Source organism: Halobacterium yunchengense (assembly GCF_037031165.1).
In the GTDB taxonomy this organism is placed as follows: Archaea; Halobacteriota; Halobacteria; order Halobacteriales; family Halobacteriaceae; genus Halobacterium; species Halobacterium yunchengense.
Window position 1 is genome coordinate 1 of record NZ_JAYEZL010000001.1, and the last position, 53,840, is coordinate 53,840.

The window sequence follows — 53,840 nt, forward strand, 5'->3', positions numbered from 1 at the left end:
TGGAAGCTCTCGCACACGGTGCGGTCGCGGGTCACCGCCACGGAGGAGCCACACCGCATCGACTGGGAGCTCGTCGGCGGCATCGACGCCCACGGGAGCTGGCTGGTCGAGGAGGCGGAGTCGGGGTGTGCGGTGTCGCTGGTCGTGACCTACGACGCGGGGAGCGCGCGCGGCACGCTCGACCTGCCGGCGTTCGTCTCCCTCGACTGGGTGGTCGACCGCGTCGTCGACCTCGTCGTCGAGGAGGGCGAGCGCGTCGTCGAGCGCGTCGTCGCCGACCTGGAGGGGGAGCGCCGGCCCGTCGACCTCGCGGTCGAGCGGCGGTAGCCCGTCGGCCGACAACGCTTATCTGGCGGCGAGTGAATCCTGGGAGCGTGCACTGGACGCTCGCTTTCGGCGCCCGCGCGGGGCGCACTCGACGGAGGTGCCGGTAGTCGTGGCCAGCGAACCGCTCTCGGTGGGGATGCTCGGCTACGGGTTCATGGGCGACGCGCACGCGAACGCGCTTCGCACGCTCCCGCAGTTCTTCCCGGACGCCCCCGAGGTCTCCCTGGACGTGCTGGTCGGCCGCGACGCGGCCGCCGCCGGCGAGGCCGCCGACCGAATGGGGTTCTCGCGCGTCGAGACGGACTGGCGGGACGCCCTCGACGTCGACGTCTTCTACAACCTCGGGCCGAACAGCGTCCACGTCGAGCCGACGGTCGCGGCCCTCGACGCGGGCGTCCACGTCCTCTGCGAGAAGCCGCTGGCGCCGACTCTCGACGGGGCCGAGCGGATGGCCGCCGCCGCGGCGGCCAGCGACGCCGTCGCCGCGGTCGGGTTCAACTACCGGTTCGTGCCGGCGGTCCGGTACGCGAGAGAGCTGGTCGAGGCCGGCGAACTCGGCGAGCTCCGGCACGCGCGCTTCCGCTACCTCCAGGACTGGCTCGTCGACCCGGACGCGCCGTGGACCTGGCGGCTGGACGCCGACGCCGCCGGCTCCGGGGCGCTTGGCGACCTCGGCGCGCACAGCTTCGACCTCGCGCGCTACCTCGTCGGCGACGTCGACGCCGTCAGCGGGCACGCGGAGACGTTCGTCGACGAGCGCGTCCCCGAAGGCGGCGGCGACCCGCGCCCAGTGACCGTCGACGACGCGTTCGCCGCGCACGCCGAGTTCGAGTGCGGCGCGGTGGGGACGTTCGAGGCGACGCGGTACGCGACCGGCCGCCGGAACCAGCACGCCTTCGAGCTCGACGGCTCGGCGGGCGCGGTGCGGTTCGACCTCCAGCGGCTGAACGAACTCGAGGTGCTGCGCGGCGACGGCCGCGGCTTCGAGACGGTGCTCGTCACCGACGACGACCACCCCTACGGCGAGCAGTGGTGGCCGTCCGGCCACGCGCTCGGCTGGGAGCAGACGTTCGTCCACGAGAACTACGAGTTCCTCTCGGCGGTCGCCGACGGCGCCGCGTTCGAACCGGACTTCGGCGACGGCCTCGCGGTCCAGCGGCTGCTGGACGCAGTCGCGGAGAGCAGCGACCGCCGCGAGTGGGTCGCGGTCTGACCGGAGGGCGTCGGCGCGCCGCGAGCCCTACTCGTGGTCGCCCTCGCCGTAGTCGCCGCCGTACCGCATGAAGAAGTACGTCAGCCCGAGGACGGACGTCATCGAGCCGACGGCCGCGACGCCGAGGGTCTTCGCGCTGTTCGGGAGAATGGACTGGTAGCCCTGCGGTTCCTCCGGCGGGTCCGTCGTCACCTCGACGACGCCAGTCATGCCGACGCTGGCGTGGGGCGTGCAGACGTACTCGTAGGTGCCCTCGGTCTCGAAGGTGTGCTCGTACTCGAAGCCGGCGTCCTCGATCGGTTCGTGGCCCGTCCACTCCGCGCCGTCCGGGGTGGACTCCACGGCGACGTTGTGGCCGCCGGAGTCCCACACCCACTTGACCGTCCCGCCGGGTTCGACGTACGCCGTCTCCGGGTCGAAGACGTTCGACCCGCCGGGACCCACCGTGATCTCGGTGGATCCGCCACCGCCGTCCTCCTGGGCGGCCGCCGAACCGGTCGCGGCGACCCCCGCGGCCGCGACGCCGGCGCCAGTGCGGAGGAACCTGCGGCGCGTCACGCGCTCGCCTGTGTCGTCGGTCATGCGCGACGCTAAGGGACACCGGGTACTGAATACTTTGGTTTGCGCGTCCCGGCGACCGGCCGACGGAACGGCGTCGACGCGGCCCGACGCCCGCTCAGAGCGCGTAGTCCTCGTCGCCGTCGAGGTCCGCGAGGAACGCGCTCGCGAGGTCGACGACGGCGGCGACGTCGTCGACGTGGGCGGCCTCCGTTGGCGTGTGGAGGTACCGCGTCGGCGTCGAGAGCGCGCCCGCGGGAGTCGCGCCGTGCGAGCGCTGGAGCGGTCCCGTGTCGGTGCCGCCCGCGGGCAGCACCTCCAGCTGGTGGGCGAGCCCCTCGCGGTCGGCGACGGCGAGCAACTGGTCGACGACTTTCGGGTTCGGGATGACGACGCCGTCCTTGAGCTTCACCGCGGCGCCCGCCCCGAGTTCCGTGACGTGGTCCTCCTCGTAGACGAACTGCGGGATGTCGTTGGCGACGGTGGTGTCGAGGTTCAGCGCGAGGTCCGGGTCGACGTCGGCGCCGATCGCCTCCGCGCCGCGCAGACCGACCTCCTCCTGGGTGGTCGCCGCGAAGTGCACGGTCACGTCGGGGTCGACGCGGGCGGCCACCTCCAGCAGCGCGTACACGCTCACGCGGTTGTCGACGGCCTTCCCCGTGAGGAGGTCGCCGACGCGCTCCAGCGGCTGGGTGAGCGTCACGCGGTCCCCGACGCTGACGCGTTCCTCGACCGCCTCGGCGGGGAGGCCGAGGTCGATGAACACGTCCCGCACCTCGTCTTCGTCCCGCATGTAGGGGTTGCCGTCGGTGTGCGGCGGCGGCGACCCGATGACCCCGGGGAGGTCGCCGCCGGCGGCGTGGACGGTCGCGCGCTCGGCGCGCAGCACTCGCGGGTCCCAGCCGCCGAGCGCGTCCACCCGCACGAAGCCGTCGTCGTGGACGTGCCGCACGAGGAACCCGATCTCGTCCATGTGCGCCGCGACCAGCACCTCGAAGTCGGGGTCCGTCGCGCCCTCGACGGTCGCGACGAGGTTCCCCATCGCGTCCGTGCGAACCTCGTCGACGTCCTCGGGGAGGTGCTCGCGGACGACCGCGCGCACGCGGTCCTCCTGGCCGGGCGTGCCGTCGACGGCCGTCAGTTCGCTCAGCAGGTCGAAGTCGACGTCCATGGTCGACCCTGCGTCGCGCGGGTGAAAAGCGCGCGCCTACCGGAAGTCCGCGCGGCGCTCAGGCGTCCCGGTCGACGACGAACTCCGTGAACGCGGCGAGCTGGTCGGCCTGCTCGTCGCGGACGTCGACGGCGTCGAGGTGGTCGCGGGCGGCCGCCGCGAGCTCGCGGGCGCGCTCGCGGGCGTACTCGACGCTGCCCGCGTCCCGCAGCACGCCGACGGCGTCGAGGACGTCCTCGTCGCTCGGGTCGTCGTCGGTGAGGACCTCCCGGAGCCGCGCCGCGTCGGCCTCGTCGGCGTGCTCGACGGCGTGGATCACCAGGAGGGTGCGCTTGCCCTCGCGGACGTCGTTCCCGAACGCCTTCCCGAAGTCGCCCGCCTCGTCGAGCGTGTGCTCGACGTCGAGGACGTCGTCGGCGATCTGGAACGCGATGCACAGCGACTCCGCGTAGTCCGCCAGGTGGGCCTCCGTCGCCTCGTCCTGGCCCGTGACGATGGCGGCGAGCCGGCCGGCGATGCGGCCGAGTGCGCCCGTCTTGCACGCGCTCATCTCCAGGTACTCGCGTTCGGTCATGGCGACGCTGTCGCCGTTGTGCCAGTGGATGTCCGTCCCCTGGCCGAGGTGCGTGCGGTTGAGTTCGTGCGTGAGCATGTCGAACGCGCGCAGCCGCCGCTCCGCGGGGAGGTCGGCGGGGTCGTCCGTGACGACCTTCAGCGGCACGAAGTAGAGGGCGTTCCCGGCGTTCAGCGCGACGTCGACGCCGTACGTGCGGTGGATGGCGGGGCCGCCGCGCCGGAGGGTCGCGCCGTCCTCGACGTCGTCGACGATGATAGTGCCGGTGTGGAGGACCTCGGGGATGGTCGCGTAGGGCAGCAGTTCCTCGGGGTCGCCGCCGAACCCCTCCGCGGCGACCAGGAAGAGGACGGGCCGCCAGCGCTTCCCGCCGCGGTCGAGCAGGTCCCAGACGGGCTCGCAGAGGGCACTCGTCAGCGCGTCCGCGTCGTAGGCGAACTGCGGCTCCCCGAACCGCTCGGCGACGGCGTCGGCCGTCAGCGTCCGCGGGAGCAGCCGCGCGATCTCCGCGTCGATGCGCGGCCGCCACTCCGAGAGCGCCGCTCGCATACTCGGTGGGTCGCCTGCAGCCGGCAAAAAACTTCAGTTCGCGAACGACTCGCCGGCCGGCCGTGCGGCGGGCGCTCCCGCACGGAGAAACTCCACGCGGCGCGTTCGGGGTTCCAGAACCCTTTTGGAGAGTCCGCGTCCACGGGAACGTATGGCAGACGTCGAAGCCGAACTCCGGAAGGAACTCCTCGACGCCTTCTCGGGCGCCGACTACCCAGTGAACAACCAGATGGACCTCGTGCCCGCGCTCCCGAACGGCCCCTCGACGACGTTCGAGGCCGGCGGCAAGTCGTTCACCGCGATGGAGCTGGCGACGAAGCTCTCGAGCCGCGCCGAGTTCCCGTACGACGACGCCGAGTCCCTCGTCGACGACGTCATCGAGGGCCTGAAGGACGAAGGCGACATCTGAACGCCGCGCGCTCCCGCCGGGGGTGAACCCCCCCGACTGCTTCTGCTTCCGAAACGACTTACGCCGTGGTGAGCGTCGCCGTAGACATGACCGACTGGATCGGTGAGCTGTTCACCAGCGACACGGGCTGGACGCACCTCGAGACCCTCGTCGACGTCCGCGACCGGATGGCGGGCTCCGAGGGCGAGCGCGAGGCCGCCGAGGCGACCCGGGACGCGCTCGCGGCCGCCTGCGGGGACGCCCGCCTCGACGAGTTCGAGATACAGGGCTGGACGCGCGGCGACAGCGCCGTCCAGACGCCGGACGGCGACGAGGACGCCATCGCGTTACCGCGCAGCCCCAGCGGCGACGCGACCGGCGAGTTCGTCGACCTCGGGTACGGGCTCCCGGACGACTTCGAGCGCGCCGACCTCGACGGGACGGTCGTGATGGTGGCCTCGGACGTGCCGGAGTGGTACGACCGCTACCTCCACCGCCGCGAGAAGTACTACCACGCCGTCGAGGCGGGCGCGGCCGCGTTCGTCTACCGGAACCACGTCGAGGGCTGCCTGCCGCCGACGGGCAGCGTCGGCACCAGCGAGAACCCCATCGGCGAGGTCCCCGCCGTCGGCGTCTCGAAGGAGGTCGGCGCCCGCCTCGCGCGCAAGTACGACGGCGAACCGGTCGGCGTCTCCGTCACCGCCGACGTCCACGACGCCACCAGCCAGAACGTCCACGCGACGCTCGGCCCGGACACGGACGAGGAACTGCTCGTCACGAGCCACGTCGACGCCCACGACGTCGCCGAGGGCGCGATGGACAACGGCGCCGGCACCGCGATGGTCGTCGAGCTCGCGGACGCGCTCGCCGACCGCGCGGCCGAACTCGACACCCGGGTGCGCTTCGTCTGCTTCGGCGCCGAGGAGGTCGGCCTCGTGGGGTCGGCGTACGACGCCGAGCGCCGCGACCGGGACGCGATACGGGCCGTCCTCAACCTCGACGGCGTCGTGCGCGGCCGCACGCTCCAGTTCCACACCCACCACTTCGACGCGCTCGGCGACGCCGCCCGGGCGGTCGCCGACCGCTTCGACCACCCCGTCTCGGTCTCGCCCGACCTGAACCCGCACTCCGACCACTGGGAGTACGTCAAGTACGGCGTCCCCGGCTACCACGTCGCCAGCGACACGGATGGCCCGGGCCGCGGCTGGGGTCACACGTACGCCGACACCCTCGACAAGCTCGAGGCGCGGGACTTCCGCGAACAGGCCATCCTGCTCGCGGCGCTGACCGTCGAGCTCGCCGGCGACGACTTCGCCGTCGCGCACGCCAGCGAGGCCGACGTCGCGGCCGCCCTCGAGGACGAGGGGCTCGCGGCGGGCATGCGGGTCACCGGGGACTGGCCGTACGACGACTGACCCGCAGCGCCCGCCGCGGCCCGTAGCCTTTTTGCGACTGCCGCGCCCGCCTTCCCACGATGACCGCGAGGACTCGACGCCGGTGGTTCCGGTGACGCGCGTCGGACTGCTCGGCGACGGCGCGAACGCGGCCGCGAACGCCGTGGGGGACGCGGGCGGCGAACCGGTGGTCGGCAGGGACGCCGTCGGGGACGTCGACGTACTCGTCGCGCTCGGCGAGGACGCGCTCCTCGACGCCGTCGAGGCCCAGGCCGGGACTCCCGTCCTCCCGGTCGACGCAGGCGCCGGGTACGGGGGCGTCGCGCGCGACGACCTGCCGGAGGCGCTCGCCGACGTCGCGACCGGCGACTATGAGGTCCGCGACCAGCCGACGCTGTCGGCGACGGTCGGCGGCGAGGAGACCCGCGCGCTCGCGGACGTCCACCTGGTCACCGACGAGCCCGCGCGGATCTCCGAGTACGCGATCCGGGACGGCGACGACGACGTCGACACGGTGCGCGCGGACGGCGTCGTCGCGGCAACGCCGGCCGGCAGTCGCGGGTACGCCAGCGACGCCGGCGGCCCGCTGCTCTCGGGGGACGCCGACACCGTCGCCGTGGTCCCCATCGCGCCGTTCCGCGTCGCGAAACCCCGGTGGGTACTCGGCCCGCCAGTCTCGCTGACGGTCGTGCGCGAGACGGCCGCCGTCGCCGTGTTCGCCGACGGCCGCGACGCCGGGTACGCGACCCCGGACGAGCCGGTCGAACTGGCGTGGGGCGTCCCGCTGCCGGTCGCCGTCGTCGCGGCGTCCGCGCCCGCCGCGTCGTCCGCGTGACCGCATTGGAAAAGACATAATACCGCGACACACCGAACCATCGCCTATGGTAGACCCATCGGTCGCGATCTTCGGGCCCCTCGACGCGCTGCTCGCGCCGTACGCCGAGCACGCGGTCATGGCAATGGTCGTGTTGAACTTCGTGAGCCGACGCGTCGCCCACAGCGCCCACGAACGCCAGGCCGAGGACGGCGCCGACGCGCTCTCCTGGCACCCGTTCCACGCGTTCACGTCCTGGGGGCTCGTCCTGCTGAGCTTCTACTACCTCTCGCTGCACCACCACTCCGGCATGGTGCTGTCCACGCTCGTGCTCGGGACGTTCGTCGCGGACTTCTTCGAGTTCGAAGCCCGCAAGGTCGAAGCGCGCGAGGGCATGAGCCTCGAGGCCCCGAAGGGCGCCATCGCCGCCGCCACCCTCACGTTCCTGTACGCCGCGTTCCTCAGCGTCTTCTTCCTCATCAAGCCCATCTGGGTCCAGGTCATCTGAGGCCGCCGCGACCCCGCCGACCGCGCCGCCCGAACGCACCACGCCGCTTCGTTTCGCTTCGTTTCGCTTCGCTTCGCTCTCCGTCGAGGGCTCGGCGGCGACGCCGCGTCCGCGCCGCCGCTCGTGACGGTCCCAAGTAGTGCAGTAGTCGCGACGCCGGCCACAGCCAGCGTCCGGTCGGCGTACCGGCGCTCCGAAGTCCTCGCGTCGCTTGTGCCACGCCTCGCGTCGCCCCAGGCCGCCTCGAGAGGCCCGGCGGCGCCGGCCACCGGCAGTGGAGTCACTCGCGAGGTCGACGCCGGACGCGTCGCTGCCGGGTCGCGTGAAATGACGGAGAAAGCGCGGTTACTCGCCGACGACCTGCGCGTACAGTTCCCTGCCCAGCGGCACGCCCACCCAGAACAGGAGCGCGCCGAAGATCGCCAGGTAGAACGACGCCTCCAGCGTGATGAGCGCGAGCTCGCCGAGCATCGAGAGGTCGCTCGGCGGCGAGCCCGTGAGCTGTGCCCCGCCGAAACTCGGCGTCTTGTACCAGCCCGCCAGCACCATCCAGATGAGGCCCGCACCGGTCAAGAGCCCGAGCCCCTTCGCGAACTCGTCAGCCATTGTCCGTGGGTTCGTCGTCGCTGTCCTTATCCGTTGCCATTCCGCCGGCCCGGAACCGGGACGCGAACGCGTACACGAGTCCGCCGGCGGCGATGAGGCCGACGCCGAACGCCGCCAGGAACACGTTCACTTCGTCCGGCGCGGCGCGACCGGCGTTCGTCGCGGCGTCCAGCGCGACGAACCCCCCGACGACGGCCACCACCGCGAACAGCGTCGAGAACACCGTCACGGACTTGTAGAGGCGGTCGGGCACGACGACGTCGCGGCCGCGGCTCCCGTCGCTCATTGTCCCGGTTGACGGCCGGCCGCTACTTCACTCTCGCGGTCACGGCCGGCACGCGCCGCGGCGACGCGACCGTGCGCGGCGAGCACGGCGACGCCAGTGCGGGACCAGCGACGCAGCACGGTCGACGGCGGATTCGGCGACCGAGCACGGTCGACCGCGTGACCAGCGACAGACAACGAGACGACAGAGAGCGAAACGACGGAGAACGAAGCGATGGGGAACGAAACGACGGAGAACGAAGCGATGGGGAACGAAACGACGGAGAACGAAGCGATGGGGAACGAAACGACGGAGAACGAAGCGATGGGGAACGAAACGACGGAGAACGAAGCGATGGGGAACGAAACGACAGACAACGAAACGACGGGGAACGAGACGACGGAGAACGAAGCGATGGGGAACGAAACGACCGAGAACGGAGCGACGGCCGGCTACTTCGGCGGCCGCAGCTTGTAGTACCGGCGGTTCAGGTCGTACATGTACCCCTCCCGCATCGTCTTCAGGACCGCGTACGACAGCGCGCCGATCAGCGGCGGCAACAGGAACGTCAGGTCGAACAGCAGGTGCGGGTCGAGCGGAATCAGGTTCTTCGCGGAGTACGCGCTGATGGTGAACGCGAACACGACCCCCATCACGCCGATCGACGCCCAGAACGGCTGCTCGACGGGGCGGCGCGCGCTCCCCTTGTTGAGGAACGGGACGACGGCGATGAACCCGACGACCACGACGTTCGCGAGCACGCCGTACGTGCGGTCGGCCATCAGCTTGTCGCCGCCGAGGATGGCCAGCTCGGGGTTCAGCGGACCGAGCTTCAGCAGGCCGAACGACCAGTAGAGATACCAGTCCGGCAGGATGACGCTCGGCGTCTGGCTCGGGTTCGCGGGGTTCCCGAGGTGGGGCGGCAGCGTCGCCGCCAGGAAGAAGATCATCCCGACGAAGAAGCTCGTCAGCGCGAGGTTCCGGATGAGCTCGTGCGGCCAGACGGGGAACGCGAGCACGTCGCGTTCCACGTAGTCCGACTCCTCGCGGAGGTCCTGGTCCTCGCGCCGCGAGCGCTCGAAGTACTCGTAGGTCAGCCGGGACAGCCCCGTCGTGCGCTCCTTGCGCTCGCGCCACGTCGGGGTCTCGTCGTCCGGCGGAACGATGCCCGTGCCGTCGGTGCGAGCCGCGTCTTCGGTGGTGTCTTCGGTCATTGTTCTAGTGGGGTTCCGCGATGCCCTGCATCCACACGAGGCCGAGGTGGATGGCGATGACGGTCGTCACGACGAACGGCAGCAGGAACACGTGCAGGAGGTACATCCGCTGCAGCGTCGCCTGGCCGAGCGAGAACCCGCCGAACATCAGTTGCGCCACCCACTCGCCGATGAGCGGGATGGAGAGGCTCATCTCCACGCCGATCTGTCCGGCCCAGAACGCCAGCTGGTCCCACGGGAGCAGGTAGCCCGTGTACCCGAACACCATCGTGAGGCTGAGCAGGACGATGCCGATGATCCAGTTCACCTCGCGGGGTTCCTTGTACGCGCCGGTGAAGTACACGCGCAGCATGTGCAGGAACACCGCCGCGGTCATCACCTGGGCGGCCCACCGGTGCAGCGACCGGAGGAAGAACCCGAAGTTGAGGTCCGTCATGATGGCGGCGACGGTGCTGTACGCGACCGTCGCGCCCTCGATGTCGGCGGCGCCAGCGGCCGCGGACGGCGAGTAGTAGAACCCGAGCAGGGCGCCGGAGATCGCCGCGACGATGTACGCCACCGTCGAGAAGAACCCCAGCGAGTACAGCGGGTACCAGTACCAGAACTTGTTGTCGAGGTTGTACTGTTCGGTGTGGCTCTTCGGCATCTGGAGGTTGACCCGGTAGTAGAGGGTCTCCAGCAGCTCCAGGTAGTCGACGAGCCGGAGCCGTTCGTCCAGCCAGACGAGCACCGTCAGGAACGACTGCTCGATCGGCGTCAGGTCCTTCTCCTGGATCCAGGCTTCGTGGTCGTGTTCGTCCTTGCGTTCGATGCTCATGTTACTCCTCCGGGCGCGCGAACGCCACGAAGCTGCGTTTCACGATGCTGTACGGGTCGTAGATCGACTGGTGGCACTGGCAGTAGATCTTGTCACCGGAGCCGCCGTAGTTCGACGTCCGGAACCCCTGTGGCGCACAGCAGAAGTGCGTGCACTTGTTGAGGATGGCCATGAAGCCGTCCGTCGTCGCGGCCTCCAGCCAGTCGATGGCTTCGCCGCTCTCCTCGGCGATCTTCTCCTCGACGAGGCTGCTCCGGATGAGCTGGATGGGGATGGAGTTCTCGGTGTCCTGCGAGCGCCAGGTCGCCTTCGCCGGCTTGCCGATCGGACCGTCGCCGAACTCGTTCTCCCAGGTCTCGTAGTCCTCGAAGTCGTCGACGCTGACGCGCCCGGACGACGGCTGCCAGTCGTAGCCGCCGGAGTACCGGAAGTAGTTGTCGCCGTCGTAGCCGGGCCGGACGCCCTCGTAGGTCTGGACGCCGCAGTACTGGAACCAGTTGGCGCTGTACTCGATGCCGCCGAGTTCCATCCGCGCCTCCTGGACGACTTCGCCCGTCTCCGTCTCGGTCTCCTGGATCTCCGGGTAGACGCCGCGGAGGTAGCCCTCGTCGTCGACCTCGACCGGGATCATCGGCATCGCGCGCGGCGCCGGCCCGGCGGTGTTCTCGACGCCGAAGTAGTCGGTCGGGCCGCCGCCCGCGCCGGTCGGGTTCGTGATGGAGTCGACGGCCGCGACGCCCGCGGTGCCGATGCCCGCGACGGCGGCGCTGCCGACGACGCCCTTCACGAAGCGCCGGCGTCCCGAACTCTCTGGGTACTTGTCAGACATTGGTTACTTCTTGTAGTATGGGTAGACTGCTTTCTTCAACTGTTCGACGGTGTCCCCCATCGCGGAGACGCCGTCCGCCTGGTCCTCGCGGACGTAGAGGTCCTCCCACTTGCGGCGGCGCTTCTTCACGATCATCACGTCCGGCAGGAACTCCTTGCGGTACAGCAGCAGGACGAACGACAGGTCGATGAAGATGACCGCGAGGAGGAACCCCAGGTACATGTTCCCGATGGGGTCGCGTCCCCACCCAGCCACGAGGCCGTACGCGAACACCGCCACGAACACGATCTCGATGAACGTCAGCAAGACGATGGCGATGCTCGCCGCCGTGCTCTCGCGGGCGGGCTCGTACCGGTGGATGTCGCCGTAGTTGGAGCCTTTCGAGGACATTATTCTTTATTGGGTGCGCTCGCGTGCTGGGATTCGCCGTACTTGAGGACGAAGAACGCGTACACCAGCGACACGATCATCATCAGGATGGTGGCGATGCCCACGAAGTGCGCCTGGAACGGCACGCCCATGTCGTGGGGGCTCAGCTGCGCGGCGCCACCGCCGCCGTCGCCACCGGGCGCCTCGCCCGACTCGTTGACGACGACCGTGCCGACCATCCCGACGCCCTCGTGGGGGTCACAGACGTACTCGTACTCGCCGAGGGGACCCTCGAACGTGTACGAGTACGTGAACTCGGGACCGGTGATCTCCGTCTGGACGTCCCAGTCCGCGTCCTCCGGCACGTTGGTCGCGTGCACGTTGTGACCGGGCGACTCCCACACCCACTCGACGGTCGCGCCGCGCTGGATGTACACCGTCTCGGGGTCGAAGATGTTCTGTCCGTCGGGACCGACCGCGACGGTCTCCGTCGTCCCGGCGCCGGGGAACTCGTCGCCCCCGCCCTCGCCCTCACCGGTGGTCTCGTTCCCGGCCGTACCGTTCCCGGTCGTGCCGTTCCCGGTGGTGCCGTTCCCGGAGGACGTGTTGTTCTCCTCGCCCTCCTGGACGGCGGCGGATGCGGAGGACGACCGCGCGCCGGCCGCGCCGATGGCTGCGGCGCCGCCGGCCGAGCCGGTCGCAATCTTCAGAAAGTCCCGCCTCTTCATACAGTTGCGAGTCAGGATGGCTCCCGCATAAACCCACCGATGGCCGCCAGCGGACAGCCTCGCCGTACTCGCGTTCTACCGGCGTTCAGGGCGCTTCCGGCGTCACCGGTCGCTGTCCGTTTCGGGGACGAACTCCGGCCGCTCGCCGTCCCCGAGGCCGGCCGCGCGGAGGCGCTCGCGGAACTCCTCGGACCGGAAGCGGTCCGAGAGCCTGGCGTTCGCGACGACCAGCAGCATCAGCCCGCCGAACAGCGCGAACCCGATGCCGGCGATGACCGCGATGATCGCGGAGTCGCCGAGCGGGTAGAGGTGGAGCGTCGACCCGGCGACGGTGCAGGTCCGACCGGCGCCGCCCGCTGCCGGCTGGCACGTGCGCACGAGGGGGTCGTAGACGAACGGCGCGAGGACGAGCAGGACGCCGACGGCGAACTGCGCCAGCCCGACGTACTGGAGCAGCGTCGTCCCGAACCCGCCGCTGCCCTCCGGCACCTCCTGTGGGTCGGGCAGTCCCGCGTTCTCTGGGGCGTCCGGGACGTCGTAGTCGTCCATCGAGCACAGCGCGACCGTCGGCTTCACGTCGCGGAGCACGGTCCCGGTCCCCCGGACGGTCCCGTCCGGGTAGACGACCGCGTAGCCCTCGTCGGAGTACGCGAGCACGACGGGTTCGCCGTCGATGCTGTCGCGCTCGACGACCGCGAACACGTCCCTGGTGGCGACCCGGTGGCGGAGGTCCGCCTCGACGCGGTCGAGGAGGTCCCGGCCCGTGATCCACGTGTCCGGGTCGAACGCGGCCTCCCACTCGTCGGCGGACATCTCCGCCATCTCGCGGGGCCCGAAGTCCTCGAAGTCGTACTCCGCGTCGACGCGCTCGCGGAGCGACTCGAGGTCCTCGGCGTCCGCTCCACCCTCGCCGTCGGTCCCCTCGTCGGCGGACGCGTCGCCGTCGGTCCCCGCGTCGGCGGACGCGTCGCCGTGGGGCGTGGACGCGTCGCCGTCGGTCGACCGGTCCTCGCCGCCGCTGGCGTCCGTCATTAGCTGCGGGTAGCGGACGGAACGGGTAAACCCTTCCGACCCCGTGTGGCGGCCCGACCCCGGCCCGTTACCGTCTCGGAGCCCGCTGTCAGTCCCCGAACGCGAGTTCGATGCGCTCGAGGTCCGAGTCCCGGATGCGGTCCGGGTTCGCGCGGAGGGCCGCGAGCGGCGCGAAGTGCGCCTCGCCGGCGTCGAACTCGGTGGTGAGGTCGCCGGCGACGCGCGAGCGCTCGACGGCGTACGTCAACAGGTACAGCGCGACGTCCGGGAGTTCCGCGTGCAACACGGTGAGAAACCGGAGGTCGCCGGGGTCGGCCGTCAGGCCCGTCTCCTCCTCGAGTTCGCGGACCGCAGCCCGCCTCGGCCCCTCGTCGGGACGCGCGTGGCCGCCGGGGAGGCTCAGCAGGCCCTCGTGCTGCGGAATCGGCTCGTCGAGGACGAGCACGCGCTCGTCGTCGTGGACGACGAGGTGGACGCCCGGCACCGGGTTCCGCGAGAAGAACACCTCGCAGTCGCCACACCACGGGAGCTCGCGGTCCTCGTAGGCCCTGGCGTCGAGTTCGGCGCCGCACCGGTGACAGTACTCCGGCACGACGGCGACGGAGTCGATCTCGTAGTCGAATTCGACCATGCGTGACAGTACCGAACACCTTCCGGTAAATTTTGCTACGTCACGAAAGATAGTCAGAGACGGCCGCTACCGCGGGATTCGAGGTTCCCGCGCGTCGGGACGAAGCCGAACCCGTTTAGTCGCGTGCGCCGAACGCTCCGGCATGGTCGAGGACGTGACGGTGGCGGCCGCCGCCGCCGTGCTGGTCACCGCGAGCTTCCCCTGCTACCTCTACGGCGCGTGGATCGTCGTCGACGCCGAGACGGTGACGTGGGCCACCCTCAGGCACCACCTCGCGTACATCTTCGCCGGACTGGCGATGACGACGGTGCCCGTCGCCGGCTGGATGCTCCCGCGCCTGCTCGACCAGCTCAGCGGCTTCGCCGCGATGCACGCGTTCTTCGGCGTGCAGGCCTACGCGTTCCTGGCGTTCGCGCTCACCGGCATCGTCCCCATCCTGCGCGCGAAACGCGAGTACAACCTCTACCACGACCCCGACCAGGACGTCGACCTCGACGACATCCACGAGAACATGGGCGCGTGGCGGCTCCGCCTGCGCGCCGGCGTCGTCGGCTACACCGTCTGCTGGCTCGTCGCGTGGGTGCTCGGCGTCATCCGCTTCTACCTCCGCTACCACAGCCAGTTCTGACGGCTGCGGACCGCCGCTACCGGCGCCGGTACCAGACGAACCCGAGCACGAGCGCGAACGCGAGGAGGCCGCCGAGGAAGAACAGCAGCCCAGGCGGCAGCCCCTGCGCCCCGTCGGCCGCCGCCTGGGCGGTGTCGGCGGCGAGCTCCGTCTGCGCGGGCGTCTCCTCGGCGGCGTCGTTCATGATGCCGACGTCGGCCGCCTCGGTGGTCGCTGGAGCGCCACCCCCGTCGCCGTCGGTACGCACCTCGTACGGCGTCGCGTCGCCGCGGCCGCCGAACAGCCGCTGGACGAGCAGGCTCGCGACGCCCAGGATTCCGAGCGCCCCGAGCGCGTTCAGCAGTCGGTCCTTCAGCGACGGCGTCGACGCCTCGTCGGACGCGAACACGACCAGCGACTCCGAGGCCGGCGCGTACACCTTCATCTCGCGGCCCTGCTCGGAGTACCACGTGTCCGCGACCTCGACGAGGTCCGCGTCGACGAGCTTCTCCAGGTGGTAGGTGGCGTTCTGGAGCGACGTCCCGACCTCGTCGGCGACGCTGGAGGCCGTGTCGGGCTCCTGGTAGAGCGCGGCGAGGATCTCGCGGGCGGTCCGCGAGGACAGCGCCTCGAACACCTCGTCGGCCGCGTCCTCGCGGATGCCGACGACGCGCGACCCGTCCCCCCGCTCGACGGTCGAGCGCGACGGCAGCAGTCGGTTTCCGGGCATCTACCGCGGTCTACACCACCCACCCTCAAAGCCTCTCTCAAAACTAAAGCCGGGATTTGACCCCGCTGTCCCGGGACCGAAGCCGCGACTTACCCCGTGACTGCGGCGGCCCGCAGCGGCGGCCGGGCGGTCACCACTCGCTGCCGTCCGCGAGGTCGACGTCGTGGTCGAGCTTCGAGGACGGACAGACGTCCTCGAGCACGCAGTCAGCGCAGTCGGGGTTTCGCGCCGTGCACGTGTCCCGGCCGTGACTGATGAGCCAGTGCGTGAAGTTCTGCCAGTGCTCGCGGGCCACGACCGGCATCAGGTCCGCCTCGATGGCCTCGGGTCGCTGTTCGTCCGTGAGGCCGAGGCGCCGCGACAGCCGCTGGACGTGCGTGTCGACGACGATGCCCTCGGTGACGTCGTGGCCGTGCTGGAGGACGACGTTCGCCGTCTTCCGGCCGACCCCGGGGAGGTCCGTGAGTTCGGCCATCGTGTCCGGCACCTCGCCGCCGTGCTCCGCGACGATTTTCCGGCAGGCGTTCTTCAGGTAGCCGGCCTTGCTGTTGTAGTACGTGATGGAGTTCAGGTCCTCGGCGAGGTCGTCCTGGTCGGCGTTCGCGTAGTCCTCCGGAGACTGGTACTTCTCGAAGAGGTGTTCGGTCTCCTGGTTCACGCGCTCGTCCGTGCACTGCGCGGACAGGATCACGGCGACCAGCAGTTCGAGCCGATTCGAGAAGTGCAGGGAGATCTCCGGGTCGGGGTACTCGTCGCGCAGGCGGTCGACGACCTCCTCGACCTGTCGTTCTCGCGGCTCCAGCGGCGTGCCCATACTCGGGGCTGGGTCTTCGCGCCCTTCGCTGTAACGGAACCGGCCGAGGCGTCGCACGCCGAGGGTTCAAGTGTGGAGCCGCGACCACCCCGCCCTGTGACGTGACAGCAGCGGCAGGGCGTATGCGGGAGTGCGGCACGCCGCCCTGCCGGACGTGAATCCGGTGGTCGACCGAACCGCCGACCGGTTCGGACGGTCTGCCCGAGCGTGCCGCCTGCCAGCCCGACGCTGTCCCACGTGCGTACCCGAACGCCGCTACCCGGCGGCTTCCGGGACGTTTATGCGCGCGACAGACCCCCATCGGGGTATGAGAGCGACGGCGAGAGCCCACCCGATCCAGGGGCTCGTGAAGTACCACGGGATGCGCGACGAGGAGCTGCGACTCCCGTACCACGACTCCATCAGCGTCTGCACCGCGCCGAGCAACACCACGACGACCGTCGAGTTCCAGGCCGACCGCGAGGAGGACGCGTACGTCGTCGACGGCGAGCGACTCGAGGGCCGCGGCGCCGACCGGGTCCGGACGGTCGTCGACGAGGTCCGCGACCGCGCGGGCCTCGACGACCGCGTGCGGGTCGAGAGCGAGAACAACTTCCCGTCGAACATCGGCCTCGGGTCGTCCTCGTCGGGGTTCGCCGCGCTCGCACTGGCCGCCACGGAGGCCGCCGGCCTCGAGTACACGCTCCCCGAGGTGTCGACCATCGCGCGCCGCGGGTCGTCGTCGGCCGCGCGCGCCGTCACGGGCGGGTTCTCGGACCTGCACGCGGGCCTGAACGACGAGGACTGTCGGAGCGAGCGCCTCGACGTCCCCGAGTCGTTCGCGGCGGACGTCCGCGTCGTCGTCGCGAAGGTCCCCGCGTACAAGGAGACCGAGCACGCGCACGCGGAGGCCGCGGACAGCCACATGTTCGAGGCGCGGCTCGCGCACGTCCACGACCAGCTCGCGGAGGTCCGGGACGCGCTCCGCGAGGGGGACTTCGACCGCGTCTTCGAGACGGCCGAACACGACTCGCTGTCGCTGGCGGCGACGACGATGACCGGCCCGGCCGGGTGGGTGTACTGGAAACCGGACACCATCGAGGTGTTCGACGCCGTCCGGGAGCTCCGCAGCGACGAGGACGTCCCCGTCTACTTCTCGACGGACACGGGCGCGACCGTGTACGTGAACACGCGCGCGGCGTACGCCGACGAGGTCGAGGCGCGGATCGGCGACTGTGGCGTCGAGACGGACGTCTGGCGGGTCGGCGGGCCGGCCCAGGTGCTCGACGACGACGCCGCGCTGTTCTGACGACACCAGGAGACCGAACGACGACGCGCTGTTCTGAGGGCGGCTCCGCGGTCGTTCCGGGGCATGCTCGGTGGTTCGACCGGGTACCGTTTTGGGGCTGACGGCCGTAAGTCCGGGTATGCGCGTCGTCGTGCTCGGCGGAGGCTACGCGGGCGTGGTGTTGACCGACCGACTCGAGGACCGCCTGCCGGCGGACGTCGACCTCGTGGTCGTCGACGAGAACGGCCGGCACCTCGTCCAGCACGAGCTCCACCGCGCGATCCGCCGGCCGGGGTTCGCGGACGACATCGAGGTGCCGCTGTCCGAAATCTTCGACCGGGCGCGCGTGGAGGTGGCGACCGTCGACGCGGTCGACCGCGACAGCCGCCGCGTCGAGTTCGCGGACGGGTCGGGACTGGACTACGACGCGGCGGCGGTCTGCCTGGGCGCGGAGACGGCGTTCTACGGGCTGCCGGGCGTCGAGGAGCGCGCGGTCCCGCTGAAGCGCCTCGCGGACGCCGCGCGCGTCCGCAGCGACTTCGAGGACGTGCTCGCGGCGGGCGGCGGCACCGCGGTGGTCGGCGGCGCCGGGCTGTCCGGCGTCCAGACCGCGGGCGAGCTCGCGGCGTTCGCGCGCGAGGAGGGCGCCGCCGGGGACGTCGACGTGGTGTTGCTGGAGGCGCTCGACGACGTGGCGCCGTCGTTCCCGCCGGCGTTCCAGGACGCGGTGCGCGAGGAGCTCGACCGCGAGGGCGTGGACGTCAGGACGGGCGTCACCGTGGAGCGAGCGACCGACGACGCCGTGGAGACCGACGCCGGCGACGTCGAGTACGACGTGTTCGTGTGGACGGGCGGCATCCGGGGGCCCGACGCGCTCGGCGGCGAGCGTGTGGCCGTCCGCGCGGACCTGACCGTCGACGACCGGACCGTCGTCGTCGGGGACGCCGCGAAGGTCGTGGACGCGGAGGGCGCGAGCGTGCCGGCGAGCGCGCAGGCTGCGGTCCGCGAGGCGAAGGTCGCCGCGCGGAACGTCGAGGCCATCGTCGCGGACGTCCGCGAGCCCGCGGACGGCTTCCGCCCGAGGCTGGAGCGGTACACGTTCGACTCGCCGGGCTGGCTGGTGAGCGTCGGCGACGGCGCGGTCGCGCAGGTGGGCCCGACGGTGTTCCGGGGCGCCGCGGCGAACGCGGTGAAGTCCGGCGTCGGCGCGAGCTACCTGGCGTCGGCGGGCGGCGTCCGACGGGCGGTCGGACTGCTCCGCGAGGAGTTCGAGGTCGCGTCCGGCGAGTGAGGGCCACCGAGCCACTCGCCGGCAGGCCCGGACCGAGATACTCGGCCGCCGGACCGCCTACTCGTCGGCGGGGCCGAGGTACCCCCACGCGTGCAGGCGGTCGCCGTCGCCGTCCACCCAGCGGTCGCCGATGTCGTCGCGGTAGTAGAGGTTCGGGATGAGGACGTCGTCGACGCGCTCGTAGGCCTGTCGCTGCGCCTCGCCCATTGTGTCGCCCTTGCCGGTGACGACCAGCGGCATGCCGCTGTCGCCGGCGACCCGCCACTGGCCGTCGACGCGCTTGGCGTCCTCGATGTGGACGCCGGGCGGCGGCGTCGTGGCGCCGTCGTCGTCGTCGGACGCGAAGACGATGGCGGCGTTCCGCGAGTTCTCGTCGTAGGTCTTCTCGTCGTCGAACGGGAACGGCGGCAGCACGACGCGGATGCCGACCTGGTAGCCGTCGTGGACGTCGACGTCAGGGTCGCGGCCGAACGCGAGCTCGCGGAAGAACTCGCCCGTCGAGGACTCGATGGACTCCTCCTGGAGCGTGATGGTGGGGTAGCCGAACCGCGGCGTGAACTCCAGGGGGTAGACGCCGGTCTCGTTGACGATGCAGTTGAGGTCGATGCTGCCGACGTAGCCCTCGTCGGCGAGCCAGCCCTCGAGTCGGCCGAGCGTCCGCTCGAAGAGGTCGTTGCGCCGCGACCAGAACATCGACGTCCCCATCTCGCCCGTCGAGGGACCGATGTTCCCGGGGAACAACCGCTTGTGCTCGAAGTTGAAGTTCGCGGGTTCGACGAACCGCTCGCCGTTGAAGAACCCGCAGACGGCGACCTCGACGCCCTCGACCTTGCGCTGGAGCTGGAACCCCTTCATGCGGTGGCCCCAGGCCTTCTCGTACGCGCGGAGGACGTCGACGACGTCGCTGCCGTCGTCGTCGTCGCCGACGTAGAGGAGGCGCTTGACGTTCTGGACTTCGCCGAGGGGTTTGACGACGTAGGGCCCGGGGTTCTCGCGGACGTGCTGGATGCCGGCGTCGAAGTCCGTGAACTCCTCGTGGTCGATGGTGTTGACGCCGTTGGCCTCGAGGACCTCCATGGCGTACCCGCGGTCCTCCTCGAGGCGGTCGGTGTTCGGCGTGCCGCCGACGACCGCGTGGCCGTCGGCGCGCAGCTCGGCGGCAAGTTCGCCCGTGCCGACGTCGCTGCCGACCCAGACGTCGTCGAAGACGACGACGTCGGCCCAGTCGACGTTCGCGCGCCAGTCGTCGGTCTTCGGCACGAAGCCGTCCGCGATCTCCCTGTCGCTTTCGGCCTCGATGTAGTACTTGACGTCGTGGCCCTCCTCGTGGACCTTCCAGGCGACGTCGCCGATGAGCGCGGCGTCCGCGGAGACGAACAGGAACTTCGTGGGCTGCATAGCGAGAGGTCGACGGGAACGACGAAAAGGTTGGCGACCGGACCAGTCTCGGGGGCTCGAGACGCGCCAGGGTACTGGCAGCGCGGAGACATCTCAGCTCCGGACTCCGTCCCTCGAGGCCCGAATCGGCGTGTCGAGTCCGCGAGAAAGGTGTCGTAGCCGGAATTCATTTATACTAATTGAGTGTTAATGCGGGATATGCCACCACGTATCAATCGGCGCGACGTGATCAGGGGAGTCGGGGCAGCAGGCATCGCGGGACTCGCCGGGTGTACCGGCGGCGGTGGCGACGGGGGGGACGACACGACCACCGCACCCGACACCACGGCCGCGAACGGAGACGGCACGACGGCCGCCGAGACGACTACCGGCGGCGGAGGCGGCGGCGCGGCCGACCGCACTCTCAAGCAGGGCGTGCTCCTGCCGACGACGGGCGGCCTCGCGGACCTCGGCGGCCCCATCCGGGACGCCGCGGTGCTCCCGCAGGTCGTCCTCGAGGGCGAGACCGACTTCACGCTGGACTTCGACGTCCAGGACACCCAGACCGACGCGAACGCAGCGCAGTCCGCCGCGCAGTCGCTGCGCAACGGCGGCTACCCGGCGGTGACGGGCGCGGCGTCCTCGGAGGTGTCCATCGCCGTCTACGAGAACGTGTTCATCCCGGCCGGCATCACCGCGTGCTCGCCGGCGAGCACGTCCCCGGACATCACCGGCCTGAACGACAACGACCTCATCTACCGCACCGCGCCGACCGACGCCCTCCAGGGGCAGGTACTCGCAGACATCGCGGTGAACGAACTCGACGCGTCGACGGCGGCGACGATGTACGTCAACAACTCCTACGGCCAGCTGCTCTCCGAGAGCTTCGTGTCCGCGTTCGAGGACGGCGGCGGCCAGGTGAACCAGCAGGTGTCCTTCCAGAAGGGCGCGTCGTCGTACACGTCCCGGCTCTCGCAGGCGCTGAACGACGACCCGGACGTCGTCGTCGTCATCGGCTACCCGGAGAGCGGCGTCCAGCTGTTCAGCGACTTCTACTCGGAGTTCGACACGGACGTCCCCATCCTGGTGACCGACGGCCTGCGGTCGTCGAGCCTGCCGGCCGACGTCGGCCAGTCGATGGACAACGTCACCGGCACCGCGCCGCTGGCGGCCGGGCCGGGCCGGGAGTACTTCGACGAGCAGTTCCAGAACGAGTACGGCTCGGAGCCGGGCGTGTTCACCGCGCAGGCGTTCGACGCCACCGCGGTCTGCCTGCTCGCGAACGCGCGCGCAGGCGAGAACTCCGGGAGCGCCATCGCCGCCGAGATGCGCGCGGTCGCGAACCCCGAGGGCGAGGAGGTGACGCCGAGCACCCTCGCCGACGGCCTCGCGATGGCGGCCGAGGGCACGGAGATCAACTACAACGGCGCGTCCAGCGCGGTCGCGTTCGACGACAACGGCGACCTCCGCGCCGCGACCTACGAGTACTTCGGCTTCGAGGAGGGCGGCGGCATCGAGACCATCGACCAGATCGAGTTCTCGGCCTGACGCCCGCGACCACCCGCGTTCTTTCGACGCCGCGTCCGCAGCGACGGAGTCGTACGGAACCGCGCAGCCGGGACTGAGCCGCGCTCGCGACCGGAGTGGATTCTCGGGCCGTGCGAACGCGGCCGCCGAGTTTAGTCGGGGGACGCAGAAGCGTGAGGCGGACACGCATGCACACGAAGCGAACGCGAGTGGCGGTCGCCGCCGCCCTCGCCGTGACCCTCCTCACGAGCGGCTGCATCGGCGGGCTGTCCTCGGACGGCTCCCTGGACGCGGCCGCCGTCGGAGACTACGTCGAACAGCGACACGCCGCCCTCGACGGCTACTCCGCCGACGTCACGCGGACCGTCGCAGTCGGCGACGAGACGAGCACCGTATCGGCGACCGTCGACGTCGAGCGCGGCGAGCGACAGCGAGTGACGTACACGGACGGCCCGCGCGCCGGCGAGACGGTCGCGCGGTCGACCGACGCAGGGCCGGTGTTCGACGCCGCGCTCGGAGCGGACGGACCGGCGACGCCAGCGCGGTTCGGCGACCTCGCCGAGGAACTCGTCCGCGCGAACAACGTCACGCTCGAGCGCGTGACGGTCGTCGACGCGCGGCGCACCGCCGTCCTGGAGCTGACGCCGCGGTCGAACGCGTCGGCGGCGGACCTCACGCGGACGGTCTGGGTCGACCTCGAGCGGAACGTCCCGACGCGCGTCGAGACGTCGTGGACGACCGCGGACGGGCGGTCGGCGACGGTCACCGTCGCGTACGACGACGTGACCCTGGTCGAGAACGAGTCCGCCAGCGCGGAGGTACCGGCGTGACGGCCGACCGTGCACGCGGCGCGGTCCGCGCGACGACGCTCGCGTTCGTCGTCGTCGGGATCGTCGTCGGCGCGGCGGCCGCGCCGTACGCGTGGAGCTACGCTGACCAGCCCGACGGCACCGTCGCCGTCGTCGAACTCCACGGCACCATCACGGGCGAGACGGCGACCGGCGTCGTCGACAACCTCCGCGAGGCGCGCCAGAACGACTCCGTCGAGGCCGTCGTCCTGGACGTCGACAGCCCGGGCGGCACGGCGTCCGCCAGCGAACAGCTCTACCTCGCGGTGAAGCGCACGGCCGCCGAGATGCCGGTGGTGACCAGCGTCACGGGCACCGCGGCGTCGGGGTCGTACTACGCCGCGGTTCCCAGCGACGACATCTACGTCACGCCGGCGTCCGTCGTCGGGAGCGTGGGCGTCCGGGCGACGCTGCCCGACGCGAGCGTCCCGGAGGGACAGGTCGTCACCGGCCCGGACAAGAACGCCGGCGCGACCCACGACGAGGTCCGCCAGCGCGTCGAGACGCTCCGCCGGGCGTTCGTGGGGTCGGTGTTCGCCGAGCGCGGCGACCGCATCGACCTGACCCGCGAGGAGGTCTCCCACGCGAAGGTGTACGCCGGCGCGACCGGCGTGCAGAACGGGCTCGCCGACGACGTCGGCGGCGTCGACGCGGCCGTCGCGGCGGCCGCCGCGGACGCCGGCCTCGGCGACTACGACGTCGCGCGGATGGACGCGCCCCAGCCGTCCGTCCTCTCCCAGCTCGGGCTGTCCGCCGAGGACGCGCCCGAGGTCCCCTCCACCGAACAGGTATTCGAGTACCGCGGCGTGGACACCGTCCAGTACCTGATGCTGCACGGGACCATCCGGACGACGACGGGGGTGAGCGCGAATGCGAGCGCGTGACGTCGCGCGAGCGGTCGGCGTGGTCGCGGTGGTCGCGGCGGTCGTCGTCGCGGCGGCGTACGCCGGCGGTGCGGTGCTGTCGGCGCCGTCCGGCGTCGGCGACGCGCCGGACGCACCGGCCTACGACACCGGAGCGCTGGCGACCGGTCCCGTCGAGGACGACGGCGAGGTGACCGCGCCGAGCGGCGGCGAGTCCAAGACCGTCGTCTTCGACGTGAGCCACGGCAACGACGTCAGCGAGAACGACGTCCAGCCCGTGGTGGACGCGCTCGTCGCGGCCGGCCACGAGGTCAGGTTCTACGCGGGCAGCGAGTCGAGCTTCGGCGCGTCCCAGGGCGCGTCCCCGTTCAACGAGACGCTGCGCGGCGCCGACGCGCTCGTCGTGGTGAGCCCGTCGACGGCGTACACGGACGCCGAGAGCGACGGCGTCGAGGCGTTCGCGGACGCGGGCGGCCGCGTGCTGCTCGCGGCGAACCCGCCGGCGACGGCGGCGACCGAGACGACCGTCTCGCTGCCCGGCCTGAGTACCGAGTCTGCGGCGTCGGCGGCCGGCCAGCCCGCGAACCTGGCCGCGCGGTTCGACGTGACGTTCGGCGCCGGCTACCTCTACGACATGGGGGAGAACGGGAACAACTTCCAGCGCGTGTACGCCGGCGGCGACGGCGGCGGCGTCGCCGAGGGCGTCGAGCGGGCGGTCCTGCTGGACGCGACGCCGCTCCGCACTGGGCCCGACGCGTCGGCGGTGCTGTCCGCCGAGGCCGCCAGCTCGGAGACCCGCGAGGACGGCACGTACGCGGTCGCCGCGCGGAACGGGAACGTGCTCGCCGTCGGCGACGCCGACGTGCTGACCGCGGGCGTGGCGACGGACGGCGACAACGACGCGTTCGTCAGCAACGTCGCTGCCTTCCTCGTCTCCGGCGACAAGGAGGCGGGCGCGCCGTCGGGCGGCCAGGGCGGCGGCCAGCCGGGCGGACAGCCCGGCGGCGGCGCGGGCAACTCGACCCAGCCGACCCCGACTGCGCGGCTGGCGCCCGGGCTGGCGTAACGGCGTCGGGTCCGCGACCGGCGGCGGGCGTTCTCAGCCGGGCTGTTTTCCACGGCGCAGTAGTCGCGTCCCTCGCTTCGTTCGCTTCCCTGGGTCGCGCCCTGGACGCGGCCGACCGACGGCGAGAACGGGAGCGGCGTCAGCCGCCGAGGAACTGCTGGCGGACCTCGTCGTCGGCGAGCAGCGCGTCGCCGTCGTCCATGTAGCTGTTCTGGCCGTTCGCGAGGACGTAGCCGCGGTCGCAGCGCCGCAGCGCCTCCTTGGCGTTCTGCTCGACCATCAGCACCGCGGTGCCGTCGTCGTTGATGCGGTCGATGCGGTCGAACATCTCGTCGACGAGGTCCGGCGCCAGCCCGGCGCTCGGCTCGTCGAGCAACAGCAGGTCGGGGTCGAGCATCAGCGCGCGCCCCATCGCGAGCATCTGCTGCTGGCCGCCCGACAGCGACCCCGCCTTCTGGTCGTCCCGCTCCTCGAGGATGGGGAACCGGTCGTAGACCGCCCGGAGGCTGTCCTCGGGCACCTCGTCGAGGACGTACGCGCCCATCTCGAGGTTCTCGCGGACGGACAGCCCCGCGAACACGTTCTCGTTCTGGGGGACGTAACCGATGCCCTCGTGGATGATCTCCTCGGGCTTGCGCTCGTGGATCGCCTCGCCGGCGAACGTGATGGAGCCGCCCATGTACGTCGTCAGCCCGAACACGGACTTCATCACGGTCGACTTCCCGGCGCCGTTCGGCCCGACGACGGTGACGTGCTCGCCGTCCCGGACGTCCAGGTCGACGCCGCTCAGCACCTGGAGGTCGCCGTAGCCGGCGTCCAGGTCCCGCACCGCGAGGAGGCCGGACTCGCCGTCCGGGAGGCTGGCCTCCCTGGAGGCCTGCTGGCTCATACCTCACCCCCGAGGTAGGCCTCGATGACTTCCTCGCTGTTCCGGATCTGTTCGGGCGGCCCCTCGTCGAGGACCCGCCCCTGGTGCATGACGATGACGTGCTCGCAGTTCTCCATGATGAGGTCCATGTCGTGTTCCACGAGCAGGAAGGTCAGGCCCTGCTCGCGGAGTTCGTGTAGCTGGTCGAGGAGCTTCTCCTCGAGGGTGGGGTTGACGCCCGCGAACGGCTCGTCCAGCAGGAGGACGTCCGGGTCGGTCATCATCGCGCGCGCCAGCTCCAGGAGCTTCCGCTGGCCGCCGGAGAGGTTGCCGGCGTACTCGGTCGCGAGGTGGTCGAGTTCGAAGAACTCCAGGGTCTCCCAGGCGCGGTCGCGGAGGGCCCGTTCCTCGGCGACGACGCCGCCGCGGGTCCCCGGGAGCACGGACCGCGCGATGGACTCGCCGCTCTGGCCGCCCGGCGCCAGCATCACGTTCTCCAGGACGGTCATCTCGCCGAGCTGGCGGGCGATCTGGAACGTCCGCACGAGGCCGCGCTGGGCGATGGTGTGCGGCCGCAGCCCCGTGACGTCCTCGCCGCGGAAGTACACCTCGCCGCCGTCGGCCCTGTGGACGCCGGTGATGCAGTTGAACGTCGTCGACTTGCCGGCGCCGTTCGGCCCGATGAGCCCCGTCAGCGACCCCGCTTCCACCTCGAAGGTCGCGCCGTCGACGGCGGTGATGCCGCCGAACTCCTTCCGGAGGCCCTCGACGCGCAGCGGGACGCCGCGGGGCACCGTCTTCGCCGCCTCCTCGACCTCGGAGTCCATCGTCTCCGGTTCGACGTCCTCGGGCGCGTCGACGTCCTCGGGGAGGTCGGCGTCGGCCACGTTCGCCGGGTCCTCGTCACTCATCGGTCTCACCCCCGTCTGCGGCGGCGGCGCCGCGACCGGTCGAGCCGGTCGGGCGCGTGTCCTCGGTGAGCGCGACGCTGGAGGCGGTCTCCTTGCGCGCCCCGAGCAGGCCGTCGGGCCGCCGCTGGACGAGCACCACCAGGAGGACGCCGATGCCGATGAACCGGAGCGTGTCGATGTTGTTCAGCAGGAAGCCGGCCAGCGGCGCGAGCTCGCCGCTGGCGACCGGGACGAGCGCCTCGACGAGGTTCGCCGGGTCGGCCTGCACGTCGAAGGCGTCCGTGACGATCGAGCGGACGATGGGCGGCGCCTCGAACAGCAGGCTGGCGAACAGGGCGCCGCCGAGCACGCTCCCGGTGTTCGAGCCGGCGCCGCCGACGATGAGCGCGATGAAGATGTAGAACGTGATGTTCGGGCGGAACGTCGCCGGCGTGACCGACGCCCGGGGCCCCATCCCGAACCAGAGGATGCCCGCCAGCCCCATCAGCGCGCAGCCGAGCGCGAACGCCCGCACCTTGAAGTTCTGGGTGTCCTTGCCGAGCGACTGCGCGGCGGTCTCGTCCTCGCGGATCGCCTTCAGCACGCGGCCGTACGGCGACTTCCCCGTGCGCTCGAGGAGGAGGTAGACGCCGAGCAGGACCGCCAGCACGCCGACCGTGTAGACGGTGTTGACGACGGCGAACTGCTGGATGCCGTAGTCGGCCGCGAACGAGAACAGCACGTCGCCGACGGGAGTGGGGTCAGACGTGGGGTCCGTGGGGTTCCGGTACAGCAGCCAGGTGGCGGGGCTGGTCGGCAGGTTGCCGAAGCCGCGCGCGCCCCCGGTGACGTCCGAGAGCGCCGGCGAGTTGTAGGTGATGCGGATGATCTCGGAGATGCCGACCGTGACGATGGCGAGGTAGTCCGCCTTCAGTCTGAGCGCCGGCAGCGCCGCGACCAGTCCGATCACGGTCGCGGCGAGCACGCCCCCGAGGATGCCGAGGGGAAGGGGCAGCCCCAGTCCGGGCGGCGTCCCCGTCGGGGCACCCGACAGCATCGCCATCGTGTACGCGCCGACGGCCATGAAGCCGGCGACGCCGATGTTGAACAGGCCGGCGTACCCCCAGTGGAGGTTCAACGCGAGCACGACGAGCCCGTAGACGGCCGCGAGGAACGTCACGCGGCGGACGAGCGCCAGCTTGCCGGTGTTCGCGTAGCCGAGGTGGTCGGCGAACGCGTAGAACACCACCCAGATGGCGAGGTACATCGCCGCCACCTTCACCGCGTCGTTCGCGAACACCCGGCGCAGCACGTCGAGCGCGCCGGCGGCCGGGGAGTCGCTCGCGGACTCGCTCATGCGGTCTTCACCCCACCGAAGATGCCCGAGGGCCGGAACAGCAACACGAGGATCATCAGCGCGAACGCCGTCGGCCGGGCGAACGACGCGAGGTCGCCCTGCAGCCAGACGAGGGAGACGCGGCTCGCCAGCCCGATGAGCAGGCCGCCCGCGATGGCGCCGTAGATGGAGCCGATGCCGCCCATGATGACGGCGGCGAAGACGAGCAACAGCAGCAGCCAGCCGGTCTGGAAGCCGAGGCCGCCCTGGGAGAGCACAAGCAGGAACCCGGCGGCGCCGGTCAGCCCGGCGCCGATCAGCCAGGTGGACGTGATGACGCGCTCGACGGGGATGCCGGTGACCTGCGCGAGCGAGCGGTTGTCCGCCATCGCGCGCATCGCCTTCCCGAGTTTGGTGCGCTGGAGGAGCACGTGCAGCCCGACCATGAGGACGGCCGCGGTGACGACGAGCGTGACCTCGTGGGCGTCGACGATGACGCCGCCGAGGTTCACGGACGGCAGGTCCTCGCCGGAGGTGACGATGCGGCGCTGGTTCCCGAACACGAGCGCCACGAAGTACCGGACGGCGAACGCGACCCCGATGGACGCGATGAGCAGGGAGATGCCGTCGGCGTCCCGCATCGGCCGGTAGACGAGGCGGTCGAGCACGAGCGCGAGCGCGACGGTCGCCGCGGCGGCGACGGCGAGCCCGATGACGACCGCGGCCGGCGACAGCACGATGTTCGCGCCGGCCTGCAGCGGCGGCGTGCGCAGCAACACGAGGCTGACGAGGTCGGCGTCCTCGAGGCGGTGGGCGCCAAGCCCGGTGAGGAGGTGGACGGCGGTCTCCGAAATCTTCAGCAGGCCGCCGATGCCGGCGATGACGTACGTCGCGGCCCACCCGGAGAACGCGCCCGCGGTGATGTAGTCGCCGTGCGCGAAGTTCGCGAAGTTCAGGATGCTGTACGTCAGCGACAGGCCGATGCTCGCGAGGCCGATGATGGCGCCGATGACGACGCCGTCCCAGACGTAGCCGGCGACCTGGCCGAGGCCGACGTGGCCGCCGAACCAGAGCGCGAACCAGGGCGTCCGGAGCGGCCCGAGCGCGACGCCCGCGAGTTTCGCGAGGAGGTCGAGGAGGAGTAGCGCGGCGAACGCGGCGACGGCGGCCGCGCCGGGGCTGCTCCGGGCGAATCCGAGTCCGCGTTCGACGGTTGCGTTCGCGTCCATGTGTGTGTCTCTCGTGGTACGCTCAGACACGGAAGGGTAAATAAACCTCGCCTCCCGCCGCAGGAATTGACGCGTCCGACAGCCCGGACGCCGTCCCCGAGAAACGGGACGGCTGTGGCGACCGGGCGGGCCGGACGTGTCGCCGGCGTGACTCAGACCGCGGCGGACGGGTCGCGGCCGAAGCTCGGACAGCAGCGGCCGTCTCGCCGTCGTGGCTCAGACCGCGTCGACGCCCGTGTCGCCGGTGCGGATCTGGACGGCGTGCGCGACCGGCAGCACGAAGACCTTGCCGTCGCCGGACTCGCCGGTGTGGGCGGCGTCGCGAATCGCCTCGACGACGTCGTCGACGGGGACGTCCGCGACGACACACTCGACTTTCACCTTCTGGTGGAGGTCGACGGTGTACTCCTCGCCGCGCCACTGCTCGGTCAGCACGGGCTGGCTGCCGCGCCCGGAGACGTCCGTGACGGTCAGGCTGGGCGCGCCGACGTTCGCGAGCGCCTCCTTCGTGGCGGAGAGCTTCTCCGGGCGGATGACGGCCATGACGAGCGCGACGTCCGTGTCGACGTCAGTCACCGTCGCTCACCTCGCCGCCGTCGGTGGCCATCCCACCGGGGTCGCCGCTCGCGACCGTCGGCCCGGAGTCGTTGCCGGCGTCGACGAACTCGGGGTAGGCGGTGTAGCCGTGTTCGCTGCGGTCGAGGCCGAGCGCCTCGTCGTCGTCGTCGACGCGCAGACCGACGGCCGCGTCCGCGACCTTGAACACGACCCACGTGGTCGCGACGGTCCACGCGACGATGACGGCGATGCCGGCGGCCTGCATCGCGAACTGGGTCGCGGAGAAGCCCTCGACGGCGAACACCGGGATCAGCAGCGTGCCGAGGGCGCCGGCGCTCCCGTGGACGGGGAAGACGGCGGCGACGTCGTCGACCTTCAGGGAGTCCGTGACCCAGCGGTAGACGACCGGGGCCTGCGCGCCGCCGAGGGCGCCGAGCGCGAGGCCGCCGACCCACGTGACGTGCGGGACGGCGCCGGTGACGGCGACGAGGCCGGCGAGCAGGCCGCTCGCGGTGAACAGGGGGTCTGGCTTGCCCTCGGTCCACGCGGTGACGAGCGCGGCGGCGACCGCGCCGCCGCCCATGCCGAGCGTGGTGTTGAGCGCGACGCGGCCGAGCGTGTCGCCGCTGAACGCGAGCGCGCCGTCCTCGACGGACAGCACGGCGGCCTGCGTGCCGACGTTGAAGCCGTACCAGCCGAACGCGAGGATGAACGTCCCGAGGACGGCGAGCGTGATCGAGTGGCCGGGAATCGGCTGGCTCTCGCCGTCGGCGTCGTACCGCCCCTTCCGGGGGCCGACCATGGCCGCGCCGACGAGCGCGGCGACGCCGCCGAGCATGTGGACGACGGTCGCGCCGGCGAAGTCCTGGAAGCCGGTGCCGAGCGCCTCGCCGAGGTAGCCGGCGCTGGACAGCAGGCCGGTGCCGCCCCACGCCATCCCCGCGACGACGGGGTAGATGAACGCGGTGAGGCCGACGGAGTAGAAGACGTACGCCTCGAACTTGATGCGCTCGGCGACGGCGCCGGAGACGATGGTCGCGGCGGTCATCGCGAACACCGCGCTGAAGAGGTACGACCCGACCCACGTGCCGGAGTCGGAGGCGTACGCGAACGCCGCGCCGACGTCGAGCGCGAGGCCGGGCGTGGTGAGCTGGCCGGCGACGGCGACGACGCCGAGGCCCACGAGGAAGAACACCACGACGCCCATCCCCCAGTCCATGAGGTTCTTCATGAGGACGTTCGCGACGTTCTTCGCGCGCACCTGGCCGGCCTCCAGCATCGCGAACCCGGGCTGCATGAAGAAGATGAGGAAGCAGGCGACGAGCGTCCACACGGTGTTGACGCCCTCCACGACCGTGCCGGGGTCGGCCGCCGAGAGGACCGTCGGGTCAAGCACCGGCGGCCACCCCGGAACGACCGCGGTTCGGTTCGTTTTCGTTTTCGGGCTCTACCAGTGGGAATTCGGTAGTTTCGACCGAATTCACTCCACGTTCGGGCATTGATCTCGACACGGAACTGGACACCACGCTCCCGGACTAAAGCGTACCGTACAAAGACATAACCTAATACAGTCCTGTCGGTACTGTTGGAACTGTTTAAGGATGATACGATACGATTCTGAAGGAATATCCATTATTTCCGGACGAGTGTTCGTTACATTCTGGGCGTGAGCGCGCCCTGCTACGGCGGCCCGCCTAGAACAGCGAGAGGCCGACGCTGTACGCCCACCCGGCGGCGCCGGACGCGGCGACGACGAGCGCGCCGCCCGCCAGCGCGACGTTCTTCAGGAACGACGTCAGTTCGTCCTGGGCCTGGTCCTCGGGGACCGCCCAGAAGTCGTGCATCGTCACCGCGGACGCGACCAGGAAGGCGGCGAGCGCGAGCGCGCCGGCGACCGGGAACGCGCCGACGGCGACGGCGAGTCCGCCGAGCGCGAGCACGGCCCCCGAGGCCAGCACGGAGAGCTTCGGGGCGGGGAGGCCCTTGTGCTGGGCGTACCCCGTCATCTGCTCGGTCTGCAGGAAGTGGTTGAGGCCCATGAACGCGAGGACGCCGCCGAACAGCAGGCGTCCGCCGAGCAGCGCGAGGTCCGCGGCGGCCATCACTCGGCCACCTCCGCTCCGGCGAGGGACCGGCCCGGCTGTGGTGCGCTCGATTCGACTGACGTTTGGATAGTCGATTTCGTCACGTTACTTGGTTCGCGGTGGAACCTACTTGTACGTTCGGCGATACGAACGCCACCGGGTGACGCGCGTGTCGCCGACCAGTACGCGGACTGACCTGACTGCCTCCAGTCACGGGTACGGTGGCGCGGTACGGTGGCGAGAGTGCCGCGGTACGGTAGCGAGAGTCCCGCAGTACGATGGCCAGAGTGCCGCGGTACGATGGCCAGAGTGTGAGCGACGCGTCCGCGGGACCGTCAGTAGCCGACGCCCGTGGGGGCGTCCGGCAGGTCGTTCGGTTCGGCGTCCATCCCGAGTTCCTCGAGCGCCTGCCGCACGTGGCGGTCCTCGGCGAAGTCCGCGCCGTCCGCCTCCCGGAGGCGCTGGGCGGTCGCCAGCACCTCGCCGCGCCGGCCGTCCGGGATGTCGTACTTGTCCGCGCTCAACTCGACGACGAGGCCGTTGTTGTCCTGGGTGTACAGCGAGAAGAAGATGCCGCGGTCGAAGACGTTGTAGCCGTGCCCCGCGTCGTCGAGCGCCCCCATCACGTCCTCGAAGTCCTCGGCGGCGATGGAGAAACACAGGTGGTGGACGCCACCGGTCGGCGTGGGCATCCGACCGCGGTTGGACGCGCGGTCGTCGCTGACGAACACGGTGAGGATGCGTCCGTCGCCCGTGTCGAAGAAGAGGTGCGTCTGCGAGGGGTCGTCGAGGTTCGGCTGCCGGAGCACGAGCGGCATCCCGAGCAGGTCGCGGTAGAACGCGATGGTGTCCTCGGCGTTGCTCCCCCAGATGGTCACGTGGTCGGTCCCCGTCGTGTGGAACGGACTGTCCGGCGCCTCCGCGGACACCGGGATGGAGTCGTCTGCCATGGCGGTCGGTACGCCGCCCGCGCGGATAAGCGCTCGCGGATGGCGGCGTCACCCGGTGACGGGCGTGTCAGGTGGCGAGTGCCCGGCGGCGCCGCAAGCGCCACCGCTTTATCGGCCGACGGCCTACGCGCTGGCGTGCAGATTGTCGGGTACGAGACGGCGCCCGGCGACGGGCCCCCGGCCCTCCGCGTCGCCAGCGGCGGCAGCGTCGACCGCGTGCCGCTGCTCGCCGGCGAGGAAATCGCGTACGCGCTCGGCGAGCGCCACTGCGCCGGCGTCGACCGCGGCGGCGACGGCCACGAGGCCTGCGACAGCCCCGACGCGCCGCACTGCGACGAGCACACGTCGACGTGGCCGTGCGCGCGCTGCGTGGGCAACTGCGCGATGCCCCTGGAGTCCTGCCACGAGGAACACGCCGTCTACCTCGCCGCGTTCGCGCCCGACGTCTTCAAGGTCGGCGTGACGCGGTCGTGGCGCCTCGACACCAGGCTGCGCGAGCAGGGCGCCGACCGCGCCGCGCACGTCCGGACCGTCGAGGACGGCCGGCGCGCGCGCCGCGTCGAGTACGGCATCGCCGCGGAGATCCCGGACCGCGTGCGCGTCCCGACGAAGGTCGAGGGGTTCGGCGAGCGAGTCGACGCCGCGGCGTGGGACGCCCTCGTCGCGGACTACGACCCCATCGAGGAGTTCGACTTCGACTACGGGCTCGGCCTCGACCGCCGGCCCGTCGCGGAGACGATGGCGACCGGGACGGTCGTCGGGACGAAGGGCCGCGTGCTCGTCCTCGAACGCCAGGGGACGACGTACGCCGTCGACATGCGCGACCTCGTCGGCTACGACGTCACCCCTGACGGGGGGGGCCGCGACGTCCAGTCGAGTCTCGGCGCGTTCTGACCGGCGCCAAAGAGCGCTTTTTTCCGTGCGGCCGGCGAACCCACCGCGTATGGCTGACGACGAACCCGAGGCCGACGACTCGAACGGCGACAGCGAGGAGAAGTCCTTCCGAGAGCGCGTCGAGGAGATCCGCGAGGAGCGCGCCCAGGAACGCGAGGAGGGCGAGGGGGACGACCGCCGCGAGCGCATGGAGGAGGCCATGGGCGGCGGTGGCGGCCCCGGCGGCATGGGCGGCCCCGGCCGCGAGGAGTCCGGCGGCGGCACCAGCGAGAAGGTCGAGCGCGAGCTCGAGCAGCTCCGGAAGGAACTCGAGCGCACGAACAACAAGCTCGACCGCATCGCGAACGCGCTCGAGGACTGAGCGCGGCGGTCCGACTGCGGTTTCTCTCGGAGCTGTCAGTCCAGCAGCCGCGCGCACACCGGCCGGTGCAGTCAGTCCAGCAGTTGCTCGTACACCGACCGGAGTTCCTCGATGGCGCGCGCGACGCTGACGTCGTCGCGGCGGTCGAGGCAGTTCTCGGAGAGCCGGTCGCGCTCGGCGAGCGTCCGCCGGATGGCGGTCCGGAACCCCTCGATGTCGCCGGGCTCGTAGTGGTAGCCCGTCTCGCCGTCCACGACGGTCTCCGCGAGCGCGCCCGCGTTCACGCCCGCGACCGGCGTGCCGCAGGCGTTCGCCTCCAGGGCGACCAGTCCCTCCGTCTCGACGGGGCTGGGGAACGCGAACGCGTCCAGGACCGAGTAGAACGCCGGCAGGTCCTCGCGGTCGAGGAATCCCAGGAAGCGCGCGTCGACGCCGCGGTCGCGGGCGGCGGCCTCGAGGTCGTCACGCGCCGGCCCGTCGCCGCCGAACACGAGCGTCGCCTCGAGGTCCTCGGCGGCCTCCACGAGGTCGAACAGCTGCTTCTCGTAGCCGTGGCGGCCCGTGTACCCGACGAGCGGTCGGTCGTCGGGCAGCGAGTACCGCCGCCGGAAGTCGTCCGCGTCGACCGGCCGGAACTGGTCGACGTCGACGCCGTTCGGCAGCGGCTCGACGGGGACGTCGACGCCGAGGTCCCAGACGTGGTCGCGGGCGCGCTCGCTCGGCGTCAACACGAGGTCCGCGCGGTCGAGGAACCACCGCTCCCAGCGCTCGCTGGCCGCCCGCACCGGCCCCGTCGCGGCGTCCGGCACGACGTAGTCGGCGTACTCCGCGGTCGGCGTGTGGTAGGAGGCGACGAGCGGCACGTCGTGGCCGTGTGCGTACCGCCAGCCCGCGAGCCCGAGGCCGAACGGCGTGTGCGCGTGCACCAGGTCGGCGTCGACGTCCGCGACGGCCGACGGCGTCCGCGGCAGGGCGACGCGGTAGCCGTCGTAGAACGGGAACCGCAGGCTCGGGACGTCGTACTCGCCGGCGCCGGGGTCGTGCGAGGAGCGCGGGTAGACGACGGGCATCTCGCCGCCGCGCTCCCGCCAGCGGTCCCGCCACGTCGACACTGTGTACGTCACGCCGTTCACCGTCGGCAGGTAGGAGTCCGTGAACGCCGCGACGGTCGGCAGGTCCCCGCTCACGCTACCCCTCCGCGGAGTCGGCGTCGGTCGTTCGGACGGCCCGTTCGCCCGGCGTCGCGGCGTCCTCGAGGCGGCCCTCGAGCAGCGCCTCGTAGACGGCCTCGAGCTGGTCGCCGACGCGGTCGAGGCTGTGTTCGGCGGCGGTCTCGCGCGCGTTCTCGCCGAGGCGCTCGCGGAGGCCGGGGTCGTCCGCGAGCCGGTCCAGGGCGTCCCGGAACTCCGCGAACGTCGAACACATCAGACAGTCCTCGCCGTCCGTGAAGAACTCCCGGAACACCTCGATGTCCCGGAGGACGACGGGCTTCCCGCAGGCCATCGCCTCCAGGACGGCGATGCCCTGGTTCTCGACCTTCGCGGGGAAGAGGTAGACGTCGCCCGCGCCGAACGCGGCGCGCTTGTCCGCCATGTAGCCCGTGAACGTCACGTTCTCGGGTGGATTGTTCACCCACTTCCGGGTGGCCTTCCCGGCCTGTGGCCCCTCGTCGTAGGGCCCGAACCACGCGAAGTCGTACTCCGTGGCCTCCGCGAGCTCGCAGAACGTCGTGAGGCCCTTCCGCTCGAACACCTCGCCGACCGCGTACACGACGAGGCCGTCGAGGTCGAAGCGCTCGCGGGTCTCCTCGCGGAAGTCCTCGTAGCCCCGCATGCTCTCGACGTCCACGCCGTTCGAGATGGGGCGGATGGGCGCCTCGACGGGGTAGGACTCCAGTACGCCCTTCGTGTACTCGCTGGGGCAGAGCACGAGGTCGGCCTGCGAGTAGAACCACCGCAGGTACGGCTCCAGCGCCGGCGCCACCCTCGTCGACCCCCGGAAGGACTCCGCGAAGTCCTCCCGCGTGAGGTGGGCGTGCAGCACGAGCGGGGCGTCGTTCCGTCTGGCGTGCCGCGCCACCGCGACGCTCCCCGGGCCGACGAGGTTGCAGTGTGCGACGTCGTACTCCGCGAAGTACCCCTCGCCCGCGAACAGCGTGCCCAGCGACTGCACGGGGTTGCCGGCCCGCCACGGCGTCTCCACCACCTCGACGTCCGTCCGCGCGAGGGCCGCCCGCTGCTGGCGGGTCGCGGTCACCATCCCCCCGCGGACCCGGTCCTCGAACTCGAGGTAGTTCAGCGCCCGCATTACGCGACGCAAACCGGTCGCGGCCGATAACCCTACCGGAACTGTCTTGGGTCGCGGCCGTGCCACGGGCCGTATGGGCATCGCCGCGGAACGCATCGACCGCCTCCACGACCTCGCGCGGCGGGCCGCCCGGGAGGGCGACGACGACCGGGCCCGCAAGTACGTGCGGCTGGCGCGCCGCCTTGCGGAACGGAACCGCCTGCGGCTCCCCCGGGAGTTCCGGCGGTTCACGTGCGACGCCTGCGACGCCTACCTGATTCCCGGCCGGAACGCCCGCGTCCGCACCCGGGACGGCCACGTCGTCGTCACCTGCGACTGCGGCGCCCAGTCGCGGTACCCCTACGAGTAGCCGCGACAGCCGCCAGCGCGGTCTCGGGGCGTCTCCCCATGCAACAAGTTTCAAAGCCTCGCGGCCGGTACACTGGCCCAGAGATGACCGAGGACCTAGCGAAGAAGGCCCACGAGGCCGACGTCACCGTCTGGGTGGGGAAGGCCGGCGTCGACGCCGTCGCCGACGAGCTCGCCGACCAGCTGGACGACCGCGACGTCGTGAAGGTGAAGTTCCTGCGGGCAGCCCGCGGCGGGTCGTCCACGGCGGAGCTGGCCGACGAACTCGGCGACCTCGCGGACGCCGACCTCGTCGAGACGCGCGGGAACACGGCGGTGTACAAGTGATGTTCCGGGGGGCATCCGGCGCCGTGGCGAGCGTCGACCCGCTGCCGTTCCTCGAGGACCTCGTCCCGCAGTACGCGGGCGCCCTGACGCAGTTCGTCTACTTCGTCGCGGCGTTCCTCGCCGTCTACCTCCTCGGGCGGCTCGTCGTCCGGCCGCTGTTCGACCGCGTGCTCCGACGCCGCGACCTCGACGAGCACGCGCGCAAGCCGCTGCGGAAGGTGCTGTCGTTCGCCGTCGTCTTCGTCGCCGTCTCGGTGGCGTTCGGGTTCGCCGGCTACGGCAGCTTCCTGACGAGTCTCGCGACCATCGCGGCGGCCGCGACGCTCGCGGTCGGGTTCGCGATGCAGGACGTCATCGCGAACTTCGTCGCGGGCGTGTTCATCTACACGGACGAGCCGTTCCGCGTCGGCGACTGGATCGAGTGGGACGGCAACTCGGGCGTCGTCGAGGACATCAGCCTGCGCGTGACGCGCGTGCGGACGTTCGACAACGAGCTCCTGACGGTGCCGAACTCCGTGCTGACCTCGGGCGTGGTCAAGAACCCGGTCGCGAAAGAGCGGCTCCGCCAGCAGTTCATGTTCGGCATCGGCTACGACGACGACATCGACGAGGCCACGGAGATCATCCTCGAGGAGGCCCAGGCCCACGACGGCATCCTCGACGACCCGGGCGTCACCGTCCGCCTCACGGAGCTCGGGGACTCCTACGTCGGCCTCAAGTCGCGGTTCTGGATCGACGACCCGTCCCGGTCGGACTTCGTGAAGACCCGCAGCGAGTACGTGCAGGCCGTCAAGGAGCGCTTCGACGAGGCGGGCATCGACATCCCGTACCCGGTCCGAACGCTCGACGGCAGCGTCGACGTCGACCTCGCGGGCGAACCGGCGACCGAGCACCTCGAGGGGTAGCGGGCTCCGCGGGCGGTCACTCGATTTCTCGCCGCATGCAGGTCGCGGTCGTCGGACAGACGTCGCCGAACTGCGCGGTCTCGCGGACGCTCGCGGGCGCTGCGTCCCGGTCGACGACGTCGTAGCCGAGGCCGTCGAAGAACGCGGTCGCCGTCGTCGTCAGCAGGAAGACCTCGCGGACGCCGGCGTCCCGCGCCGCCGCTTCGAGCGTCCCGCAGACAGCAGTTCCGTGGCCGCGGCCGCGGTGTGCGGCCGCGACGACGACCGACCGCAGCAGCGCGGCGTCGCCGCACAGTTCGAGGCCGCCGCCGGCGGTGACGAGGCCGTCGACGCGGCCGACGTAGTACCGGCCGCCGCCCGCGCGGACGTGGCCGTCCGGCAGGCCGGCGTCGGCGAGCAGGGCCGCGAGCGCCTCGCGGTCCCGGCCGGTGGCGCGCCGGACTGTCAGCCCGTCGTCCGGCACGGGCCGTCACCCCAGGAGACGGCGACCTGGACGCCGCCGGGCAGGTCGTAGGCGAGCGCGCGACACTGCTCGACGCAGCGAGCGAGCCGGCGGGCGCGTCGCCCGAGAACGACTGCCGTCGCGAGCACGAGCGCCGACGCGGCAGCGGCCAGCGGCGCGCTCGCTGCCCACACGAGGACGGCGAGAACCGGCGCGAGGGCGTAGCTCGCGGCGACGTCGGTCCACGAGAGTCGTTCGAGTGCGGTGCGAGTCGAGTCGGCGGTGGGTGGCAGGGACATCGTGGGGGTTGGAGTGTCCGTGTGCAGTCAGTGTCGCCTCGCGTCGGTCGGTTTCCGGGCTTCGATGGCGGCGGGTGCGACGTGGTCGACGCCGCGGTCGCTCCCGTCGCCGTCGAGCGTCACGGCGACGTCCGCGAAGCCGGCCTCACGGAGCATCGACTCGAGGGCGTCGGGCGCGGCCGCGCCGCCGACGCACGCGGCGACGGCGTCGGGGTCCTCGCGGACCGCCGGCGGGATCTCGTCGACGGCGACCAGGTCGGAGACCGCGAGGCGGCCGCCAGGGGCCAGGACGCGGAAGGCCTCGCGGAACACGCGCGGCTTGTCCGGCGAGAGGTTCACCACGCAGTTCGAGACGACGGCGTCGACGGACGCGTCGGCGACCGGGAGGTGTTCGATCTCGCCGAGGCGGAACTCGACGTTCTCGAGGTCGGCGTCCGCGGCGTTCTCGCGGGCCGTATCTATCATCTCCGGCGTCATGTCGACGCCGACGACGCGGCCGTCCGGGCCGACTTCGCGCGCCGCGAGCAAGCAGTCGAAGCCGCCGCCGGAGCCGAGGTCGAGGACCACCTCCCCCGCCTCGAGTTCGGCGATCGCGCGTGGGTTCCCGCAGGACAGCCCGAGGTTCGCGCCGTCCGGTGCGGCGTCGACGTCGTCGGCCGAGTAGCCGACCTGGCGAGCGATGGCGCTCGCGTCGGCTCCGGACCCGGCACAGCAGTCGGCGTCGGCGCCGCCAGTCGGACCGTCGCTCCCGCAGCAGCCGCCGGTGGCGGCGTCGGCGTACCGCTCGCGGACGGCACTGCGTCGCGCGGCGGCGTCGAGGTCGCCGGCGCTCCGGTCGCCGGTCGCGCCGTCAGTCATCGCCGCCCCTCCGCGTGTCGTCGAGCACGGCGAGGACGCGTTCGGCGCGCTCCGTGGCGGTGTAGTACCGCCAGCGCCCCTCCTTCCGCCGGTCGACGAGCCCCGCGGTGAACAGCCGGGAGAGCGCCTGACTGACCGCGCTCTGGCTGACGCCGAGCGCCGGTTCGACCTCGCAGACGCAGACGCCGTCGTCGTCGCCGGCGGCGACGATCCGCAGCGCCTCGTAGCGCGTGTCGTTGCCCAGCGTCGACAGCACCTCGACGTCGGCGGCGAGGTCGCGGTCCGGCAGCGAGTGCGTCGCGGCGCAGCACCTGCCCGGAGTCTCCTGTGCGTCGTCCGTTCCGGCGTCGATCTCCTGTCCAGTCATCTTAGCTAGCGCTAATATTAGCGTACAGTAATATAATGGTTCGGGTGGCCGCGGGTCGCCGCCGGAAACTACCGGCATCGTCCGGGAGAGCCCACAGGACACCGGGATGCGGCACCGGAGCGGCCCCAGGACACCGGGTTGCGGCACCGGAGCGTACAGTTACACGGCTGGACGCCGAACTGTGAGGCGGGGCCGCTCCCATGACCTGTGACACGAGGCCGCGACCATGACCGACGACCCGGCGTTCCACCACCTTCGGGCCGGACTCGACGCGCTGCCGCCCGTCGAGCGGACGGTCGGCGGCGGCGAGTTACGCGAAACCCGGCAGTTCCGCGGACTGACCCTCGACCAGGCAGCGGGCTACCTCGTGAGCCTGGGCGGCGAGCGAGTCCGGACGGACCGCGTCGAGGGGGCGGGCTGGACCGCGGACCTCTCCGCGCGCCGCGTGCCCGTCGGCCCGTCGTACCGGCTGACGGAGGTCACGGTGACGTGGGCCGGCGACCCGGAGGTCCTCGAACCGCTCATCGTGCGGTTCCGGCTGAAGGCGTTCCGCGCGCCCGGATGACGGCGCCGCGTCTACGCGTGAACGCACTGTAGCGCCGCGACTACGCGGCGTGGATGCGGTATGAATGGTGGACGGGCCGGGGTCGCCCGGCGTTCCGGCCCGGGTAGTCCCGGTCGCCTCCTCCACCCCGCGACCCTCCGAGCGACGGACGTCCGGTGCTCCGCTGCTCACTTCCGTGCCTGACGGAGTGGCACCGGCGAACCGCGACGACGACACCCCTGCAGGTGCGCGCCGCGGACCGCCGTCCCCGAAGGACGAGGCTTCCACGTTGGCTCCCGGGGCCCGGACAGGTCGACCGGACTCGCCCGGATTTCGGCCCCCGCTGATGACTGTACCGCGGGTGACGGGCGGGGCCAAACCGCCCGGCCTAGTCCAGTTCGTCGTAGGCGACTCCCTCTTAAGGGCCTTTCGGGACGCGGCGTTCGTTACGGTTTCGAGACGCGTGTTCGTCACGTGTTACCTAGTAACGCGTTAACACTTTCAATCGGCGGCCGGAACCGCCACCCATGTCGGCGCTGACCGACCACTACGACGCCCTCCGCAGCGAGTTCGACTACGACGACCCCGCCGTCGGCGTCGGCGGCCTCGACGCCGGCGTCGTCGACCGCGCATTCGCCGCGACCACCGACGAGGACGCGCTCCGCGCCGCGGACTCGGGGGACGCCGAGACCCTGTTCGTCGCCAGCGCCGGCCTCACCGGCACGCCGCACGTCGGCACCCTCGCGCAGATGTTCGCCGCCGAGCGCTTCCACGAGGCGGGCTTCGACGCGCAGTTCCTGCTCGCGGACTACGAGAAGTACGCGGGCTCCGGCCGCGACCTCGACGTCGTCCGCGACCTCGCGGCGGCCTACGAGGCGTTCCTCGACGCCCTCGGCTTCGATGGCCGCGTCCGCACGCAGTACGGCGACCGCGACGTGATGCACACGGCGTTCCGCCTCGGGCCGCACGTCGACCTCGAGGAGACGCCGACGTTCGACGTCGAGCCGACCGACTGGGTCGAGCGCGTCCGCGCGGCCTACGACAGCGACCGCGAACCCATCGCCGACGCGACCGGCAGCACCGACCTCGGCAGCCGGCTCGCCGAGCTGCTCTGCCTCGCGGACTTCGTCCACCCGACGCTCGCGGACGGCTACGACCGGACCGTCTTCGTGCTCGGCGTCGACGAGCACGCGCTCGTCCAGTACAACGCCCACTTCCTCGCCGACGCGCCGTTCGACGCGGCCTTCGAGGGGCTGTTCACGCGCATGGTGCCGGGCCTCGACGGCTACCCGAAGATGGCCAAGACCATCCCCGGCTCCGCCATCACCATGGACCTCTCCCCCGACCGCGTGCGGTCGCTCGTCCGCGACGCCGACGACGCCCGCGACCCGGCAGCGTCGACGGTCTACCAGATGATGGCGCTGGCGTCGGACTACGACGGCGACCGGCTCGCCGAGCTCGAGGCCGCCTGCGAGCACGGGGGCGAGGCCTGGGACGCCGCGGTCGCCGAGTACGCCGACTTCCTCGCCGGCCTCGCCGCCGAGTGGCCCGAGCACTGACCGCCACCCGCCGACAGCGTGCCCGAGCACTGACCGCATCCGTCGACACCGAATCGGTCCGCTCGCGGCGCCCAGCAGGGGAAACCGTCATCCCGGACGACCGTCTACAGGCGCCCATGGGATTCGGTTCGACCGCGAAGAAGCTCCAGAAGGTCACGGACATGGCCGACAAGCTCTACGAGCGATTCGAGCGGCTCCGAGAGCAGGTCAACGACCTCACGGGCACCGTCGAGGAGACCAACGACCGCGTCGCCGCACTCGAGGGGGAGGTGGCCGAGCAGCGCGCGCTCCTCGAAGCCCTCGCCAGCCGGCAGGGCGTCGACGTCGAGAGCGTCCTCGAGGACGTCGAGTCGGACGCGGCGGCCACGGACGCGGACTCACAGCCCGCCGACGCGAAGCCACGAACTGGCGACGCAGACGCACAGACAGACGGCGCGAACTCGCAGTCCGGCGGCGTGAACTCGCAGTCCGGCAGCGCGGCCTCGCAGACCGACGACGCCGGGACGTGACCGCCGCGTCGCGCGCGTCGGCAGCGAGCGCGCGGATGGCAACGCCTAAAGAACGCCGGCAAGAATTACCGGCCAGATGACCACCCACCGGAGGCCGCTGGACTCGGTGCTGGAGACCGTCGGCGAGACGCCGCTCGTGCGCGTGCACGCGTCGCCGGACGACGTCCCGGTGTACGCGAAACTCGAGTCGTTCAACCCGGGCGCGAGCGTGAAAGACCGCATCGGGAAGTACATGCTCGAGGCGATGCTGGAGTCCGGAGAGCTCCCCGAGGGCGGCACGGTCGTCGAACCCACCGCCGGGAACACCGGCATCGGGTTCGCGGTCGCCGCCGGTCAGCTCGGCGTCGACGCCGTCTTCGTCGTCCCCGAGCGGTTCAGCGTCGAGAAACAGCAGCTCATGCGCGCGCTCGGCGCCGACGTCATCAACACCCCCACCGAGGACGGCATGGGCGGCGCCATCGAGCGCGCCCACGAGCTCGCCGACGAGCTCGACGACGCGGTCGTCCCCCAGCAGTTCTCAAACCCCCTCAACGCCGAAGCCCACTACGAGACCACCGGCCCCGAGATCGGCGGCGCGCTCGACGGCGCCGTCGGCGCGCTCGTCGCCGGCTGCGGCACCGCCGGCACCCTCATGGGGACCGGACGGTACCTCCGCGAGCGCGTCCCCGACCTCCACGTCACCGCCGTCGAGCCGCGCGGCTCGCTGTACGCCACCACGAAGGGCCGCGACATCGAGGAGGCCGAGTACAAGACCGAGGGCATCGGCACCCACGACCCCTCGACGAACGAGCTGTTCGACCCCGAGTTCGTCGACGACGTCGTCCAGGTCCCCGACGAGGACACGCACGCGGAGATGCAGCGGCTCGCCCGCGAGGAGGGCCACCTCGTCGCGTCCAGTTCCGCCGCGAACAGCCTCGCCGCGCTCGACGTCGCCGAGCGCGCCGCACGCGGCGACCTCGACCTCCCGCACGACGCCGTCGTGACCGTGTTCCCCGACTCGAGCGAGCGCTACCTCTCGAAGGGCGTCTACGGCGACTACGAGGAGTGGGAGAGCTAGCGGCAGGGCGGCTCAGGCGACCAGCCGGCCGTGCTCGACCTTCATGCACTTGTCCTGGACGACGCGCAGCCCGGCCGCCTCGGCGCGCGCCGCCGCGTCGTCGTGCGTGATGCCGAGCTGCAGCCAGACCGCCCGCACGTCGTCGCGCGCGACCGCCTCGTCGACGATGCCGGGGACCTCCTCGCTCGGCCGGAACACGTCCACGAGTTCCACTTCCGCCTCGACGTCGCTCAGCGAGTCGTACGCCCGCCGGTCGAAGATCTCGTCCGCGAACGGGTTCACGGGGACCACGTCGTACCCGTGCTCGAGCAGGTACTTCGGGATGTCGTGAGCGGCCTTCCCCGGCGTCGTCGAACACCCGACCACGGCGACGGTCTCGTAGGCGAGCAGCTCCCGGAGCTCGTCGTCGGACTCCACTGGCATGGCCGAGTGTTCGGCGGCCGCGGCGAAAAACCCACAGGTCGCGCCGGCGGGCGCCGCCGCCGCGTCACGACCGCCGCCAGCAGCAGGCGGGCACAGCGCCCCGACACCTTCGGAGCGGCCGGTTCTCCACAGCAGTCGGCCAGTGCCGCCGTCAGAGCGGCCGCCAGTCCGTGCCGCCGTCGACGCCCAGCAGGCGCGCCTCGAAACCGTCGTCGGCCTCGCGGACGGTGACGATGCCGTCGAACAGCTGCTTGAGCGTGCTCACCGTCTGCTCGTCGTGCGCGCTCGAGTCCACGACGAACACGCCGAGGGCGTCCGCGCTCTGCACGCGCCCCGTGAACACGTGCAGGAACCGGAACACCGTCTGGAGGTCCGAGTACATCAACAGCGTCGACAGCGAGTGCAGGAGGATGCGGTTGCGCGTGACGTTGCGCTGCTGGTAGAGCGCGCGCAGCAGCTCGGAGAGTTCGATCCCGATGCCCGTCAGGTCCACGGGCGAGGACGCGTACCGCACCAGCTCGGACTCCGTCGCCGACCCCATCCCCTGCTGTTTCGTCACGCAGTCCACGACTCCGACGAGCGGTTCGCCGCCCGGCACGCGCGCGGCATACTCCTCGAGGACGCGGTCCGCGCCGTCCTTCGTCGTCACGACGATGGCGCCCTCGCCGTCCGCGGAACCGCGCGCCAGGACGTCGAACCCGAGGTCCCGCTTGCCGCTCATCGGCGGCCCCGCCACCAGGAGGTTCGTCCCCGGGTCCACGCTCACGTCCGAGAACGCCGCACCGATCTCGTACATCACGGTACCCCTCTCCGAACGGCGACCGGGGGATGGCGTGCGACCGGTTCGTGCGCCCCCGTGCTCATCTGCCCGAAAGATATGCTGATTCGCTTATATTCCTTTTGATTGGGCAGTCAGGCGGCGGCCACGCGGCCGACGACGAACGCCGCCGCGGCCACGAACGTCCCCAGCTTCAACAGCTGCTGGCCGCGCGTCGGGTCCTCGAAACTCCGGTAGGCCGCCACCAGCATCAGCGCGTCCGCCGGCGCCACCACCACGAGGTACGCCACGCCGAACGTCCCCAGGAGGTAGGGCACCGGGCTCGCCGCCACGGCGACCACCAGCAGCGCGGACGCCAGCACCAGCGCGCGCCGCTCCCCCACGGCGATCGGGAGCGTCCGCAACCCCTCCTCGCGGTCGCCCGCCACGTCCTCGACGTCCTTCACGACCTCCCGCGTGAACGTCGACAGCGCCGCGAGCACCGCGAGCACGCCCCCGGCGAGCGGGTCGCCGACCGCCGCCGCCCCGAACAGGAACGTGCTCCCGACGAGGTACGCCACCAGCGCGTTCCCCGCGCCCGGCAGCCCCTTGAAGTACTCCGTGTACGTCACCAGCCCCAGGAGGTTCACCGCCGCGATGCCGAGCGCGAGCGCCGGCAGGGACGCCGCCAGCCCGATAGCGCCCGCGAACAGCACCGCGCTGAACGCCAGCGCGCCCCGCGGGGACACCGCGCCGCGCGGAATCGGGCGGTCGGGCGCGTTGATGCGGTCGATCTCCCGGTCGAAGTAGTCGTTGATCGCCATCCCCGCCGCCGTCGCCAGCCACGTCGCGCCGACCGCGGCGGCCGTCGCCAGCGGCGCCGCGAACGCACCGCCCGCCACGAACGCGCCGGTGAACGTCAACGCGCCCGCCGCCAGCGTGTTCACCGGGCGCGTCAACTCCAGCAGTCCGCGCACGGTCGCCACCGAGACCATGCACGCCGCTACGCACACCCCGCCGAATAAACGGGTCGGTCCCGACCGCCACCGAACCACGGGGTTTAAAACTGCCCTCCGACTACGACTCCACGCGGGCGCTTAGCTCAGCTTGGACAGAGCACTTGGCTTCGGACCAAGATGCCGCGGGTTCAAATCCTGCAGCGCCCATCATTCTGCGTGACGGGCAACATTTGGCAGACGGCGGTACGGCGCTTATAAAGGAATTCCTCTTCGGCCGTTTTGATTTCATCACGTTTCGGAACGGGGGTCGCCGGTGTCATGCGATTCGCTTGCATTTGAATGACAGCGCGGGCACATAATACTTGGGTGGAGAGTGTAATTGGCGGCGCGCGCGAGGGGTTATGCTGTCCAACCTCGACTCTCATCTCACAACGCACTCTGCGATTCAGATAGAATTTCGTCTGCTTCCGTGCAGTTCCTCGTCCCTCAGAGTTCCTGCTCCAGCCTCTTGAAGAGCGTACGCCATCGTTCAGGCACGTCGTCAATGTCGTACACCCCTTCATTCGCTAATTGTAAGTACCGGACGGCTTCGGCGTCGGTCAGGTTTTGCAGATTCAACTCCTCAACGGTCTTTTCGCGCGCCCATTCCGTGCTCATTGGCCGGTCACGTTGGATGGCTCCGTAGAAATGGAACCAGAACATAAGGTTCCCCTCAGACGGAACGGGCGGGCTCTGATCTTGATGGAATCGGTCGGGGATCAGTGGAAGTGACGGTACTGCCGAAAGAACGCTGAGGAACGACCGTCGAAACATGCCGTCGACAAAGTGACTCCTCTTCTAAAATCTACCTCCGCCTCGTAGTACACTCTCGTGTACGTACTCACGTACATACGTAGGTACACAAGTGAGTGATTACATAGCTCTGTAAACTCTTTAGCAGGTGTCGTAACGAGTTCGGCGACGATTGCTTCGTTGATCCGTTCAATGAGGACACCACTCTCTTCGGTGGAACGCGCTCAACCAGCGACGATGAGGATTTACGTCACTTGTCGAGCCAGGCTGTCAAGTCGATTCAACACCGCGTCACGATTTCCCCCCTCTCGAGCAGTTTCCCGCAACTCATCGAATAGGTCAGCCAGAGTCGCCACGAGTGACTCTTCGAGCGATGTCGGATCGATAACAGGGAGTTCTTTGAGCGCACTGATACTGAGTTTCTCGTAGCCGCCTTGCTGTGTTTGCGTCTGTGTTTGGATCACCCGCTGCCCCACGTTACTATTTAAGTACGCGAGCAACGCCTTCAGCTCCGTCTCGTCGAGGTTCACATCGTAGAACCCACGGAAGTTGTGGATGTTCCTCGCAGCGGTCTCGTTGAGAATGAAGGTGAATCCATCTCGCCCAGCGTCTTGCACCAAGACCCGAGGCGAATCCTGTCGCCGGGGCCGATACCAGTACGGGCGGTTTTCGATTACGGTTGCTTCGAGTGAGTTGCTCCGGTACACGCTATCCCGTAGATACGAAACGATCCCCGGTATCTCACCGTTGCTGTTCCTCGGGAGCGAGTCAGCATTGAACAGGACTTGCTCCTGGAAGTTCTCTCGTGACTTCGGGACATCTGGTAGTTCGTCTGGGTCTAGTAGCCAGACCTCCTCACCAGCAGTTCGCAACTGTTCCCAGTCCTCCTCACGGAAGTCGTATCCGTTGACGAGCTTCGGTTGACGAATGAGCCGTGACAAGTGTTTCTCGGAGATTCCGGACTCGTCGACGTCATCCTGTGTCAGGCAGAAAAACGTCACATCGCCGGTTGATTTTCCGCGGTGGATCGTGGCGAACTCGCCGAGCGGTGTGAGTTCGCTTGTATCGATGTCGGAGGGATCGAATAGTGCTGCCCAGTTTTCCCCGGGGGCGAGATCTGCTTGCGGCACGTGATTGATGTAGCCCCAATCGGTCTTGCCCTGGTCACCGTTCTGGACTGCGTCACAAAGCGTATTCGAATCGATGGACTCGTCCACGCGAATGAAGCGTGTCTCACCCGTGTTACCACCGGAATCTACTTCTAAGAAGCAAACGAGTGCGGTGACTTGGGCGTCCTGGAAGACCGATTCGCCTTCTGGGTTGAACTGAACGAGCGCAGTGATGGAAAACTCATCCAGTAGGAACTGTTTGAGTGAGTCACCGTAGGCCGTCGTGAGGAAGCTGTCCGGCGTGAGGAACGCCGCACGGTCACCCGAAGACAGGAACGACCGACTGTGGTACAGGAAGTACGTGTAGAGTGGTGATCGCGCACTGACGTCGATTTCTGTCGATTGCTCTATGTCGCCGTTGATCTGTTCTTTGTACTCCTTCGGGAGCGCGTCCCCGCTCGTGTATGGGGGGTTACACACGATCCCGCCGATGTCGTGTTGCAGTTCGTCTGGATCAAGATTGAGGAAGTCGTGTGTTCGCGGCGTATTCAGCTGTCCACCCAAAGTGAGTGCTGTCCCGCCCATGACCCGAGCGAGGGGGCTCCGTTCGATCCCGTCGACGTGCGTGGGGTCAGTGTTCAGATTCCACCGCGGGTGAAACGCGCTGGATAGTACGCCCGCCCCCATTCCAGGGTCGAGAAGGTGGTCGACATCGCGGTTAGCCCAGGACTTCATCGTCGCTGCAATTTCCGGCGGTGTCCGAAACTGCCCGAGTGACTGTCGATACTCGCTCGGTGTTAGCTCCGCGTAGAGCTTCCCAATATCTTCCGTTGGCTGGGGTGAGAAGAGCAATCGAGCCCGGTGAGCCAACGCAGATTCCAGGGCGTTCTCATCAGCCAGTTCCGCGACGTGGTCAAGAACGAACTGATCGAACACTCCGTCTCCTGTCTGCTTCCGTGCGTTGTGAAACGCCTGTTGTACCGAATGGGAGAGTGGCGGAACGACGCCGCAACACCGGTACCATTCGTACACCGTCGCTTTTAGCAGAACACTCAGGACGGCATGACGCGTAACAGTTCTCTGTACCGACTCTGTTTCTATCGACCCGATCCCGTGCAGTTCGCACCACTCCTGGAGTCGCTTGAGGAGAGACTCGGACAATTTCGTGTTGAATGCTGGAGTGATGGTGCCTGCTGCCCGTCGAATGTCCTCGATGAGTTCATCCGTGACGACGGGCGCGAATGTTTGAGAGGCTAAGTCCCACTCGTAGTTGAGTCGGTCGAGTACACGCTCGGTGACTCGGTTCTTTACTGCGGGTTTCCACACCTCGATTCCAACGCCAGCAGCAGTCTGGTACAGCTCTCGTTTCGAGAACGGTGCTGGAATCTCGTGCCGGTCGCCCGTCAACTTCTGGATGACGGCGTCTACCTGTTCACGCCGCTGTGCGTCCAATCCTACTGGGGTAACCGGTGAGCGGTCTCTCCCACCACTCGTCGCCGGAGACGGGACAGGGGTCTGCGGATACGGACGAGCGTTATCACTCGTTCCCCGGCGGTGGAGCCGCTTGATCTCTTCTGGGTCTCTCATATACCTCGCTGCGGGCACGATCCGCAGTACGCCAGCCACTCAGAGCGGAGTGGTTTCCGAGGTAGTCGCTGGAACTACGTTTCGATCAAGTGACCGAACTCCTCGACGACGATCTCACCATCAATGCCGCGTTCTTCGCACCAGTCCAGCGCTGCTTCCTCATCAAGGAGTTCGATCTCCGCACCGCCAGTCGTGCCGCCCCCGCTACACGGCTTGGCGTATTGGGTTGCCGCACCGCCCTCACAGTGAAGGAAGTACTCCCCGCCAGAGGTCTCGTATAGCGTTTCGATGAGGTAGTAGAGGTCACTCCGATCCGCGTTGGGGGCATACCTGGCTATTTGTTCAGCTCGGTCCGTGTCGTACAGTTTCCGGTCGATGACTCGCTGCATTGTAAACCGGGAAATTATCTGGTCGTATTAAAGGGTTAGCCCTGAGAATCCCGCTATTTCTAACGCTACAGGCCGTTAGAAGCCAAAATCCGGACTCACAGCACGACCGACCGACTCACAGCACGACCATATTGGGCAAAACGGTATCAGACCTCACCAGACAGGGAGCAGAAAGTAGACCACAACATGGACTCTCCAGAACCGCTTGACATGGCTATGACTCACCGAACATCTACGAGAGAGTAACCAATCACCCACGCACGTCCAGTACATTATACCCAGTTGCAGTCATCGGAACAGCAATCCACCCAGCCCCATATTCTTGATAGGTTTTCTGGACACCCCCCGTGTTGACAGCAAGAAACACCGCCTAATATGGCCTATACCCGCTGAAAAATTCTGGACACACCCCGCTACCAATTCGGGTGAGATCTGTGATACTATTCAAATGTTGAGCGTCACATGCTTTCAGCAAGCGAAATCCGTCGCCATTCAACTCACTCACCCTGGTGGACTGGCCACACACTGCTATTGTGCAACCGACGCGGCTTGTTTACCGGAGTGAAAGAGTATGTTAGGCATATTCAGCCCTCCTGCTCATGGTGGTGAAATCTGGGCCGTGGGTCAGCTGCCGAGTAGCCGTCGAAAGAATCCAGGCGAGTCTGTTTCTTCAGGAGTTACGTCGGATTCCGCCGGCTGGTCGGTAGTATCACCATTTTCTGCGGGTCCGTCGAGTAGTTCGTCTACCGAGTAGCCGACCCACTCGGCAAATTCCTTCGGTGCACCGATGTAGACACTCGTCCCAGATTTATCGGACATGAACCGCTTGTCTAGTCGTTTCTCGTAGTCGTAGACTTCCCAATCCTCGCGGTCAAAGTCAGCGTTCATCCCATCGGGTTCCGATTCGAACTCGACACGGCCTCCCTGGATGTCGCGCTGCCATTTGAGCCGCCCTGTATCGTACATCTGTTCCGCTGGCTCATTAGCAGGGAAATACTCCGGTGGTTCTCGGTCAGCCTCCTCGTAGAAGTCACAGAAGATCTGGCGGACGTCTTCCACGGTGCCATTGCCTTCGGTCCACGGCTGCTCTGCTAGCATTCGGCGAGCCACGTAGCTGAATATCGGATTTTCCCGCTCTAACACTTCTGCAAGGTCGTCCTGCGCCGCATGGAAGCCCGGATCTTCTGGATTCGAGGGGAACGACACGTCCATACTGAGGATCTTCATTCGGTTGCGGAACTCCGATTTCGGCAGTGAATCGTTGGTCGTGAAAATCAGACATGGCTGATCCACATTGGTTGGCGTCCAATCCCCCCAGTAGTTCCGGATCGGGCTCCAACCCTCTATTTTGTCTTTCTCCGCGTCGATGATCGCATACGGGAAACAGGTGTCCCACTCTCGAACCCCGCGAATCTCATCAACACCCACGTCGTCCGCATCAACTCCGGAAATGACGGTGTTGTCCGAAATTAGTCGTAGAATGTACTCTGTGAGTTTGTCTTTTCCGGCGTCACTGTTCCCTTCGATGTACAGGTGCTGCAGGACGTTGTCGAGGGTCCGTGACGGGGACGAAAGTGCCTCAGCGTACTGGTTGGCGAACGGGGCCCAGAAGCCGTAGAGGAACGCTTCGTACATCTGGGCCATCACCGCGGTCGGTGTCTGGGTATACCCGTGGTTCTCCACCGTCTCGACATAGGCCTCGATAGTATCTAGACAATGGTTCAGAACCTCGGGGGTTGGTGAATCCGTAGCGACTAAAATCAGATCCTCATCATCACCGATGATGACCTGCTCGGCTTCGGGGACCACGGACATAGTGGGGATTTCCGTTGATTCCCGAACTTGGTTGTTGTAGGCGCTCAGCGGTGCTGTAATACTATGATCTTCGACAGTCGCACCGCGGGAACGGAGAGTAGAGCTGAACTCGTCGGCGACGTCTCTGTCCACTTTACTGGTCCCCATTCGGATTTTCTTCTCTGGCGTCCGAACCCGTGGCCGGTCTAACGTCTCGGTGAGGGTCGTTTCGTGGTCTGATTCGACGAGTCCCACATCGGGTGATTCCTTGCTATCACCCTCTGTATCTGAAGGGCCGTTCGGATCAGTGTCATCGTCACCTGACCCATCTGGTTTGACGACCGTTCGGTCGGCTTTCTCCGGCTCATCGACGAATGCAACTGATTCATCCGCTTCCTCAGGGTCATCGACTGCTGCCGTTACCCGATCTGCGATCTCCTTCAGATCCTCCGTCGCATCTTGGTTGAGCGCGGCCGTATCGCTCACGTCTAAATCTCCAGATCCGACCCAGTACTCGATGCGGTTTTCGCGCTCTTCGGGAGTGTCTGCGTCTTCGATGGCTTCGACCAGCCCTTCAAGAAGCGTCTGACTGCTGTATCGTTCTCGGTACTCGTCGATAAACGCTGCAAACTCCTCATCGAGTTCCGTCCCGACTTCGGTAGTGATGACCGAGATCTGGTTCGTGTGGTACTCCCACGAGTTAACGGACAGGTTCGCGGACCCATGAACGAGCTTCACCGTATCGTCAGGCATAACGATACGGTACATTTTCGAGTGGACGATCTTTCGGTTCTTCAGTCGAACAGTCAGCCGGTCGTCCTGCCGGAGCTGAACGAGCGACCGCGCGGTTGAGACATCGTTGACCTGATTGGCGTAGTCGTTAGCATTCCCGACCAGCACATCGAGTGAATCGATGTCGTACTCGGTCAGCATCCGAACCATCAGTTCCGGCGTCTCAGCGTACGTCACCGCATCTACGTGGCGGGCTCCCTCGAACAGGTCGAGGAAGTCTTCGCGCTTTTTCACCATCACCAACCGATACCCCGCCTCACCGGAACCGTAGAATTCCGGCATGTCAGCGTACTTGTCGAACGAAACCTTCGCTGTTATCTCATCCATGGTCCTGACTGTGTTTACTTGATAAGGTGGACACTCGTTCCGTTCTTGGATGCTCGACGGCACTTTCGCACCGCAGCGACTGTCTTGAACCACTGCCCTCGTTCAATCAAGGCTCTGGACCCCCGTCGAATCTCCTTCACCGAAGTCAGCGGACTCCGAGTGGGTTGGTTCACGCTGGCGCTGATCGTACGCCTCACGCCAAGCATTGATGACGTCCTGACTCTCTGCCCCGTGAGATGTGTGTCGACGCCGGACTTGAATCAGCGCTGGCGTGTTCATCGCGTCACCAGAGACGACCGCTTGTCCGGGCGTCAGGCCGGGTAACTCGCGGAGGACATCTTCACCTGCCGCCTCGACAGAGTTCTTGATCGCGTCTTGGTCGTTCGGGTTCTTGATTTGCATCGAAATCTGTGTGCCACACTGCGACAGCACGTCCTGATCGATCTTTGAAGGACGTTGACTGATGATTCCCAGCCCGAATCCGAACTTGCGCCCCTCGGACGTGATCGTACGCATAATATCTAGCGAGGGGGCGTCACCCGAGGCCGGTGCGAACCGATGCCCCTCTTCGAACAGCGCGAAGATCGGGTGCTCGATCTGGGAGTCGCGGTCTCGGACGGCATCGAGACGTTCCCGGTACATCCGTCGCAGGAGCACGGTCGTGATGAGTTGCTGGTTCCACCGATCCAGCGTATCCATCTGCAGGACGGTACACTGGCCAGGGTCCACGATTTCGTCCAGTGGGACGTTGTCTTCAGGGTGGAATAGATCGTTCCGCTCTATCGAGCGGCGGAGCCGCCACTCTAGTGCACCGACACTCGCGTCATCGTCGTCGTATATTCGGTGCATCTCAGCGATGAGTTCATCGACGCCCCAGGTCCGGCTCTCCTGTCGCTGCATCGCGCGCCATGCCGTCGACAGTCGCTCTTGCATTCGGTTACTCGGATTGTCCAAGACGGCCATGACATCGCCAATGTCCAGTTCCGAAATGCGTACGCGAAGCCGCTCGGGGTCGTAGTAGACGACCTCTGGTTCGTATCCGTCCTCGCCCTGGAACGCTTCGTCACCCTGCATTTCTGCGAGAGTATCATACTCTCCGTGCGGGTCGAATACGAGCAGGGATGCACGGGAGCTCGGACGCATCATCTCCTCAATCAACACGGACGCTGTGTACGATTTCCCGCTGCCCGTGGATGCGAGAATCGCCAGGTGCGTCGAGGCGAATTCCTTGATCGGAACGTGGATGTTCGTCGCTTCGGGCGACCGATTCAATAGCCAGCCGAGGTACGCAGTTCCGTCCAGCTCGGTCACGTCTGCCCTGTCCGTCTCACACCCGAGGTTCGGAAGAACGGTTTCGAGCTGCTGATCAGGTGCAATCGACAACGGCGTTCCCGGAGACGGGAGCTGTCGCGGATTGGCGAACGTGGTCATGTCGGTGTCGTAGTACCCGATGACCGTCGCCCTGAGTCGGTACAGTTCGGTGTCGTCGGTCTGGACACCGAGCGTTGCTGCGACGGTATCTGGACCGACTTCCGGGTCTGCGAGGAAGCCGTCCGGGAGTCCGCGAATCAATTCGCGGTTCGTCACGCGGGCGAACACCGACCGGTTCTCCCCGTCGACGGAAACCGTGTAGGTGATGAATTCCCCCGTTTTGATGGATTTGTCCGCCGGGGTGACGAAGACAAACTCGTTCGGATCCTCTCCAGGTCCGGCGACGGTGCCGACGACCGATTGCTTCCGGGGCATCAGACCACCCCCCGGCGCTCGTGGGCCTGCCACTCGATGTTCTGTTCCACCACGTCCAGCACTCGTTGGTTCGGGTCATCCTCGGGGAGCATCCCC

The 53,840-nt window shown here is 69.1% G+C and carries 61 protein-coding genes, 1 tRNA gene and 1 other RNA gene (1 of these 63 running past the window's edge); 24 read left to right on the top strand and 39 right to left on the bottom strand.

All coding sequences use genetic code 11. The annotated features are described in order from the left end of the window. Both U5911_RS00005 and U5911_RS00010 read left to right on the top strand, forming a co-directional pair. On the top strand, positions 1-327 hold a 327-nt coding region (locus tag U5911_RS00005; RefSeq protein ID WP_336034211.1), incomplete at its 5' end, for an SRPBCC family protein. Between the two features lie 136 nt (positions 328-463). Beyond that, the gene (locus U5911_RS00010; RefSeq protein WP_336035854.1) at positions 464-1,540 is read left to right on the top strand and encodes a Gfo/Idh/MocA family protein; all 1,077 of its coding nucleotides are present in this window, start codon (positions 464-466) and stop codon (positions 1,538-1,540) included. Between the two features lie 27 nt (positions 1,541-1,567). Here the strand turns inward: U5911_RS00010 and U5911_RS00015 are convergent, their stop codons facing one another. The 3 genes from U5911_RS00015 to U5911_RS00025 all read right to left on the bottom strand — a co-directional run bounded on the left by U5911_RS00015 (position 1,568) and on the right by U5911_RS00025 (position 4,392). Beyond that, positions 1,568-2,122, bottom strand: coding sequence for a plastocyanin/azurin family copper-binding protein (locus tag U5911_RS00015; RefSeq protein ID WP_336034213.1), 555 nt, complete (start codon positions 2,120-2,122; stop codon positions 1,568-1,570). A 94-nt stretch (positions 2,123-2,216) separates the two neighbouring features. Continuing rightward, positions 2,217-3,269 (bottom strand): M42 family metallopeptidase, encoded by a 1,053-nt coding sequence (locus U5911_RS00020; protein ID WP_336034215.1) that lies wholly within the window; start codon positions 3,267-3,269, stop codon positions 2,217-2,219. A gap of 58 nt (positions 3,270-3,327) precedes the next feature. Continuing rightward, entirely contained in the window at positions 3,328-4,392 is a 1,065-nt protein-coding gene (locus U5911_RS00025) for a polyprenyl synthetase family protein (protein ID WP_336034217.1), read from the bottom strand. A gap of 151 nt (positions 4,393-4,543) precedes the next feature. Between U5911_RS00025 and U5911_RS00030 the strand changes: the two genes are divergently transcribed. The 4 genes from U5911_RS00030 to U5911_RS00045 all read left to right on the top strand — a co-directional run bounded on the left by U5911_RS00030 (position 4,544) and on the right by U5911_RS00045 (position 7,496). Further along, on the top strand, positions 4,544-4,801 hold the full coding sequence (locus U5911_RS00030) for an MTH865 family protein (protein ID WP_336034218.1): 258 nt from the start codon (positions 4,544-4,546) through the stop codon (positions 4,799-4,801). 86 nt (positions 4,802-4,887) lie between these two features. Continuing rightward, complete coding sequence (locus U5911_RS00035; protein WP_336034219.1) at positions 4,888-6,195, top strand: M28 family metallopeptidase; 1,308 nt, start codon at positions 4,888-4,890, stop codon at positions 6,193-6,195. Positions 6,196-6,286: 91 nt separating this feature from the next. Next, positions 6,287-7,009: an NAD(+)/NADH kinase gene (locus U5911_RS00040; protein ID WP_336034221.1), complete on the top strand. Its 723-nt coding sequence runs from the start codon at positions 6,287-6,289 to the stop codon at positions 7,007-7,009. 46 nt (positions 7,010-7,055) lie between these two features. Then, positions 7,056-7,496, top strand: a complete 441-nt coding sequence (locus U5911_RS00045) for a DUF7313 family protein (protein ID WP_336034222.1) — start codon at positions 7,056-7,058, stop codon at positions 7,494-7,496. Positions 7,497-7,841: 345 nt separating this feature from the next. On the opposite strand, the gene U5911_RS00050 is transcribed toward U5911_RS00045, so the two are convergent. Both U5911_RS00050 and U5911_RS00055 read right to left on the bottom strand, forming a co-directional pair. Next, the gene (locus tag U5911_RS00050) at positions 7,842-8,102 is read right to left on the bottom strand and encodes a DUF7314 family protein (protein WP_336034223.1); all 261 of its coding nucleotides are present in this window, start codon (positions 8,100-8,102) and stop codon (positions 7,842-7,844) included. After that, positions 8,095-8,388, bottom strand: coding sequence for a DUF7315 family membrane protein (locus tag U5911_RS00055; protein ID WP_336034225.1), 294 nt, complete (start codon positions 8,386-8,388; stop codon positions 8,095-8,097). The genes U5911_RS00050 and U5911_RS00055 overlap by 8 nt, the downstream gene beginning before the upstream one ends. 213 nt (positions 8,389-8,601) lie before the next feature. Between U5911_RS00055 and U5911_RS00060 the strand changes: the two genes are divergently transcribed. Then, complete coding sequence (locus U5911_RS00060) at positions 8,602-8,844, top strand: hypothetical protein (RefSeq protein WP_336034226.1); 243 nt, start codon at positions 8,602-8,604, stop codon at positions 8,842-8,844. Here U5911_RS00060 and U5911_RS00065 read toward each other — a convergent pair. The 7 genes from U5911_RS00065 to U5911_RS00095 form a co-directional block, all read right to left on the bottom strand. After that, a complete protein-coding gene (locus U5911_RS00065) occupies positions 8,820-9,581 on the bottom strand; it encodes a cytochrome b family protein (RefSeq protein WP_336034228.1) in 762 nt (253 codons plus the stop codon). The genes U5911_RS00060 and U5911_RS00065 overlap by 25 nt on opposite strands. Before the next feature lie 4 nt (positions 9,582-9,585). Next, the gene (locus tag U5911_RS00070; RefSeq protein ID WP_336034230.1) at positions 9,586-10,398 is read right to left on the bottom strand and encodes a cytochrome b; all 813 of its coding nucleotides are present in this window, start codon (positions 10,396-10,398) and stop codon (positions 9,586-9,588) included. 1 nt (position 10,399) lies between these two features. Beyond that, positions 10,400-11,227 (bottom strand): ubiquinol-cytochrome c reductase iron-sulfur subunit, encoded by an 828-nt coding sequence (locus U5911_RS00075; protein WP_336034231.1) that lies wholly within the window; start codon positions 11,225-11,227, stop codon positions 10,400-10,402. 3 nt (positions 11,228-11,230) lie between these two features. Further along, positions 11,231-11,617: a DUF7318 family protein gene (locus U5911_RS00080; protein ID WP_336034232.1), complete on the bottom strand. Its 387-nt coding sequence runs from the start codon at positions 11,615-11,617 to the stop codon at positions 11,231-11,233. Further along, positions 11,617-12,324: a plastocyanin/azurin family copper-binding protein gene (locus U5911_RS00085; RefSeq protein WP_336034234.1), complete on the bottom strand. Its 708-nt coding sequence runs from the start codon at positions 12,322-12,324 to the stop codon at positions 11,617-11,619. The genes U5911_RS00080 and U5911_RS00085 overlap by 1 nt, the downstream gene beginning before the upstream one ends. A 102-nt stretch (positions 12,325-12,426) precedes the next feature. Beyond that, positions 12,427-13,356, bottom strand: coding sequence for a DUF7319 domain-containing protein (locus tag U5911_RS00090; protein WP_336034236.1), 930 nt, complete (start codon positions 13,354-13,356; stop codon positions 12,427-12,429). An 88-nt stretch (positions 13,357-13,444) separates the two neighbouring features. Then, complete coding sequence (locus tag U5911_RS00095; RefSeq protein ID WP_336034238.1) at positions 13,445-13,987, bottom strand: NUDIX hydrolase; 543 nt, start codon at positions 13,985-13,987, stop codon at positions 13,445-13,447. A gap of 142 nt (positions 13,988-14,129) precedes the next feature. Here U5911_RS00095 and U5911_RS00100 point away from each other — a divergent pair, with 142 nt between their 5' ends. Then, positions 14,130-14,615 carry a DUF7321 family protein gene (locus tag U5911_RS00100; RefSeq protein WP_336034240.1) on the top strand — a complete coding sequence of 162 codons (486 nt, stop codon included), beginning with the start codon at positions 14,130-14,132 and terminating at the stop codon, positions 14,613-14,615. 16 nt (positions 14,616-14,631) lie between these two features. On the opposite strand, the gene U5911_RS00105 is transcribed toward U5911_RS00100, so the two are convergent. Together U5911_RS00105 and nth are read right to left on the bottom strand one after the other, a co-directional pair. Further along, a complete protein-coding gene (locus tag U5911_RS00105) occupies positions 14,632-15,324 on the bottom strand; it encodes an ArsR/SmtB family transcription factor (RefSeq protein ID WP_336034242.1) in 693 nt (230 codons plus the stop codon). A 130-nt stretch (positions 15,325-15,454) separates the two neighbouring features. After that, entirely contained in the window at positions 15,455-16,138 is a 684-nt protein-coding gene (nth, locus tag U5911_RS00110) for an endonuclease III (protein ID WP_336034244.1), read from the bottom strand. A gap of 307 nt (positions 16,139-16,445) precedes the next feature. On the opposite strand from nth, the gene mvaD reads away from it, so the two are divergent. Both mvaD and U5911_RS00120 read left to right on the top strand, forming a co-directional pair. Continuing rightward, positions 16,446-17,426 carry a phosphomevalonate decarboxylase MvaD gene (gene mvaD, locus U5911_RS00115; RefSeq protein ID WP_336034246.1) on the top strand — a complete coding sequence of 327 codons (981 nt, stop codon included), beginning with the start codon at positions 16,446-16,448 and terminating at the stop codon, positions 17,424-17,426. 118 nt (positions 17,427-17,544) lie between these two features. Next, positions 17,545-18,696, top strand: coding sequence for an NAD(P)/FAD-dependent oxidoreductase (locus U5911_RS00120; RefSeq protein WP_336034248.1), 1,152 nt, complete (start codon positions 17,545-17,547; stop codon positions 18,694-18,696). 57 nt (positions 18,697-18,753) lie between these two features. Here U5911_RS00120 and U5911_RS00125 read toward each other — a convergent pair whose 3' ends face one another. Next, positions 18,754-20,094, bottom strand: a complete 1,341-nt coding sequence (locus tag U5911_RS00125; protein WP_336034250.1) for a phosphoribosylamine--glycine ligase — start codon at positions 20,092-20,094, stop codon at positions 18,754-18,756. Positions 20,095-20,319: 225 nt separating this feature from the next. Between U5911_RS00125 and U5911_RS00130 the strand changes: the two genes are divergently transcribed. The 4 genes from U5911_RS00130 to U5911_RS00145 all read left to right on the top strand — a co-directional run bounded on the left by U5911_RS00130 (position 20,320) and on the right by U5911_RS00145 (position 24,377). After that, complete coding sequence (locus U5911_RS00130; protein WP_336034252.1) at positions 20,320-21,621, top strand: ABC transporter substrate-binding protein; 1,302 nt, start codon at positions 20,320-20,322, stop codon at positions 21,619-21,621. Between the two features lie 167 nt (positions 21,622-21,788). After that, positions 21,789-22,430, top strand: a complete 642-nt coding sequence (locus tag U5911_RS00135) for a LolA family protein (RefSeq protein ID WP_336034254.1) — start codon at positions 21,789-21,791, stop codon at positions 22,428-22,430. Then, on the top strand, positions 22,427-23,332 hold the full coding sequence (locus tag U5911_RS00140; protein WP_336034255.1) for a S49 family peptidase: 906 nt from the start codon (positions 22,427-22,429) through the stop codon (positions 23,330-23,332). Before U5911_RS00135 ends, U5911_RS00140 begins: the two co-directional genes overlap by 4 nt. After that, the gene (locus tag U5911_RS00145) at positions 23,319-24,377 is read left to right on the top strand and encodes a DUF4350 domain-containing protein (protein WP_336034257.1); all 1,059 of its coding nucleotides are present in this window, start codon (positions 23,319-23,321) and stop codon (positions 24,375-24,377) included. Before U5911_RS00140 ends, U5911_RS00145 begins: the two co-directional genes overlap by 14 nt. 139 nt (positions 24,378-24,516) lie before the next feature. Here the strand turns inward: U5911_RS00145 and U5911_RS00150 are convergent, their stop codons facing one another. The 8 genes from U5911_RS00150 to U5911_RS00185 form a co-directional block, all read right to left on the bottom strand. Further along, the gene (locus U5911_RS00150) at positions 24,517-25,266 is read right to left on the bottom strand and encodes an ABC transporter ATP-binding protein (RefSeq protein WP_336034259.1); all 750 of its coding nucleotides are present in this window, start codon (positions 25,264-25,266) and stop codon (positions 24,517-24,519) included. Beyond that, complete coding sequence (locus U5911_RS00155; protein ID WP_418771471.1) at positions 25,263-26,156, bottom strand: ABC transporter ATP-binding protein; 894 nt, start codon at positions 26,154-26,156, stop codon at positions 25,263-25,265. Before U5911_RS00155 ends, U5911_RS00150 begins: the two co-directional genes overlap by 4 nt. Next, positions 26,149-27,492 carry a branched-chain amino acid ABC transporter permease gene (locus U5911_RS00160; protein WP_336034261.1) on the bottom strand — a complete coding sequence of 448 codons (1,344 nt, stop codon included), beginning with the start codon at positions 27,490-27,492 and terminating at the stop codon, positions 26,149-26,151. The genes U5911_RS00155 and U5911_RS00160 overlap by 8 nt, the downstream gene beginning before the upstream one ends. Beyond that, entirely contained in the window at positions 27,489-28,700 is a 1,212-nt protein-coding gene (locus tag U5911_RS00165; RefSeq protein ID WP_336034262.1) for a branched-chain amino acid ABC transporter permease, read from the bottom strand. The genes U5911_RS00160 and U5911_RS00165 overlap by 4 nt, the downstream gene beginning before the upstream one ends. A gap of 216 nt (positions 28,701-28,916) precedes the next feature. Continuing rightward, positions 28,917-29,243, bottom strand: a complete 327-nt coding sequence (locus U5911_RS00170; protein WP_336035858.1) for a P-II family nitrogen regulator — start codon at positions 29,241-29,243, stop codon at positions 28,917-28,919. 25 nt (positions 29,244-29,268) lie between these two features. Beyond that, a complete protein-coding gene (locus U5911_RS00175; RefSeq protein ID WP_336034264.1) occupies positions 29,269-30,654 on the bottom strand; it encodes an ammonium transporter in 1,386 nt (461 codons plus the stop codon). A 298-nt stretch (positions 30,655-30,952) separates the two neighbouring features. Then, positions 30,953-31,360 carry a DoxX family membrane protein gene (locus tag U5911_RS00180; protein WP_336034265.1) on the bottom strand — a complete coding sequence of 136 codons (408 nt, stop codon included), beginning with the start codon at positions 31,358-31,360 and terminating at the stop codon, positions 30,953-30,955. Positions 31,361-31,677: 317 nt separating this feature from the next. Continuing rightward, the gene (locus tag U5911_RS00185) at positions 31,678-32,292 is read right to left on the bottom strand and encodes a VOC family protein (protein ID WP_336034266.1); all 615 of its coding nucleotides are present in this window, start codon (positions 32,290-32,292) and stop codon (positions 31,678-31,680) included. Positions 32,293-32,427: 135 nt separating this feature from the next. Here U5911_RS00185 and U5911_RS00190 point away from each other — a divergent pair, with 135 nt between their 5' ends. Beyond that, complete coding sequence (locus U5911_RS00190) at positions 32,428-33,186, top strand: DUF2797 domain-containing protein (RefSeq protein ID WP_336034268.1); 759 nt, start codon at positions 32,428-32,430, stop codon at positions 33,184-33,186. Between the two features lie 49 nt (positions 33,187-33,235). Next, positions 33,236-33,547, top strand: a complete 312-nt coding sequence (locus tag U5911_RS00195) for a hypothetical protein (protein WP_336034269.1) — start codon at positions 33,236-33,238, stop codon at positions 33,545-33,547. Between the two features lie 71 nt (positions 33,548-33,618). On the opposite strand, the gene U5911_RS00200 is transcribed toward U5911_RS00195, so the two are convergent. Both U5911_RS00200 and U5911_RS00205 read right to left on the bottom strand, forming a co-directional pair. Next, on the bottom strand, positions 33,619-34,722 hold the full coding sequence (locus tag U5911_RS00200; RefSeq protein WP_418771514.1) for a glycosyltransferase: 1,104 nt from the start codon (positions 34,720-34,722) through the stop codon (positions 33,619-33,621). A gap of 13 nt (positions 34,723-34,735) precedes the next feature. Beyond that, positions 34,736-35,854: a glycosyltransferase family 4 protein gene (locus U5911_RS00205; protein WP_336034272.1), complete on the bottom strand. Its 1,119-nt coding sequence runs from the start codon at positions 35,852-35,854 to the stop codon at positions 34,736-34,738. A gap of 73 nt (positions 35,855-35,927) precedes the next feature. Here U5911_RS00205 and U5911_RS00210 point away from each other — a divergent pair, with 73 nt between their 5' ends. The 3 genes from U5911_RS00210 to U5911_RS00220 all read left to right on the top strand — a co-directional run bounded on the left by U5911_RS00210 (position 35,928) and on the right by U5911_RS00220 (position 37,434). Then, on the top strand, positions 35,928-36,203 hold the full coding sequence (locus U5911_RS00210) for a ribonuclease P protein component 4 (protein ID WP_336034274.1): 276 nt from the start codon (positions 35,928-35,930) through the stop codon (positions 36,201-36,203). An 83-nt stretch (positions 36,204-36,286) separates the two neighbouring features. Beyond that, positions 36,287-36,529 (top strand): YhbY family RNA-binding protein, encoded by a 243-nt coding sequence (locus U5911_RS00215; RefSeq protein ID WP_336034276.1) that lies wholly within the window; start codon positions 36,287-36,289, stop codon positions 36,527-36,529. Next, positions 36,529-37,434 carry a mechanosensitive ion channel family protein gene (locus tag U5911_RS00220; RefSeq protein ID WP_336034278.1) on the top strand — a complete coding sequence of 302 codons (906 nt, stop codon included), beginning with the start codon at positions 36,529-36,531 and terminating at the stop codon, positions 37,432-37,434. The genes U5911_RS00215 and U5911_RS00220 overlap by 1 nt, the downstream gene beginning before the upstream one ends. A 16-nt stretch (positions 37,435-37,450) precedes the next feature. Here U5911_RS00220 and arsN2 read toward each other — a convergent pair whose 3' ends face one another. The 4 genes from arsN2 to U5911_RS00240 are packed head-to-tail and all read right to left on the bottom strand — an operon-like array spanning position 37,451 to position 39,400. Continuing rightward, positions 37,451-37,897 (bottom strand): arsenic resistance N-acetyltransferase ArsN2, encoded by a 447-nt coding sequence (gene arsN2 / locus U5911_RS00225; RefSeq protein ID WP_336034279.1) that lies wholly within the window; start codon positions 37,895-37,897, stop codon positions 37,451-37,453. After that, positions 37,879-38,175 carry a hypothetical protein gene (locus U5911_RS00230; protein WP_336034280.1) on the bottom strand — a complete coding sequence of 99 codons (297 nt, stop codon included), beginning with the start codon at positions 38,173-38,175 and terminating at the stop codon, positions 37,879-37,881. Before U5911_RS00230 ends, arsN2 begins: the two co-directional genes overlap by 19 nt. A gap of 27 nt (positions 38,176-38,202) precedes the next feature. Continuing rightward, positions 38,203-39,033 (bottom strand): arsenite methyltransferase, encoded by an 831-nt coding sequence (gene arsM / locus U5911_RS00235; RefSeq protein ID WP_336034282.1) that lies wholly within the window; start codon positions 39,031-39,033, stop codon positions 38,203-38,205. Further along, positions 39,026-39,400 carry an ArsR/SmtB family transcription factor gene (locus U5911_RS00240; RefSeq protein WP_336034284.1) on the bottom strand — a complete coding sequence of 125 codons (375 nt, stop codon included), beginning with the start codon at positions 39,398-39,400 and terminating at the stop codon, positions 39,026-39,028. The genes arsM and U5911_RS00240 overlap by 8 nt, the downstream gene beginning before the upstream one ends. 226 nt (positions 39,401-39,626) lie before the next feature. On the opposite strand from U5911_RS00240, the gene U5911_RS00245 reads away from it, so the two are divergent. Then, complete coding sequence (locus tag U5911_RS00245; protein WP_336034286.1) at positions 39,627-39,965, top strand: MoaD-like domain-containing protein; 339 nt, start codon at positions 39,627-39,629, stop codon at positions 39,963-39,965. Positions 39,966-40,030: 65 nt separating this feature from the next. On the opposite strand, the gene ffs is transcribed toward U5911_RS00245, so the two are convergent. Next, an RNA gene (gene ffs, locus U5911_RS00250) (signal recognition particle sRNA) lies at positions 40,031-40,343 on the bottom strand. A gap of 128 nt (positions 40,344-40,471) precedes the next feature. On the opposite strand from ffs, the gene U5911_RS00255 reads away from it, so the two are divergent. The 3 genes from U5911_RS00255 (at position 40,472) to U5911_RS00265 (ending at position 43,069) form a co-directional block, all read left to right on the top strand. Beyond that, entirely contained in the window at positions 40,472-41,503 is a 1,032-nt protein-coding gene (locus tag U5911_RS00255) for a nucleotidyl transferase family protein (RefSeq protein ID WP_336034288.1), read from the top strand. A gap of 116 nt (positions 41,504-41,619) precedes the next feature. Then, a complete protein-coding gene (locus tag U5911_RS00260) occupies positions 41,620-42,012 on the top strand; it encodes a DUF5798 family protein (protein ID WP_336034290.1) in 393 nt (130 codons plus the stop codon). Between the two features lie 76 nt (positions 42,013-42,088). Then, positions 42,089-43,069, top strand: coding sequence for a PLP-dependent cysteine synthase family protein (locus U5911_RS00265; RefSeq protein ID WP_336034291.1), 981 nt, complete (start codon positions 42,089-42,091; stop codon positions 43,067-43,069). Positions 43,070-43,081: 12 nt separating this feature from the next. Here U5911_RS00265 and U5911_RS00270 read toward each other — a convergent pair whose 3' ends face one another. The 3 genes from U5911_RS00270 to U5911_RS00280 form a co-directional block, all read right to left on the bottom strand. Beyond that, positions 43,082-43,492 carry a CoA-binding protein gene (locus U5911_RS00270; RefSeq protein ID WP_336034293.1) on the bottom strand — a complete coding sequence of 137 codons (411 nt, stop codon included), beginning with the start codon at positions 43,490-43,492 and terminating at the stop codon, positions 43,082-43,084. Between the two features lie 151 nt (positions 43,493-43,643). Beyond that, positions 43,644-44,288 (bottom strand): RAD55 family ATPase, encoded by a 645-nt coding sequence (locus U5911_RS00275; RefSeq protein WP_336034295.1) that lies wholly within the window; start codon positions 44,286-44,288, stop codon positions 43,644-43,646. A 116-nt stretch (positions 44,289-44,404) separates the two neighbouring features. After that, the gene (locus U5911_RS00280) at positions 44,405-45,244 is read right to left on the bottom strand and encodes a geranylgeranylglycerol-phosphate geranylgeranyltransferase (RefSeq protein WP_336034297.1); all 840 of its coding nucleotides are present in this window, start codon (positions 45,242-45,244) and stop codon (positions 44,405-44,407) included. A 96-nt stretch (positions 45,245-45,340) separates the two neighbouring features. On the opposite strand from U5911_RS00280, the gene U5911_RS00285 reads away from it, so the two are divergent. Next, positions 45,341-45,415: transfer RNA gene (locus U5911_RS00285), tRNA-Arg, on the top strand. A 279-nt stretch (positions 45,416-45,694) separates the two neighbouring features. Here the strand turns inward: U5911_RS00285 and U5911_RS00290 are convergent. The 6 genes from U5911_RS00290 to U5911_RS00315 form a co-directional block, all read right to left on the bottom strand. Next, positions 45,695-45,865 (bottom strand): hypothetical protein, encoded by a 171-nt coding sequence (locus U5911_RS00290; protein ID WP_336034298.1) that lies wholly within the window; start codon positions 45,863-45,865, stop codon positions 45,695-45,697. A 380-nt stretch (positions 45,866-46,245) separates the two neighbouring features. Next, entirely contained in the window at positions 46,246-48,696 is a 2,451-nt protein-coding gene (locus U5911_RS00295) for an Eco57I restriction-modification methylase domain-containing protein (protein WP_336034300.1), read from the bottom strand. Positions 48,697-48,770: 74 nt separating this feature from the next. Then, entirely contained in the window at positions 48,771-49,085 is a 315-nt protein-coding gene (locus U5911_RS00300) for a hypothetical protein (RefSeq protein ID WP_336034303.1), read from the bottom strand. Between the two features lie 624 nt (positions 49,086-49,709). Then, positions 49,710-51,998, bottom strand: a complete 2,289-nt coding sequence (locus U5911_RS00305) for a phospholipase D-like domain-containing protein (protein WP_336034305.1) — start codon at positions 51,996-51,998, stop codon at positions 49,710-49,712. 102 nt (positions 51,999-52,100) lie between these two features. Then, complete coding sequence (locus U5911_RS00310; protein WP_254768438.1) at positions 52,101-53,744, bottom strand: ATP-binding protein; 1,644 nt, start codon at positions 53,742-53,744, stop codon at positions 52,101-52,103. Beyond that, on the bottom strand, positions 53,744-53,840 hold the end of the coding sequence (locus U5911_RS00315) for a DUF8166 family protein (RefSeq protein ID WP_336034308.1). It continues 569 nt past the right edge of the window; the window shows 97 of its 666 coding nt (coding positions 570-666); the start codon falls outside the window, past its right edge; its stop codon occupies positions 53,744-53,746. Before U5911_RS00315 ends, U5911_RS00310 begins: the two co-directional genes overlap by 1 nt.

Bases quoted from the DNA above. Each gene is read 5' to 3' on its own strand.
- U5911_RS00010 (WP_336035854.1), top strand. From the start codon at position 464: ATGCTCGGCTACGGGTTCATGGGCGACGCGCACGCGAACGCGCTTCGC.
- U5911_RS00015 (WP_336034213.1), bottom strand. From the start codon at position 2,122: ATGACCGACGACACAGGCGAGCGCGTGACGCGCCGCAGGTTCCTCCGC.
- U5911_RS00020 (WP_336034215.1), bottom strand. From the start codon at position 3,269: ATGGACGTCGACTTCGACCTGCTGAGCGAACTGACGGCCGTCGACGGC.
- U5911_RS00025 (WP_336034217.1), bottom strand. From the start codon at position 4,392: ATGCGAGCGGCGCTCTCGGAGTGGCGGCCGCGCATCGACGCGGAGATC.
- U5911_RS00030 (WP_336034218.1), top strand. From the start codon at position 4,544: ATGGCAGACGTCGAAGCCGAACTCCGGAAGGAACTCCTCGACGCCTTC.
- U5911_RS00035 (WP_336034219.1), top strand. From the start codon at position 4,888: ATGACCGACTGGATCGGTGAGCTGTTCACCAGCGACACGGGCTGGACG.
- U5911_RS00045 (WP_336034222.1), top strand. From the start codon at position 7,056: ATGGTAGACCCATCGGTCGCGATCTTCGGGCCCCTCGACGCGCTGCTC.
- U5911_RS00050 (WP_336034223.1), bottom strand. From the start codon at position 8,102: ATGGCTGACGAGTTCGCGAAGGGGCTCGGGCTCTTGACCGGTGCGGGC.
- U5911_RS00055 (WP_336034225.1), bottom strand. From the start codon at position 8,388: ATGAGCGACGGGAGCCGCGGCCGCGACGTCGTCGTGCCCGACCGCCTC.
- U5911_RS00060 (WP_336034226.1), top strand. From the start codon at position 8,602: ATGGGGAACGAAACGACGGAGAACGAAGCGATGGGGAACGAAACGACG.
- U5911_RS00065 (WP_336034228.1), bottom strand. From the start codon at position 9,581: ATGACCGAAGACACCACCGAAGACGCGGCTCGCACCGACGGCACGGGC.
- U5911_RS00070 (WP_336034230.1), bottom strand. From the start codon at position 10,398: ATGAGCATCGAACGCAAGGACGAACACGACCACGAAGCCTGGATCCAG.
- U5911_RS00075 (WP_336034231.1), bottom strand. From the start codon at position 11,227: ATGTCTGACAAGTACCCAGAGAGTTCGGGACGCCGGCGCTTCGTGAAG.
- U5911_RS00080 (WP_336034232.1), bottom strand. From the start codon at position 11,617: ATGTCCTCGAAAGGCTCCAACTACGGCGACATCCACCGGTACGAGCCC.
- U5911_RS00085 (WP_336034234.1), bottom strand. From the start codon at position 12,324: ATGAAGAGGCGGGACTTTCTGAAGATTGCGACCGGCTCGGCCGGCGGC.
- U5911_RS00090 (WP_336034236.1), bottom strand. From the start codon at position 13,356: ATGACGGACGCCAGCGGCGGCGAGGACCGGTCGACCGACGGCGACGCG.
- U5911_RS00095 (WP_336034238.1), bottom strand. From the start codon at position 13,987: ATGGTCGAATTCGACTACGAGATCGACTCCGTCGCCGTCGTGCCGGAG.
- U5911_RS00100 (WP_336034240.1), top strand. From the start codon at position 14,130: ATGGTCGAGGACGTGACGGTGGCGGCCGCCGCCGCCGTGCTGGTCACC.
- U5911_RS00105 (WP_336034242.1), bottom strand. From the start codon at position 15,324: ATGCCCGGAAACCGACTGCTGCCGTCGCGCTCGACCGTCGAGCGGGGG.
- nth (WP_336034244.1), bottom strand. From the start codon at position 16,138: ATGGGCACGCCGCTGGAGCCGCGAGAACGACAGGTCGAGGAGGTCGTC.
- mvaD (WP_336034246.1), top strand. From the start codon at position 16,446: ATGAGAGCGACGGCGAGAGCCCACCCGATCCAGGGGCTCGTGAAGTAC.
- U5911_RS00120 (WP_336034248.1), top strand. From the start codon at position 17,545: ATGCGCGTCGTCGTGCTCGGCGGAGGCTACGCGGGCGTGGTGTTGACC.
- U5911_RS00125 (WP_336034250.1), bottom strand. From the start codon at position 20,094: ATGCAGCCCACGAAGTTCCTGTTCGTCTCCGCGGACGCCGCGCTCATC.
- U5911_RS00135 (WP_336034254.1), top strand. From the start codon at position 21,789: ATGCACACGAAGCGAACGCGAGTGGCGGTCGCCGCCGCCCTCGCCGTG.
- U5911_RS00145 (WP_336034257.1), top strand. From the start codon at position 23,319: ATGCGAGCGCGTGACGTCGCGCGAGCGGTCGGCGTGGTCGCGGTGGTC.
- U5911_RS00150 (WP_336034259.1), bottom strand. From the start codon at position 25,266: ATGAGCCAGCAGGCCTCCAGGGAGGCCAGCCTCCCGGACGGCGAGTCC.
- U5911_RS00155 (WP_418771471.1), bottom strand. From the start codon at position 26,156: ATGAGTGACGAGGACCCGGCGAACGTGGCCGACGCCGACCTCCCCGAG.
- U5911_RS00160 (WP_336034261.1), bottom strand. From the start codon at position 27,492: ATGAGCGAGTCCGCGAGCGACTCCCCGGCCGCCGGCGCGCTCGACGTG.
- U5911_RS00165 (WP_336034262.1), bottom strand. From the start codon at position 28,700: ATGGACGCGAACGCAACCGTCGAACGCGGACTCGGATTCGCCCGGAGC.
- U5911_RS00170 (WP_336035858.1), bottom strand. From the start codon at position 29,243: ATGGCCGTCATCCGCCCGGAGAAGCTCTCCGCCACGAAGGAGGCGCTC.
- U5911_RS00180 (WP_336034265.1), bottom strand. From the start codon at position 31,360: ATGGCCGCCGCGGACCTCGCGCTGCTCGGCGGACGCCTGCTGTTCGGC.
- U5911_RS00185 (WP_336034266.1), bottom strand. From the start codon at position 32,292: ATGGCAGACGACTCCATCCCGGTGTCCGCGGAGGCGCCGGACAGTCCG.
- U5911_RS00195 (WP_336034269.1), top strand. From the start codon at position 33,236: ATGGCTGACGACGAACCCGAGGCCGACGACTCGAACGGCGACAGCGAG.
- U5911_RS00205 (WP_336034272.1), bottom strand. From the start codon at position 35,854: ATGCGGGCGCTGAACTACCTCGAGTTCGAGGACCGGGTCCGCGGGGGG.
- U5911_RS00210 (WP_336034274.1), top strand. From the start codon at position 35,928: ATGGGCATCGCCGCGGAACGCATCGACCGCCTCCACGACCTCGCGCGG.
- U5911_RS00215 (WP_336034276.1), top strand. From the start codon at position 36,287: ATGACCGAGGACCTAGCGAAGAAGGCCCACGAGGCCGACGTCACCGTC.
- U5911_RS00220 (WP_336034278.1), top strand. From the start codon at position 36,529: ATGTTCCGGGGGGCATCCGGCGCCGTGGCGAGCGTCGACCCGCTGCCG.
- U5911_RS00230 (WP_336034280.1), bottom strand. From the start codon at position 38,175: ATGTCCCTGCCACCCACCGCCGACTCGACTCGCACCGCACTCGAACGA.
- arsM (WP_336034282.1), bottom strand. From the start codon at position 39,033: ATGACTGACGGCGCGACCGGCGACCGGAGCGCCGGCGACCTCGACGCC.
- U5911_RS00240 (WP_336034284.1), bottom strand. From the start codon at position 39,400: ATGACTGGACAGGAGATCGACGCCGGAACGGACGACGCACAGGAGACT.
- U5911_RS00245 (WP_336034286.1), top strand. From the start codon at position 39,627: ATGACCGACGACCCGGCGTTCCACCACCTTCGGGCCGGACTCGACGCG.
- U5911_RS00255 (WP_336034288.1), top strand. From the start codon at position 40,472: ATGTCGGCGCTGACCGACCACTACGACGCCCTCCGCAGCGAGTTCGAC.
- U5911_RS00260 (WP_336034290.1), top strand. From the start codon at position 41,620: ATGGGATTCGGTTCGACCGCGAAGAAGCTCCAGAAGGTCACGGACATG.
- U5911_RS00265 (WP_336034291.1), top strand. From the start codon at position 42,089: ATGACCACCCACCGGAGGCCGCTGGACTCGGTGCTGGAGACCGTCGGC.
- U5911_RS00270 (WP_336034293.1), bottom strand. From the start codon at position 43,492: ATGCCAGTGGAGTCCGACGACGAGCTCCGGGAGCTGCTCGCCTACGAG.
- U5911_RS00275 (WP_336034295.1), bottom strand. From the start codon at position 44,288: ATGTACGAGATCGGTGCGGCGTTCTCGGACGTGAGCGTGGACCCGGGG.
- U5911_RS00280 (WP_336034297.1), bottom strand. From the start codon at position 45,244: ATGGTCTCGGTGGCGACCGTGCGCGGACTGCTGGAGTTGACGCGCCCG.
- U5911_RS00290 (WP_336034298.1), bottom strand. From the start codon at position 45,865: ATGAGCACGGAATGGGCGCGCGAAAAGACCGTTGAGGAGTTGAATCTG.
- U5911_RS00295 (WP_336034300.1), bottom strand. From the start codon at position 48,696: ATGAGAGACCCAGAAGAGATCAAGCGGCTCCACCGCCGGGGAACGAGT.
- U5911_RS00300 (WP_336034303.1), bottom strand. From the start codon at position 49,085: ATGCAGCGAGTCATCGACCGGAAACTGTACGACACGGACCGAGCTGAA.
- U5911_RS00305 (WP_336034305.1), bottom strand. From the start codon at position 51,998: ATGGATGAGATAACAGCGAAGGTTTCGTTCGACAAGTACGCTGACATG.
- U5911_RS00310 (WP_254768438.1), bottom strand. From the start codon at position 53,744: ATGCCCCGGAAGCAATCGGTCGTCGGCACCGTCGCCGGACCTGGAGAG.